51 protein-coding genes and 1 riboswitch (2 of these 52 cut by a window edge) are annotated in these 56,495 nt (G+C 74.4%); of the genes, 25 read left to right on the top strand and 26 right to left on the bottom strand.

Annotated features, from left to right (window positions below; all coding sequences use genetic code 11):
- The 3 genes in view from NP048_RS00775 to NP048_RS00765 are tightly spaced (at most 1 nt apart) and all read left to right on the top strand, a layout consistent with a single transcriptional unit that may run on beyond the window.
- Positions 1-158 carry the 3' portion of an ABC transporter ATP-binding protein gene (locus NP048_RS00775; RefSeq protein ID WP_227577072.1) on the top strand. Its footprint begins 751 nt before the window's first position, so 158 of the gene's 909 nt are visible here — the last part of the coding sequence; its start codon lies off the left edge, out of view; the stop codon is at positions 156-158.
- The gene (locus NP048_RS00770; RefSeq protein ID WP_227577071.1) at positions 155-1,027 is read left to right on the top strand and encodes an ABC transporter permease; all 873 of its coding nucleotides are present in this window, start codon (positions 155-157) and stop codon (positions 1,025-1,027) included. The genes NP048_RS00775 and NP048_RS00770 overlap by 4 nt, the downstream gene beginning before the upstream one ends.
- Before the next feature lies 1 nt (position 1,028).
- Positions 1,029-1,283, top strand: a complete 255-nt coding sequence (locus NP048_RS00765; protein ID WP_227577070.1) for a helix-turn-helix transcriptional regulator — start codon at positions 1,029-1,031, stop codon at positions 1,281-1,283.
- Positions 1,284-1,673: 390 nt separating this feature from the next.
- Here the strand turns inward: NP048_RS00765 and NP048_RS00760 are convergent, their stop codons facing one another.
- Positions 1,674-3,248 (bottom strand): M20/M25/M40 family metallo-hydrolase, encoded by a 1,575-nt coding sequence (locus tag NP048_RS00760; protein WP_227577069.1) that lies wholly within the window; start codon positions 3,246-3,248, stop codon positions 1,674-1,676.
- A gap of 243 nt (positions 3,249-3,491) precedes the next feature.
- On the opposite strand from NP048_RS00760, the gene NP048_RS00755 reads away from it, so the two are divergent.
- Positions 3,492-4,559: a PIG-L family deacetylase gene (locus tag NP048_RS00755; RefSeq protein WP_227577068.1), complete on the top strand. Its 1,068-nt coding sequence runs from the start codon at positions 3,492-3,494 to the stop codon at positions 4,557-4,559.
- 56 nt (positions 4,560-4,615) lie between these two features.
- Positions 4,616-6,310, top strand: a complete 1,695-nt coding sequence (locus tag NP048_RS00750) for a sensor histidine kinase (protein ID WP_227577067.1) — start codon at positions 4,616-4,618, stop codon at positions 6,308-6,310.
- Between the two features lie 50 nt (positions 6,311-6,360).
- Here NP048_RS00750 and NP048_RS00745 read toward each other — a convergent pair whose 3' ends face one another.
- The 4 genes from NP048_RS00745 to NP048_RS00730 all read right to left on the bottom strand — a co-directional run bounded on the left by NP048_RS00745 (position 6,361) and on the right by NP048_RS00730 (position 11,575).
- The gene (locus NP048_RS00745) at positions 6,361-7,509 is read right to left on the bottom strand and encodes a hypothetical protein (protein WP_227577219.1); all 1,149 of its coding nucleotides are present in this window, start codon (positions 7,507-7,509) and stop codon (positions 6,361-6,363) included.
- Positions 7,509-8,792 carry a glycosyltransferase family 2 protein gene (locus tag NP048_RS00740; RefSeq protein ID WP_227577066.1) on the bottom strand — a complete coding sequence of 428 codons (1,284 nt, stop codon included), beginning with the start codon at positions 8,790-8,792 and terminating at the stop codon, positions 7,509-7,511. The genes NP048_RS00745 and NP048_RS00740 overlap by 1 nt, the downstream gene beginning before the upstream one ends.
- A 4-nt stretch (positions 8,793-8,796) precedes the next feature.
- Positions 8,797-9,693 (bottom strand): ATP-grasp domain-containing protein, encoded by an 897-nt coding sequence (locus NP048_RS00735; RefSeq protein ID WP_227577065.1) that lies wholly within the window; start codon positions 9,691-9,693, stop codon positions 8,797-8,799.
- A 166-nt stretch (positions 9,694-9,859) separates the two neighbouring features.
- Positions 9,860-11,575: an OmpA family protein gene (locus NP048_RS00730; protein ID WP_227577064.1), complete on the bottom strand. Its 1,716-nt coding sequence runs from the start codon at positions 11,573-11,575 to the stop codon at positions 9,860-9,862.
- 266 nt (positions 11,576-11,841) lie between these two features.
- Between NP048_RS00730 and nrdI the strand changes: the two genes are divergently transcribed.
- On the top strand, positions 11,842-12,282 hold the full coding sequence (gene nrdI, locus NP048_RS00725; RefSeq protein WP_227577063.1) for a class Ib ribonucleoside-diphosphate reductase assembly flavoprotein NrdI: 441 nt from the start codon (positions 11,842-11,844) through the stop codon (positions 12,280-12,282).
- A 103-nt stretch (positions 12,283-12,385) separates the two neighbouring features.
- On the top strand, positions 12,386-12,529 hold the full coding sequence (locus tag NP048_RS00720) for a hypothetical protein (RefSeq protein WP_227577062.1): 144 nt from the start codon (positions 12,386-12,388) through the stop codon (positions 12,527-12,529).
- Positions 12,530-12,557: 28 nt separating this feature from the next.
- Here NP048_RS00720 and NP048_RS00715 read toward each other — a convergent pair whose 3' ends face one another.
- From NP048_RS00715 to NP048_RS00690, 6 genes are all read right to left on the bottom strand, one after another.
- The gene (locus NP048_RS00715; RefSeq protein WP_227577061.1) at positions 12,558-14,192 is read right to left on the bottom strand and encodes an OmpA family protein; all 1,635 of its coding nucleotides are present in this window, start codon (positions 14,190-14,192) and stop codon (positions 12,558-12,560) included.
- A gap of 86 nt (positions 14,193-14,278) precedes the next feature.
- Entirely contained in the window at positions 14,279-15,556 is a 1,278-nt protein-coding gene (locus NP048_RS00710) for an alpha/beta fold hydrolase (RefSeq protein WP_227577218.1), read from the bottom strand.
- A gap of 39 nt (positions 15,557-15,595) precedes the next feature.
- Positions 15,596-16,180 (bottom strand): 6-phospho-3-hexuloisomerase, encoded by a 585-nt coding sequence (gene hxlB, locus NP048_RS00705; RefSeq protein ID WP_227577060.1) that lies wholly within the window; start codon positions 16,178-16,180, stop codon positions 15,596-15,598.
- Between the two features lie 83 nt (positions 16,181-16,263).
- Positions 16,264-16,944: an orotidine 5'-phosphate decarboxylase / HUMPS family protein gene (locus tag NP048_RS00700; protein ID WP_227577059.1), complete on the bottom strand. Its 681-nt coding sequence runs from the start codon at positions 16,942-16,944 to the stop codon at positions 16,264-16,266.
- The gene (locus NP048_RS00695; RefSeq protein WP_227577058.1) at positions 16,944-17,948 is read right to left on the bottom strand and encodes a sugar kinase; all 1,005 of its coding nucleotides are present in this window, start codon (positions 17,946-17,948) and stop codon (positions 16,944-16,946) included. The genes NP048_RS00700 and NP048_RS00695 overlap by 1 nt, the downstream gene beginning before the upstream one ends.
- Positions 17,945-18,691, bottom strand: a complete 747-nt coding sequence (locus NP048_RS00690) for a fumarylacetoacetate hydrolase family protein (protein WP_227577057.1) — start codon at positions 18,689-18,691, stop codon at positions 17,945-17,947. Before NP048_RS00690 ends, NP048_RS00695 begins: the two co-directional genes overlap by 4 nt.
- 50 nt (positions 18,692-18,741) lie before the next feature.
- Here NP048_RS00690 and NP048_RS00685 point away from each other — a divergent pair, with 50 nt between their 5' ends.
- Entirely contained in the window at positions 18,742-19,518 is a 777-nt protein-coding gene (locus NP048_RS00685; protein ID WP_227577056.1) for an IclR family transcriptional regulator, read from the top strand.
- Positions 19,519-19,532: 14 nt separating this feature from the next.
- Here the strand turns inward: NP048_RS00685 and NP048_RS00680 are convergent, their stop codons facing one another.
- Both NP048_RS00680 and NP048_RS00675 read right to left on the bottom strand, forming a co-directional pair.
- Positions 19,533-20,993, bottom strand: a complete 1,461-nt coding sequence (locus NP048_RS00680; RefSeq protein ID WP_227577055.1) for an MFS transporter — start codon at positions 20,991-20,993, stop codon at positions 19,533-19,535.
- Positions 20,994-21,190: 197 nt separating this feature from the next.
- Entirely contained in the window at positions 21,191-23,587 is a 2,397-nt protein-coding gene (locus NP048_RS00675) for a glycoside hydrolase family 31 protein (RefSeq protein ID WP_227577054.1), read from the bottom strand.
- A 101-nt stretch (positions 23,588-23,688) separates the two neighbouring features.
- Between NP048_RS00675 and NP048_RS00670 the strand changes: the two genes are divergently transcribed.
- The gene (locus NP048_RS00670) at positions 23,689-24,129 is read left to right on the top strand and encodes a nitroreductase family deazaflavin-dependent oxidoreductase (protein WP_227577053.1); all 441 of its coding nucleotides are present in this window, start codon (positions 23,689-23,691) and stop codon (positions 24,127-24,129) included.
- A gap of 126 nt (positions 24,130-24,255) precedes the next feature.
- On the opposite strand, the gene NP048_RS00665 is transcribed toward NP048_RS00670, so the two are convergent.
- The 3 genes from NP048_RS00665 to NP048_RS00655 all read right to left on the bottom strand — a co-directional run bounded on the left by NP048_RS00665 (position 24,256) and on the right by NP048_RS00655 (position 27,800).
- Entirely contained in the window at positions 24,256-25,719 is a 1,464-nt protein-coding gene (locus NP048_RS00665) for an SPFH domain-containing protein (protein WP_227577052.1), read from the bottom strand.
- Between the two features lie 68 nt (positions 25,720-25,787).
- On the bottom strand, positions 25,788-26,255 hold the full coding sequence (locus tag NP048_RS00660; protein WP_227577051.1) for an NfeD family protein: 468 nt from the start codon (positions 26,253-26,255) through the stop codon (positions 25,788-25,790).
- Between the two features lie 30 nt (positions 26,256-26,285).
- Positions 26,286-27,800 carry an amino acid permease gene (locus tag NP048_RS00655; RefSeq protein WP_227577050.1) on the bottom strand — a complete coding sequence of 505 codons (1,515 nt, stop codon included), beginning with the start codon at positions 27,798-27,800 and terminating at the stop codon, positions 26,286-26,288.
- A gap of 146 nt (positions 27,801-27,946) precedes the next feature.
- Here NP048_RS00655 and NP048_RS00650 point away from each other — a divergent pair, with 146 nt between their 5' ends.
- Positions 27,947-28,465, top strand: a complete 519-nt coding sequence (locus tag NP048_RS00650; protein ID WP_227577049.1) for a hypothetical protein — start codon at positions 27,947-27,949, stop codon at positions 28,463-28,465.
- Positions 28,466-28,562: 97 nt separating this feature from the next.
- A complete protein-coding gene (locus tag NP048_RS00645; RefSeq protein WP_227577048.1) occupies positions 28,563-29,312 on the top strand; it encodes an HNH endonuclease family protein in 750 nt (249 codons plus the stop codon).
- A gap of 1 nt (position 29,313) precedes the next feature.
- On the opposite strand, the gene NP048_RS00640 is transcribed toward NP048_RS00645, so the two are convergent.
- The 3 genes from NP048_RS00640 to NP048_RS00630 form a co-directional block, all read right to left on the bottom strand.
- Positions 29,314-30,171 (bottom strand): IclR family transcriptional regulator, encoded by an 858-nt coding sequence (locus NP048_RS00640; RefSeq protein ID WP_227577047.1) that lies wholly within the window; start codon positions 30,169-30,171, stop codon positions 29,314-29,316.
- A 108-nt stretch (positions 30,172-30,279) separates the two neighbouring features.
- Entirely contained in the window at positions 30,280-31,071 is a 792-nt protein-coding gene (locus NP048_RS00635; RefSeq protein WP_227577046.1) for a M50 family metallopeptidase, read from the bottom strand.
- Positions 31,068-31,748: an LmeA family phospholipid-binding protein gene (locus tag NP048_RS00630; protein ID WP_227577045.1), complete on the bottom strand. Its 681-nt coding sequence runs from the start codon at positions 31,746-31,748 to the stop codon at positions 31,068-31,070. Before NP048_RS00630 ends, NP048_RS00635 begins: the two co-directional genes overlap by 4 nt.
- Before the next feature lie 156 nt (positions 31,749-31,904).
- Between NP048_RS00630 and NP048_RS00625 the strand changes: the two genes are divergently transcribed.
- The gene (locus NP048_RS00625) at positions 31,905-32,318 is read left to right on the top strand and encodes a hypothetical protein (RefSeq protein ID WP_227577044.1); all 414 of its coding nucleotides are present in this window, start codon (positions 31,905-31,907) and stop codon (positions 32,316-32,318) included.
- Positions 32,319-32,360: 42 nt separating this feature from the next.
- On the opposite strand, the gene NP048_RS00620 is transcribed toward NP048_RS00625, so the two are convergent.
- From NP048_RS00620 to NP048_RS00600, 5 genes are all read right to left on the bottom strand, one after another.
- Positions 32,361-35,519 (bottom strand): AAA family ATPase, encoded by a 3,159-nt coding sequence (locus NP048_RS00620; protein ID WP_227577043.1) that lies wholly within the window; start codon positions 35,517-35,519, stop codon positions 32,361-32,363.
- Positions 35,519-36,688: an exonuclease SbcCD subunit D gene (locus tag NP048_RS00615; RefSeq protein ID WP_227577042.1), complete on the bottom strand. Its 1,170-nt coding sequence runs from the start codon at positions 36,686-36,688 to the stop codon at positions 35,519-35,521. Before NP048_RS00615 ends, NP048_RS00620 begins: the two co-directional genes overlap by 1 nt.
- Positions 36,689-36,741: 53 nt before the next feature.
- The gene (locus NP048_RS00610; protein WP_227577041.1) at positions 36,742-37,092 is read right to left on the bottom strand and encodes an STAS domain-containing protein; all 351 of its coding nucleotides are present in this window, start codon (positions 37,090-37,092) and stop codon (positions 36,742-36,744) included.
- A 213-nt stretch (positions 37,093-37,305) separates the two neighbouring features.
- Positions 37,306-37,779: an aminoacyl-tRNA deacylase gene (locus NP048_RS00605; RefSeq protein ID WP_227577217.1), complete on the bottom strand. Its 474-nt coding sequence runs from the start codon at positions 37,777-37,779 to the stop codon at positions 37,306-37,308.
- A 144-nt stretch (positions 37,780-37,923) separates the two neighbouring features.
- Entirely contained in the window at positions 37,924-38,457 is a 534-nt protein-coding gene (locus tag NP048_RS00600) for a hypothetical protein (RefSeq protein WP_227577040.1), read from the bottom strand.
- Positions 38,458-38,673: 216 nt separating this feature from the next.
- Between NP048_RS00600 and NP048_RS00595 the strand changes: the two genes are divergently transcribed.
- A complete protein-coding gene (locus NP048_RS00595) occupies positions 38,674-40,479 on the top strand; it encodes a lipase family protein (protein ID WP_227577039.1) in 1,806 nt (601 codons plus the stop codon).
- A 28-nt stretch (positions 40,480-40,507) separates the two neighbouring features.
- Here the strand turns inward: NP048_RS00595 and NP048_RS00590 are convergent, their stop codons facing one another.
- Complete coding sequence (locus NP048_RS00590; protein WP_227577038.1) at positions 40,508-41,353, bottom strand: hypothetical protein; 846 nt, start codon at positions 41,351-41,353, stop codon at positions 40,508-40,510.
- A gap of 53 nt (positions 41,354-41,406) precedes the next feature.
- Entirely contained in the window at positions 41,407-41,838 is a 432-nt protein-coding gene (locus NP048_RS00585) for a DUF6318 family protein (protein ID WP_227577216.1), read from the bottom strand.
- Between the two features lie 275 nt (positions 41,839-42,113).
- On the opposite strand from NP048_RS00585, the gene NP048_RS00580 reads away from it, so the two are divergent.
- From NP048_RS00580 to metE, 12 genes are all read left to right on the top strand, one after another.
- On the top strand, positions 42,114-42,842 hold the full coding sequence (locus NP048_RS00580; protein ID WP_227577037.1) for a DUF1361 domain-containing protein: 729 nt from the start codon (positions 42,114-42,116) through the stop codon (positions 42,840-42,842).
- A gap of 537 nt (positions 42,843-43,379) precedes the next feature.
- Positions 43,380-43,667, top strand: coding sequence for an ArsR/SmtB family transcription factor (locus tag NP048_RS00575; RefSeq protein WP_227577036.1), 288 nt, complete (start codon positions 43,380-43,382; stop codon positions 43,665-43,667).
- Positions 43,668-43,680: 13 nt separating this feature from the next.
- Complete coding sequence (locus NP048_RS00570) at positions 43,681-44,412, top strand: hypothetical protein (RefSeq protein ID WP_227577035.1); 732 nt, start codon at positions 43,681-43,683, stop codon at positions 44,410-44,412.
- Between the two features lie 61 nt (positions 44,413-44,473).
- A complete protein-coding gene (gene hrpA / locus NP048_RS00565) occupies positions 44,474-49,024 on the top strand; it encodes an ATP-dependent RNA helicase HrpA (RefSeq protein ID WP_227577034.1) in 4,551 nt (1,516 codons plus the stop codon).
- Positions 49,025-49,065: 41 nt separating this feature from the next.
- Positions 49,066-49,770, top strand: a complete 705-nt coding sequence (locus tag NP048_RS00560; RefSeq protein WP_227577033.1) for an MSMEG_4193 family putative phosphomutase — start codon at positions 49,066-49,068, stop codon at positions 49,768-49,770.
- 19 nt (positions 49,771-49,789) lie between these two features.
- The gene (locus NP048_RS00555; RefSeq protein WP_227577032.1) at positions 49,790-50,335 is read left to right on the top strand and encodes a DUF3090 domain-containing protein; all 546 of its coding nucleotides are present in this window, start codon (positions 49,790-49,792) and stop codon (positions 50,333-50,335) included.
- Positions 50,332-51,120 (top strand): SCO1664 family protein, encoded by a 789-nt coding sequence (locus NP048_RS00550; RefSeq protein WP_227577031.1) that lies wholly within the window; start codon positions 50,332-50,334, stop codon positions 51,118-51,120. Before NP048_RS00555 ends, NP048_RS00550 begins: the two co-directional genes overlap by 4 nt.
- 97 nt (positions 51,121-51,217) lie before the next feature.
- Positions 51,218-51,823 (top strand): DNA-3-methyladenine glycosylase I, encoded by a 606-nt coding sequence (locus tag NP048_RS00545; protein ID WP_227577030.1) that lies wholly within the window; start codon positions 51,218-51,220, stop codon positions 51,821-51,823.
- A gap of 52 nt (positions 51,824-51,875) precedes the next feature.
- The gene (locus NP048_RS00540; protein WP_227577029.1) at positions 51,876-52,094 is read left to right on the top strand and encodes a hypothetical protein; all 219 of its coding nucleotides are present in this window, start codon (positions 51,876-51,878) and stop codon (positions 52,092-52,094) included.
- Positions 52,095-52,391: 297 nt separating this feature from the next.
- On the top strand, positions 52,392-53,288 hold the full coding sequence (locus NP048_RS00535) for an alpha/beta fold hydrolase (RefSeq protein ID WP_227577028.1): 897 nt from the start codon (positions 52,392-52,394) through the stop codon (positions 53,286-53,288).
- Between the two features lie 131 nt (positions 53,289-53,419).
- Positions 53,420-53,526, top strand: a riboswitch (SAM riboswitch).
- A 64-nt stretch (positions 53,527-53,590) separates the two neighbouring features.
- Positions 53,591-54,688, top strand: a complete 1,098-nt coding sequence (locus NP048_RS00530) for a methylenetetrahydrofolate reductase (RefSeq protein ID WP_227577027.1) — start codon at positions 53,591-53,593, stop codon at positions 54,686-54,688.
- Positions 54,685-56,495: the 5' portion of a 5-methyltetrahydropteroyltriglutamate--homocysteine S-methyltransferase gene (gene metE, locus NP048_RS00525; RefSeq protein WP_227577026.1), read on the top strand. It continues 541 nt past the right edge of the window; only the first 1,811 of its 2,352 coding nucleotides appear in the window; the start codon lies at positions 54,685-54,687; its stop codon lies beyond the right edge, outside the window. Before NP048_RS00530 ends, metE begins: the two co-directional genes overlap by 4 nt.

Below are 56,495 nucleotides of genomic sequence, written 5' to 3'. Positions count from 1 at the left end.
ACAGCACGCACGACCCCGTCGCCTTCACGCGCGAGCTGCTGGCTACGGGCGACGTCGACGACCTGGAGGTCGTGCGCGCCAGCCTCGAGGACGCCTATCTCGAGATCGTCCGGCGCCACGAGACCGACGCCCGTGCCGAGATGGAGGCCACGCGATGAGCACGCCCGCCGACCCCGCACCGTCGCCGCTCGCCGGGGCCGTCCGCCTCGGCCTGCGCCGCGGCCTCACCGAGTTCCGGCACATGCTGCGCAGCCCCGAGGACACGGGGTGGAACGTGATCATCGGCGTCGGGATCCTCGTCTACCTGGTCACCCAGCGGGACTCGGTGATCCCCGGCAGCGGCGGCCTCACCCTGCCCGACCTCGCGCTGCCCGGGATCCTGGCCGCGACCATCCTGTTCGGCATGGTCATGGGGCCCGCGTTCGCGCTGTCCACCGAGGTCGAGGAGGGCACGGTGCTGCGCCTGCGCACCACGCCCCGGGGGACCACGACGTACACCGTCGGGATGGTCGTCGGACAGGTGCTCGGCGCCGTCCCCATGCTCGTGCTCATCCTGGCCCCGTGGCCCTTCCTGCTGGGCGACCCCATGCACCAGGGGCCCGGCGGGTGGGTCGCCGTCGTCGGCTGGCTGCTGCTGGGGACGCTCGCGACGCTGCCGATCGGCATCGTGGGCGGCGCGCTCGCCGGGCGTCCCACGCGCGTCATGCTGTTCGTCATGGCACCCGTGGTCGCGCTCGCGTTCCTCTCGGGGATCTTCGGCCCCCAGACGATCCCGCCCTGGGCGGCCGGACCGGTGCAGGCGTTCCCGCTCTACTGGCTCGCGCACGGGCTGCGGGCCACGACCCTGCCCGCGGGTGCCGAGGGCCTCGAGCTCGGCGGCGCGTGGCACCCGGAGATCGCGGCCCTCGTGCTGCTCGCGTGGGCGGTCGTCGGGCTGGTCGTCGCGCCGGTGGTGCTGCGTCGGTCCACCGCGCGGCAGACCGCGAGCGCCCTCGCGGAGCGCCTGCAGTCGCTGGTCCGCGGCTGACGTGGCGGACGACGAGCGGCGACGTCCGCAGGGCAGCGAGTCCGTCCACAACCGCATCGCCGTGCTGCGTGCCGAGCGGGGCGTCAGCCGGCGCGAGCTCGCAGACGCGCTGGGCGTGCACTACCAGACCGTCGGCTACCTGGAGCGGGGCGAGTACAGCCCGTCGCTGCACCTCGCGCTGCGCATCGCGGCGTTCTTCGACGTCCCGGTCGAGGTCGCGTTCTCGCTCGACCCGTTCCCCCGCATCGGCGGCTGACGCGATCGGCGGATGCGGTGCGCCGGGTTGGGCGCGAGGCTGGGCGGCCTCCTCGGATACTGCTCCTCGACGGGCCGCCACGTCTCGCCCGGGTGAGAATCTTCACATCTTCATCACAAACGGGCGATTCGACAGCCGCCCCCGACCCACGTCTTGACCTCCCGGTGTCCAAGGGTCAAGAAAAGGTCACGTCAGGGGTTGGCAAGACCCGCGCAGAGGAGCAAGATGTCGCCCGTCTCCTGCGGGGCTGGGCGGCCACGCCAAGGACGACGCACCACGTCACCTGCCGCGCCGGCACGGTCCTGCGAGGGTCACCGGACGGCGGTGGCCCGGGCCACGAAGGGCGCCGGGCCACCGGTCATCCGCGCCTCAGGCGCTGCGGTGACGTCGTCAGGACGCCTGCTGCAAGGTGCCGTGCTCCTGGCCGTGCCGGTGCCCCTTGCCCTTGCCGGGCTTCCACGGTCCGTGGTGGTGACCCTGGTCCCCCGGGCCCGACACCCCGTTGATCGCCGACGTGTCGGTCGCGAGGCTGGCCGTCGCGAACGCGACCGCAGGCGCCATGATGCTGATCGCCTCCCGGCTCACGTTCGCCAGGTCGTCGTCCGCCGTGTGGTAGTTCGGGTCGTGACGGATCCCCGCCGTGCCGCCGAACAGCGCGACCTCCTCCTCGGTCTTGATGTCGTCGGCGCCGGTGAACAGACCGGACGCCGGGACACCGTTGACGATGAACGCCTGGTAGTCCGAGCGGCCTGAGAACTCCGTGTCGACCCACGCCTGGCCCCTCGACTCGAACCAGCCGGTCAGGACGTCCTCGGTCTGCGCCGAACCCTCGGGGACGTCGACCGGTGCGGGGTACGTCGACTCGTCCGCGTCGTACACCCCGATGATGTAGTTGGGCGAGCCCACCATGTCGAAGTTCAGGTACGTGGCGATGCGGTCGAGCTCACCCTCCTGGCCCGCGAGCTCGTCGACGTACGCCGTCGAGCCGATGAGCCCCAGCTCCTCGGCGCCCCACCACGCGAACCGCACCGTGTTGTTGAGCTTCTTCTGCTTCGCGAGCTGCACGGCGACCTCGAGCAGCACGGCCGAGCCGCTGCCGTTGTCGTTCATGCCCGGGCCCTCCTCGACGCCGTCGAGGTGCGCACCGAGCATGACGACGTTGTCGTCGCGACCCGCGCGCGTCTCGGCGATGACGTTGAAGCTCTCGTTCTCCTCGGTGTGGAACCGGGTGTCGAGGGTGATCGGCACACCCGCCGCCACCGCCTCGACCACGGCGAGCCCGTCGGCCTGGCCCATGCCCGCGACGGGCACGTTCACGACGGTCCCCTCGCCGAGCGTCCCGTAGAGCATCTCCTCGACGTTGTTGTAGACGACGACGCCGACCGCGCCGGCCGCCTCGGCCACGACCGCCTTGTCGCCGAACGCGCACACCCCACGGCTGATGACGGCGATCGTCCCGGCCACGTCGACCCCGGCCCACGACTCCGCCGTGCAGCCGGTGGTGTCGGTCGGCGTCGAGCCCGGCGCGGTGACACCGCCCTCGGGCGAGCTCGGTGCGTACTGCATCTGGTCGACCACGTACGTCTCGCCGGTGCCGAGCGTCAGGCTCGCGGCGTCGACCACCTCGAGCCCGAAGGTGAACGGGTCGCGGGTGGTCGTGTACCCCGCCCGCTGCAGCGTGCGCTCGACGTACCGGGCGCTGGCCTCGTACCCCTCGGTGAGCGCGGCGCGGTTGCCGTCGTTGCGGTCCGCGATGCGCTGGAACTCCTCGAGGTGGCGCCACACGCCACGCGTCGTGACCTGACGGGCGAACCTCTCGGCGTTGATGGTGTGCCCCGGTCCGTGCCCGGGACCTGGCTTCCCGCCCGGCCCGTGCGCCGTGGCGGGCGGCGCGAGCAGCGCGCTCGTCCCGAGCACGAGCACGGCGAGCGCTCCGGCGAGCGTGGTGGTGCGTCGAGCTGTCACTGTGGTGTCCCTTCGTCGCGGGACCCGCGGCTGGTCGGCCGTGGGGCGACGCCGCCCGCGGGATGCACGGACGACGTCTCGCCCCACGGTGAACGATCACGCCTGAGATGTCACGACATCCCACGACTTCCCGGGCGCGGATCGACCGCCGGGCGGGCAACGGGCGCAGGCGCCCCGCTCGCCGGGCGGTCCCGCGCCCCCCTTCCTACAGTGGGCCGTACACGTCGAGGCCCGGGGGGGTCCATGCCAGACGACCGGTACCGCGCACTCGTCCTCGAGGACGACCCCGACGCGGCAGAGCTCCTGCGGATCGCCCTCGAGCGTGAGGGGATGGTGGTCGTCGTCGCGACCACCGCGGAGGGCGCCCTGTCCGAGCTGAGCCGCAGCACGTTCGACGTGCTCGTGACCGACATCCAGCTGCCCGGGCGCTCCGGGCTGGAGATCCTCCCCGAGGCGCGCCGCCTCGACCCGGCGCTCACCGTCATGGTCGTCACGGCGTACCCGACGTTCGACCACGCCGTCGAGGCGCTGCGGGAGGCCGCCGACGAGTTCCTCGTCAAGCCCGTGTCGTCCGCGGAGGTCGTGCGGCGGGCCACCGAGCTGGCGAAGGTCGCCCGCGAGCGCCGCACCAGCAACCGGCAGCGCATCCTGGCGGTGGGGGCCCACCCGGACGACGTCGAGATCGGCGCCGGCGCCACGCTGGCCGCCCACGGCGCCGCCGGCGACGACCTGGTGATCCTCACGCTGTCCGGCGGAGCCGTGGGCGGCAGCACGACCGTCCGGCAGGCGGAGGCCGCCGCCGCCGCGGCCGTCGTGGGCGCCCGCCTCATCCACCTCGACTTCCCGGACACCCACCTGGTCCCCGCCGAGGGCATCATCACCGCGATCGAGCGGACCATCGAGGAGGTCCAGCCCGACCGGATCTACACGCACAGCGCGCACGACCGCCACCAGGACCACCGCGCGGTGCACGAGGCCGTCGAGATCGCGGCCCGCCAGGTGCCCAACGTGTGGTGCTTCCAGAGCCCGTCGTCGACCGTGGCCTTCGCGCCCAACCGGTTCGTCGACGTCGCAGGGTTCGTCGACACCAAGCTCCAGATGCTCGCGGCGTACGAGTCCCAGGCCCACCGCGACTACATGCGGCCCGACATGGTCCGCGCGACGACGCGCTACTGGTCCCGGTTCAGCACGTCCGACGACGTCGAGCCGCTCGAGACCGTCCGGGCGAGCGAGACGGTCGCGTGGCAGGTGCGGGCGGCACCTGCCGTCGAGTGGACGCCGACCCCCGGGGACCACGGCTCGGGCGAGTGATGGCCGCGACCCGGCGCACGGGGCCACCCTCGTCGGGCACCGAGTCGATGGACCCGGTGACGCGCGCCCTGTTCGACCGCCTCGCCGTCGGCTGGCTCGCACCGGACGCCGTCGCGCTGCGGCAGGCACCGGCGACGGTGACCATCCTGGTGTCGCTGGTCGTCGTCGAGTCCGCGGTCGCGCCGGAGCGGCCGGCGCTGCTGGTCACGGCTGGCCTCCTGGTCGCGCTCGCTCAGCTCGCGGGCATCCTCGTGCCCTGGAGACGTCTGCGACCCGTCTGGCGGGCGACCCCGCCGATCGCGCAGATGACGGCGATCGCCCTGCTGGACATCGGCACGGGCCTGCCGATGGCCGAGTTCGACATCCTCCTGATCCTGCCGATGGGCATGCTCGCGCTGCGGCCCGAGCGCTGGGGACCGGTGGTCGCGCTCGCGATGTGCACGGTCGTGCTGCTGGCGCCCGCGATCGTGGACGTCGACCGCAGGCAGCCGCTGCTGCACGCGGTCGTCACCCTGCTGGTCATCGTCCCGACGGTGCTGGGCGCCCACGGCATCGTGCAGGCCACGCGGATGCAGGCCAACGAGCTCCAGCGCGCGCGCGACGCCCTCGACGTGCGGGCGCGGCAGCTGCGCGCGTCGCGCGACACCCTGAGCAGCATCATCGAGGCCGCCACCGAGCAGGCCATCATCGCGACGGACGTCCACGGGGTCGTCCTGTCCGCCAACTCCGGCGCCGCGCGCATCCTGGGACGTGCGGTGCACGAGCTCGTCGGTCGCGAGATCGGCGACCTCGTGGACGACCTGCGCCCCGGCGCCCCGCAGGACGTCCACGTGGGTGTGCCGCTCCGCCGGCTCGTCGGCCGCGCGGCCGAGGGCGGGACGCACGTCGAGGAGTGGCGCGTCGTCCTGGCCGACGGCACCATCCGCTTCCTGGAGCTCGTCGCCACCCTGCGGCCCGGGCTCGACGACGCGGGCCCGACGCTGCCCGCCGGCTACCTGTTCGTCGGCACCGACGTCACCCCGCGGCGCGACGAGCAGCGTCAGCAGGACGAGTTCATCGGCCTGGTCAGCCACGAGCTGCGCACGCCGCTCGCCTCGATCCTCGGGTACCTCGAGCTGATCCGGTCCGGCGACCACGTGCTCGACGAGGAGCAGAGCAGGTACCTGGACGTCGTCGAACGCAACGCGAACCGGCTGCGCTCCCTGGTGGACGAGCTGCTCGCAAGCGCCCAGGTCGTCGTCGGTGCGCCCGTGTCGGGCCAGGAGGTCGACGTCGGGGACGTCGCCCGCGGCGCGGTGACCAGCCAGGCCCCCATCTCGCGCGCCGCCGGCGTGCAGGTCGACGTCCAGGCGGACGGGCCGGTGCCGCTGCTGTCGGACCCCCAACGACTGACCCAGATCGTGGACAACCTGGTGAGCAACGCCGTGAAGCACAGCCTCGCGGGCGACCGGGTCGTCGTCGAGGTGCGCCCCGGCACCGCGCCGGACGGCGCGCGCACGGCCCTGATCCGGGTGGTGGACGAGGGTGCGGGCATCGCGCCCGACGAGCTGTCGCGCCTCACCGAGCGCTTCTATCGCACGCGCGACACCAAGCGCCGCCGGGTACGCGGGGTCGGCCTGGGGCTCTCCCTGGTCCAGGCGATCGTCGACGAGCACGGCGGGCGGCTCACCATCGACAGCGAGCTCGGGAGCGGCACGCAGGTCGAGGTGGTGCTCCCCGACCTCACGGAGGCGACGACGCCGGGACCGTGACGGGCCGCGCGTCGGCGGTGAGCGGACCGTGAGCGCTGCGGGTCACGACCTCAGCTCGACGCCGGGTTCCACACCGCGGCCAGGGCCGCCCAGTCCTCGTCCGTGAGCAGGCTCGCGGGCGTCACGTTGACGTGGGTGACGCCGTTGGTCGCGGCCTGCTCGACCGCCTGCGCCAGCACGTCGGCGCTCAGCACCCCCGGCGGATCGACCGAGAACGGTGCCCACATGCCCACGGACACGGTGAAGCGCGACATGTCGTACCCGGCCTCCTCGAGGCCGGCGGTCACGCGGGAGATGTCGGTGGGCGGGCGCTGACCGAACAGGTAGCCCCACAGCACGAGACGGTCGGCGGAGCGCAGCAGGACGTCGTACAGCTGACCCGAGACCGGGGAGCCCTTCGCCGGGTCGTCGAAGTCGACCCGCGCGTCCATCGCCAGGACGATCCCCGCGCCGCGGCCGCCGTCCACCGCGTCGAGTGCGGACCGCATGCGCGCCAGGAGCCCTGCCAGGACGTCCGCGCGCCACGCCGCCACGGAGTCGGCGTAGTCGTCCGGCAGGCCGTCGGCGGTACGCGGCCAGTCCGTCGCACCGGTCATCTCGCGGAACAGCGCCAGGTCGTCGTCCCCGAACGAGTTGATGTCGAGGAACAGCTCGGTGATCGCGATCTGGCTCGGCTCGTAGCGTTCACCCAGCGCCGCCACGTACTCCACCAGGCGGTCCCCCACCGGCCCCCGGGCGAGCTGCGCGGCCGACGCCGTGTACGTCGCCGGTGTGCCGTCGGCCGACCTTCCTGCGATCGACGGGTCCTGCACGATCCACTCCGGGACGTACGCGTCGACGATGAGCCCGATCTCCCGCTGCCTGCCGTCGCCGGTGAGCCGCAGCGCCCGTGCGGCGCGCGCGATGTGGTCGGCCCCGGGCTCGGCGGCCGCGTCGGGGTACGCGGCCCAGTCGAACGCCGTGAACTCGACGCGCCCGGCGTTGAGGTCGACGCCCGTGGCACCGACCTCGTCGAGGTGGGCGTCGAGGGCCGCCCAGTCCGTCGCGGGGTCGGTCACGATGCCGAAGTCCACGCTGACCGAGCGCAGCGACTGCGGCTGCGACGGCGACGGCGCCCGTAACGGCGGCGGGACGTCCTGCCACGGGCGGGCCACGACGACCGCGACCACGACCACGGCGAGGAGCGAGGCGAGGATCATCACGAGCCAGGACCGTGCTCCTCGACCAGACCGCTCACCGACACCGTCCCGCTGCGTTCCAGCTTGTTCCATCTGTTCTCCGCGTTCCCCAGCTCGAGCCGCGCGGCGTCGAGCACGACGAAGGTCATGAGCGCCGAGTACACGGGCCACAGACCCACCGTCCACAGGTAGCGCAGGTCGCGCGGGGCCCGGTCCAGGAGCACGGCGGCGACCAGCAGGACGAACGACAGCGGCAGGCCGACCAGCAGCAGCCACTGCCACAGGTCGGACGGCAGCCAGCTCGTGCCCTGGACGAGGAGCAGCACGATCAGCACGACGGCGCCCAGCACCTGCAGGAAGGGCGCGACCACCTGGGCCAGCGTGTTGTACAGCAGGTACACCCCGAACGGCCCGTAGCGCGGGTTGCCGATCATGCCGCGGTGCAGCGCCGTCGCCTGCAGCAGCCCGCGGGCCCACCGCACCCGCTGCCGCCACAGGCCGCGCAGGGTCGACGGCGACTCGGCGAAGACCAGTGCGTCGGGCGTGAACGTCACGCGGTAGCCGGCGCGGTGCACGCGCCACGTCAGCTCGAGATCCTCACCGAGGGTGTCGGTGCGGACCGGGCCCACCTGCTCGAGGACGTCACGCCGGAAGGCCCCCACGTTGCCCGACACCACCGGCATGCACCCGAGGACGTCGAGGGCGCGCCGCATCAACCCGGTGCCGACGTGGCTGATGAGCGAGAGCAGCCGGGTCAGGACGCGGTCGAGGTTCACGGGCCGGTCGTTGCCGCACACCGCGCCGACGCGCTCGTCGCGGAAGCCACGGAGCAGGCGCGTCAGGGTGTCGCGGCGGAACAGCCCGTCGGCGTCCACCAGCACGAGCACCTCACCGCGCGCGGCCGCGATGCCGGTGTTGAGCGCGGCTCCCTTGCCTGCGTTCTCCTGGTGGAGGGGACGCACCCGGGGATCCGCGGCGGCCAGCTCGCGCATCCGGGCGTAGGTGCCGTCGCACGACCCGTCATCGACGCACACGACCTCGAGCCTCGGGTGGTCGCTGCGCAGGATCGACTCGATGCAGTTGCCGATCAGCAGCGCCTCCTCGTAGGCCGGGACGACGACGCTGACCGACGGGGGCTCGGTGAAGAGCGGGCCGCAGCCGGAAGGCCCCGGCGTCGCGCGCCGCTGCCTGACCTCGAAGACGAGGGCCGCGGGGACGAAGGCCAGGCGGACCAGGCCCACGACCAGCAACGACGCACCGACGACGAGCACGAGCGACGTCAGCAGTGCGACGACCACGGTCATCGGGTCAGCCCGGCCAGTCGTCGAGAACTGCGTCCAGGATCTGCGGGGCGGACGCCGACACGGCCCCGAACCGGGCGTTGACCTCGAGCACCACGGGCGCGCCGTCGGCGAGGCGGCGCACGTCCATGTCGACCGGCCCCACCAGGTCCAGGGCCTGGACCGTACGCAGGGCGAGGGCGGCGACGTCCGGGGCGGACCCGTCGGGCAGACGCTCGACGGCCGTCGCGTTGCCGATCCGGCCGTGCTCGAGCGCCGCCTTCTGCAGCACGACGACGACGGTGCGGCCCGTCCGCGGCGAGCGGTACACCTGCGGGCTGTACTCCACGGCCGGTGCGAACACCTGGACCACCCAGGCGGCGTCGAGCTGGTCCCACACCGGGTCGTCCGGTCGGTCGACCACGTGCACACCGCGACCGCCGCGCGCGACCCGGGGTTTGACGACGACGGGTCCGCCGGCCCACTCGAGCGCGACCGCCGGGGAAGCGAACACGTCCGCCGGGGCGAAGGCCGGGACCGCGACGCCCGCGCGCGCCAGCGTCCACATCGTCAGGAGCTTGTCCCCCGCGACGGCCGCAGCCGACGCCGACGACCCGACGAGCGCGCTGCCGAGGCCTGCGGCACGCCCGAAGACCGCGATCCGCGGCAGCTCCTCGGAGACCGTCGGGACGACCAGGTCCGGACCCACACGTTCGATCAGGTCGCGCATCGCCGGTTCGTAGCGCGGGTCACCGGCGGCCGGCACCGCCTCGACGGTGTCGAAACCGGTCACGGGCACCGGGTTCAGGTCCGCCCCGACGGCTCTCAGCTCCGGGTCACGCCCCACGAGCTGGGCGCCCAGGGCGCGCCCTGCCGGCCCGGCAGCACCGGTCACCAGGATCGTGCGCCGTCCCCCTGCGCCCATCATCGGATCATAGGCACGCGCCGCCGGAGCCGCAGAAGAGCGACTCAGGCGCGACGGGCGAGGTGCCGTGCTCGCCCTCGTGGGCCTGGTCTTCGCGGTCCACCCGCTGCTGACGTGAGGCCGCTGCTCGGGGCCGCCGCTCAGGGCCGCCGCTCAAAGCCGCCGCTCAGGGGGTCGCGTCGTCCGGGGGTGCGCTCGAGGTGGACGCGCCCGGGGCCCGGGGCGCGGCGACCTCGGGTGCGACCGGGATGTCGACGAGGCGGAAGTCGGTGTCGAACGCGACGCCCGTCCCGGCCTGGAACACGACGGTGTCGACGTCGAGACGCGGGTACACGAACGAGAACGTCCGGGTCTGGCCGCCGTCGATCCACGAGCTGGCGTCCAGGTCCGACGCGGTGAACCACTCGCCGTCGGGCCACAACTCGTTCTCCCCGACGCGGTAGTCCAGCGGGAACAGCCGGGACGCGCCCTGCAGAACCGTGCCGCGGGCGGTGATGCCGTGCGGCGTGACGGTGCCGCCGGGGCGGTGGGAGGAGAACCCCCGCAGGAAGCCCACCGCCCAGCCCAGCCCGTCCTTGTCGTCCGCGGCGTGCACGGTCAGGTCGACCACCACATGGCCGTGCACGCGGCGGGCCGTCGCATCGACCTCCCACGTGCGGGCCACCGTCTCCACGCGCAGCGGCGTCCCCGCGGCTCCGACGTGCGCCCCGAACGCCGGGAGCTCACCCTCCGTCGTGACGTCGGTGCGCGTGACGACCTTCGACGTGAGCGACACGGTCACGCGCCGGTTGAGCGCGCGCCCCTCGTCCGACGTGTTGTCCGCGACCGGCTCGGACTCCCCGCGGCCGTCGACCCGCATGCGGTGCCCGGCACCGCCGGCCTGGGCAGCGAGCGCGTCCGCGACCGCCTGCGCGCGTCGCCGCGACAGGTCGCGGTTGTACGCGTCGTCCGCCTGGTCGTCGGTGTGGCCGACGACCTCGACCGTGCCCTTCTCACGCTCGGCGAGCCGCTGCGCGACCAGCGCGACGGCCTGCGCGGACTCCGGCGTCAGGTCGGCCGAGTCGAACGCGAACAGCACGTCGGACCCGAGCGTGACCTCGACCCGCTCGGTGGACTCGATGGTGCGCACGGCACCGTGGAGCTCGGCGCTCGTCGACTCCAGCGGGAACGTCGGCGCGCTGACGACGGCGTCCAGGTCGAGCTCCTCGGGCGGCTCGACCTCCTCGACGTCGGGGGTGGCCGACGGGCTCGCGGAGGCCAGGGCGGCCGCCGTCGCGGCGGCGTCTGCGGCCGCGGCCACGTCGTCCGGGTGCGCGGCCGGGGGGACCTCGCCCTCGATGATCGGCACCTCGGCGAACAGCGGGGCGCCGGGCACCAGCAGGGACAGCGCCGCGACGTCGTCCGCCGGTGCGGCGAACGGCATCTGGAGACGGGTGCCGTGCGCCGCCCTGATCCGGTGCCAGCGCTCGGGTGCGACGACGGGCTCCCCGTCGGCGTCGGCGCCGACGTGGTGGACCACGTCGGCGGCGAGGTCGAAGAGACGGACGTTGACCGGCGCCTTCCCCTCCGCGACGAAGGACGTCACGTCGAAGCCGCCGATGCGGACGTCCTCGTCGAGCTCCTCGAGCGGGACGACGTCGAGCGTCAGGACCACGTGCTCACCGGCGCGCACGAGCGGGTGCACGCGCAGCTCGAGGTCCACGCCGCCCTCGGGGATCACGGCCGTCGCGACGACGTCGTCCGGCTGCGGGCCCGGGTCGACGGTCGGCGTCGGGGTGCCGGGACCGGGGGCCGGGTCACCGCCTGTGCAGGCGACGAGCGCGAGACCCAGCGCGACAGCGAGGGCGGCGCGCACCGGGCGGAGGCGTCGGGCAGCGGGCACGGAGGTCTCCTGGCGGGGTGGGGGGTGCCGCCATGATGCCCGAAAGGTCCGGACCAGGCCTTTCGCCGTCCACAACCTCACCCGTCCGGCGTACGGGTCGGTCCCCGCGAGGACTCCCAGGACCGACGCCACCCTCCCCTTCCCGCGCGAGAGAGCGATCCAGGACGACTGGCTGCTCTCGCGCGGGCGAAGGCGCGGGGGCCGCGGGCCGATGTCCGGGACCAACGTCCGCGCCGCCCGCCGCCGCGACGGGGTGGGCTGGTGGGATGCGCCGCACGCCCGTCTACTACTACTCGTCCTCGAGCGGGCTGGTCCGCACCTTCGCCGAGCGGCTCGACCGCCCGGTGCGCAACCTCGCCGAGCGCGAGCACCGGCGCAGCGAGGTCGACGGGCCGTGGGTGCTGCTGACCCCGTCGTACAAGACGGGCAACGACGCGAACGACACGATCCCCGAGGCGGTGCGACGGTTCCTGGCCTCACCCCACAACCGGCGGCTGCTCGTCGGCGTCATGGGGTCGGGCAACCGGAACTTCGGGCAGTACTACCAGAAGGCGGCCCGGGAGATCGCGCAGCGGTCCGGCCGGCCCGTGCTGTTCGAGTTCGAGCTCGCGGGCACGCCCTGGGACGTCGAGGAGTGCGAGCGGATCCTGCGGGACCTCGACGCGGCCCTGGCCGAGCGGCACGCGGGCGGGCAGCCGGCGGCCTGACGACCGCGACGCCCCCGACCCCGAACCGCACGGCCCGAGGGTGCGCGTCCCGCGGCGCGGCGGCACAGTGGACCCGGACGTCCGCCGACCCGGGAGGCCCGACGTGACCGGACGCGCGAGCGACGAGCCGCACGACCACGAACGGCGCACCCGCCGGATCGCCCGGCTGCTGGTGTGGACGGGCGCGGCGATCGTCCTGGGTGTCGTCGTGGGGCTGGTGTACGCGATCCACCCGCTCGTGACGTGAGGCGCCGCGAGCCGTCAAGAGGTGGTCCTCAGCCGGCCTCGTCGGAGAGCACCGGCACTCCCGTCATCCGGAAGTCCGCGCTGTTGAACGTCCCGTCCCCTGCCTGGATCGTCACCTCGGTCGTCTCCAGGCGCGGGTACACGAAGCTGAACGTGCGTCGCTGACCGCCGGCCATGGTGAACGTGCCCTGGAGGTCCGCGACGGTCCACCACTCGCCGCCGGGGAAGTTCTCCCGGTCGGCGGTGCGGTAGTCCAGCGGGTAGAGCCGCAGGGCGCCGTCGAGCACGGTGACCCGACCGGAGTTCTGCATGGGCACGACCGTGTCGTCGCCGCGGTGCGAGGACAGCACGTTGCTCAACGCGCCGAACACCGACTCGCCCTGGTCATCGGGGGCGGCGACCTCGAGGTCGACGACGAGGTGCCCGTGCACGTGGCGCGCGGTGGCGTCGAGGTCCCAGCGGGACCTGTCGGTCCCGAGCCGCAGACCCGCGCCCGCCGCCCCGGCGACACCCTCCTCGCCGAACGGCGGCAGCTCGCCCGTGGCCGTCAGGTCGGTGCGCGTCACTACCGTCGACGCCAGGGTGACGGTGACGCGTCGGTTCCGCGCGCGGTTGTCCTCCGTGTCGTTGGCGACGAACGGCTCGGCCTCGCCCCGCCCCTCGACCTGCAGCGGGTACGACGTGCCGATGCTCCCCGCGAGCGTGTCGGCGACCGTCTGCGCGCGGCGCTGGGAGAGGTCCTGGTTGTACGCGTCGTCACCCTGGTCGTCCGTGTGCCCGACGACCGCGACCGTGCCGGGCTCACGCTCGGCGATGCGCTGCGCCACGAGCGTGATCGCCTCACTCGCGGCAGGGGTGAGGGTCGCCTGGTCGAACTCGAAGAGCACGTCCGACCCGAGCGTCACCTCGACCTTCTCGACGGACTCGACGGTCTGCACAGCGCCGTCGAGCTCGACGCTCGCCGACTCCAGGGGGAACGTCGGCGCGCCCACGATCGTGTCCCACTCCAGCCCGTCCGGCTCCGGCACGGCGGTCGACGTCGCGCGTTCCTTCTCCAGGACCTCGGGCCGGACGGGGGACGGCAGGTCGCCCTCGATCACCGGCACCTCAGCGAGGAGGGGCGCGCCGGGCAGGAGAACGGACAGGCTGGTCACCTCCGGCGGCGGTGCGGCGTACGCCGTCTGCAGCCGGGTGCCGTCCGACGTGCGGATGACATCCCACTCGTTGTCGCTGACGACCGGGCGCCCCCTGTCGTCGCGTGCGACGTGGTGGACGACGTCGCGTTCGAGGTCCAGCAGACGGAGGTTGACGGGCCCGGACATGATCTCGGCAGTGAACGCCGCGCCGCCGAAGCCGAACAGGGTCACGGCGTCGTCCTCGGGGACGGCGGGCGCGACCGCGGTGAAGTCGACGGTGAGCACGACGTACTCCTCGTGGCGGACCAGCGGGTAGACCTCGACCTCGACGTCGAACCCGTTGCTGGGGATCGCCGCGGTCGCGACCACGTCGTCGGGCTGCGGGCCGGGCGCGACGGTCGGCGTGGCGGCGCCCTCAGGGGCGGGTGCGGGAGTACCGCCGGTGCAGGCCGCGAGGACCGTGAGGGCGGCGGCCAGCGCAGCCGCGGTCGTCACGCGGACGTGGCGGTGGCGCCGGGGAGCGGGCACGGACGATCCTCCAGACAGGCGGGGGCACCGCACATCATGCCCGAGATGTCGGGATCGACCGGGCAGCCGTCCACAGGCTCACCCGTTCAGCGGGTGGTGACCGTCCACCGCCCCGACGTCAGGTCCGCCAGCCGCGGCAGGATCGTGTCGCCCGCGACGCGCAGGCCGTCGTGCAGGTACTCGTTGGTGATCCACACCTGCGCGTTGCCCAGACCGTCCGCGGTGCGCAGCGCCAGGTCCAGGTCGACGTACGGGTCGTCGTAGTACTGCACCGCCGCGACGGGCACCTCGTTGGCGGCGAGCCGGTCGACGTCGTACAGCTCGGGCCACTCGGTGCGCGACGCGAGCTCCTCGGCGACGGCGGCGAACGGTCGCAGCGCCGCGACCTGCTGGTACATCCACGGGTACACGGCCTCGCCCGTCAGCTGCAGGGGGCGGGCGTCGGCCGCGAACCGCGGGTGCCGCGCGTGCTCGGCCGCCGCCGCCCACCCGGGCTCGCGGTGCCCGCAGTGGTAGATGACCTCCTGCAGCACCAGGTACAGCGGGTTGGTCGCGAACCCGGTGCGCGACGCGACCTGCGCGAGGAACCCGGGCGCCGGCTCGCCGCGGCGGTCCAGCGCGGTGTCGAGCAGCCAGTGCAGGTCGTCGGTACCGGCGCTCATGCCGAACGACATCCCCAGGGTCTGCAGCCGCTCGACGCTCAGCGTCTCCCCCGTGGGCAGCACGACGTCGCCGGCGGCGACGCGGTCGGCCAGGCGGCCCAGCAGGCCGACGTCGTCGGGGAACGCGCGGGCCAGCGCGCGGTTGCGCGCCGCCTGCCGCGGGTAGGTCGCGGCGTAGACGTCCTCGGCGGTCGCCCCCACGGGCGGCAGACCGCCGGTGACCCAGCAGGCGTCGAGCGCCTCGGGGTGCCGCGACAAGTACGTCAGGGTGACGAACCCGCCGTACGACTGGCCGAGGGTCGTCCACCGTCGACCGCCGTACACGGTCCGGCGCAGGTGCTCGGCGTCCTCGACGATCGCGTCGGCGCGGAAGCACGCCAGGTAGTCGGCGGCCGTGCGGGCGTCGTCGAACGCCGCGACGTCGTCGCCGTCGACGCGCGACGAGCGACCCGTCCCACGCTGGTCGAGCAGCACCACGCGGTGCGTGCGCAGCGCGGTCGCCCACCAGCCACCCCCGGGCACCGGCCGCGGTCCCATGCCGCCGGGCCCGCCCTGCAGGAACAGCAGGAGCGGCAGGTCGTCCCCGTCGCGCTCGGGGTCGACGATCTCCCGGGCGAAGACCTCGAGCGTGCCGAACCGCTGCGGGTCCGCCCGGTCCACCGGCACCTCGACGTGGTGCTCGCGCACCCGGAACCCGGTCATCGCGTACTCGTCCACACCGCCACCCTACGAGCGGATCGGTCACTCCGTGCGGGCGTGGCGCGCGGCAGCGGCGGCGTGGTCCACCTCGCGCGCATCGGCCAGGCCCAGGCACACGACGTCGAGCAGCACGTGCGTGGTCTGGTCGAACAGGCTCGACAGCGGCTGGATCGTCGGCGCCTCGCCCGCGCGGCGGAACCGGGTGGCGGCGGGCACGACGAGCACCGCGTCCGCCACGGCACCGAGCGGTGACGTCGGGGCGGTCGTGACCGCGAGGACCCGGGCACCGACCTGCACGGCCTGCTCCGCGACCCGCACGGTCACGGCCGTCGTGCCGGAGCCGGACACCGCGACGACCGTGTCCCCCGAGGCGACGGCGGGCGTCGTCGTCTCTCCCACGACGTGCACGCGCAGGCCCAGGTGCATGAGCCGCATCGCGAACGCGCGGGCCATGAACCCGCTGCGGCCATCGCCGGTGACGAAGACGCGGCCGGCGCCGAGCAGGGCGGCCGTGACGGCGTCGATCCCTGCGGTGTCCGTGCGTGCCAGGACGGAGACGATCTCGTCGGTGACGGCAGCGAGCCGGCCTGCGGTGTCGGTAGGTGCGGCGGTGAGGGTGTCGGTCATGGGGTCCTCCGGTGTGGTCAGGCGGGCGGGGTGGCCCGGGATGGTGCCTGGTCGGGGGTGGTGCGAGGGCGGGTCGGGCGTCGTCACCCGACGGGCACACCCACGCGCGCCGTGTCGAGCGCGCGGACGACGGCCACGGGGTCGGCAGCGCCGGTGACGGCGGACCCGACGACGAGCCGCAGACCCGGCACGTCGCGCAGGGCGGGGACGTCGCCGACGCCCAGGCCGCCGGCGACCGCGAGCGCTCGGCCCGCCGCCCACGTGCCGAGCATGTCGAGCACGCTCGCCCCCGCGGCCTGGTCGTCCTTGCCGACGTGCGCGCCCAGGCGCACCGCCGGGTCGAGCCGCGCGGCGAGCGCGGCACGGCGGGCGTCCGACGTGAGCATGAGGTCGACGACGACCTCACCGCCGCGTGCGGCCGCGGTGCGCACGGCGGTGTCGAGGGTCGCGTCGGACGCCAGGCCCAGGACGGAGACGGACCGCGCACCGGCGTCGAGCGCGAGGCCGACCTCGGTTGCGGCGTCGTCGACGGTCTTGAGGTCGGCGTGCACCCACGTCCGCCCGGCACCTGCGCCTTCGTGCGGGCCGACGGACTCGCCGCCGACGTCCGCGACGGCGGCGACGACCGCTCGCACGGCTTCGACGCCGTACCGCTTGACGAGCGACGTGCCGACCTCGATGCCGTCGACCCACGGTGCGACGGCCGCGGCCAGCGCGACCGCCCGGTCGAGGGGGATCCGGTCGAGGGCCACCTGCAGCTGCATCACGTCGTCCGTCCGTCGGGAGCAGGCACCGCAGCGGCGGCCGCGGTGAGGAAGGTGTCGAGGGCCGCCCGGGTCGGCAGGCCCTCCTGGTCACCGCGCACCGTGGTCGCGAGCGCCCCGGTCGCGGCGGCGCGCAGCCCGAGCGCGTCGAGGTCGGGCACGTCGGCCGCGTCGCCGGTCCACGCGTCGAGCGCCGCGGAGACCAGGCCGGCGGCGAACCCGTCGCCGGCACCGACCGTGTCGAGGCAGTGCACGGGCAGCGGGCGGACCCGGGTGGTGCGGCCGTCAGCGGCGAACAGGTGCGCACCACGGGCGCCGTCCTTGACGACGACGAGCCGGGCGCCGCGCACGAGGTAGTACCGCGCGATGCCGGCGGGATCGTCCGCACCGGTGAGCAGACGCCCCTCGGACAGACCGGGCAGCACCCAGTCGGCGCGCTCGACGAGCCGGTTGACCTCCCGCATCATGACCTCGGTCGACGGCCACAGCGCCGGGCGCAGGTTCGGGTCGACGCTGATGCGCGCGCCGGCGCTGCGGGCGACGTCGATCGCGTGGTGCGCGAAGTCCCCGATCGAGCCGCCGAGCGCGAGCGGGATGCCCGTGGCGTGCAGGTGCCGGGCGCCGGACAGGAGCGCGTCGGTCGCCGGGGTGGCGGTCAGACGCGTGCCCGCGGAGTGCCGCCGGAAGTACTCGACCTGCGGGTCGCCGCCGTCGGCGCGCGACTTGAGCTGCAGGCCCGTGCGCTCCAGCGGGTCGGTCTGCACGCCGTCGGTGACGACGCCGTGAGCGGCCATCTGGGTGAGCGCGTGCCGGCCGACGGGGTCGTCACCGACGCGCCCCAGCCACGCGACGCGGTGCCCGAGCCGCGCGAGCCCGACGGCCACGTTGTACTCGGCGCCGGCGAGCGCACGCCGGAACACGGTGACGTCCGCGAGGTCGCCAGGCTCGTCGGCGACGAGCATGCCCATGACCTCACCGAAGGTCACGGCCTCGACGGCGCTCACCGGGCCACCGCCGGGACGCGCGCACGCACGGGGTTGACGAGCTCGCCCAGCCCGGCGACACGCACACGGGCGGTGTCGCCGTCGGCGAGGGGACGGCTGGGGCCGGGCGCTCCGAGCAGGACGACGTCGCCGACGTCCAGCGTGACGAACGACGTGAGCCACACCAGCACCTCGGTGGCCGTCCGCGCGAGGCCGTGGGTGCCGGCGGCGATGCCGTCGAGCGCGACGACGGCATCGTCCGGGTCGAAGGCGGGGTCCGTCTCGATCCACGGGCCGAGCGGCGTGAAGGTGTCGTACCCCTTGGCCCGGACCCACGAGTCGTCGTGGGCCTGCAGGTCGCGGGCCGTGACGTCGTCGGCGCACGTCCACCCGAGCACGGCGCCCCGGACGTCGTCGGGGCCTAGGTCGCGGCTGCGGCGGCCGACGACGAGCGCGATCTCCGCCTCGGCGTCGACGCGGCCGACGTCGGGGAGCTCGACGACGTCGCCGGGTCCGATGACGCTCGACGCGGGCTTGTAGAACGCGCCGGGCGGCAGCCGCCGGTCGCCCGGGCCGGTGTTGTGGGCCATGCCGACGACCGTGCGGGGCTGCACGGGTGCGTGCAGGCGGACGTCGGTCAGCGGGACGGCCGCGCCGGTGGGGGCGGGGTCGGTGAGGCCGGCGACGGGGACGACCCGCGCGCCGTCGAGCACGCCGTGCCGGACGCCCGCGGCGCGGGAGGTGGAGAACCGGACGAGCCTCATGCCGCCGCCCCCCGGGGTGCGCGCTTCCACGATGCGGATAGCCTTTCCAGATGGAGGTCACGACGAGGTCCGAGCCGCCGCGCGACATGGTCGGCAAGGCGCTGCACCTGCTGACGGTGCTCGGCGAGCACTCCGACGGCGCGCCGCTGTCGCAGCTCGCGCGGCAGACCGGCTACCCCCTGTCGACCACGCACCGCCTGCTGGCGTCGCTCGCCCGCGACGGCTTCGTCGAGGCCGACGAGGAGTCGCGCCGCTACCGCCTGGGGCTGCGCGTCTACCAGCTCGGCGCCCGGGTGTCGGCGGCGCACGGCTTCGGCGGCGTCGCGCTGCCCGTCCTGGAGAAGCTGTCCGAGGTGACCACCGAGGCGAGCCTGCTGTCCGTGCGCGACGGGCAGCACCAGCTGTACGTCCACCACGTCGAGGCCCGCCACCAGATCGGCGTCAAGGGCGAGGCCGGCAGCCTCGGCCCGCTGCACTGCACGGGCATCGGCAAGGTGCTCGTCGCGTTCGCCGACCCGCGCACCCGTGACGAGCTCGTCGCGGGCCTGCCGCTCGACCGCTACACCGAGCGCACCATCACCGACCGCGACCAGTTCGCCGCCGAGATCGCCCGTGTGCGCACCAAGGGCTTCGCCATCGCCGACCAGGAGCACGAGGAGGGCATCCGAGCGATCGCCGTGCCCGTGATCGGCTCCGACGGCCACGTGCTCGCCGGCGTCGCCATCGCGTGCCCCGCCTACCGCGTGGGTGCCAAGGCCCTCGGCGAGTTCCTGCGCCCGCTGTCCGCGGCCGCCGAGCGTCTCGCCGTCCTGCTGCCCCAGCGCTGAGACCCGCACCGCCGTCACGGCTGCGCCGCGAGCGGCTGCTCGGTGCCCGGACGGGTGGCCGCCCGGGGGTGCAGGTTGTGGTCCGACGACGGCAGCGCGGTGCTGCGGCCGGCGCGGACCTCGTCGAGCGCGTCCTCCTCGGCGTCCAGGTCGCGGCCACGGGTCTCGGGCGTGACGAACGTCGTGGCGATGGTGACGACCGTGAGGACCGCGAGGTAGATCGCGATCGGCACCCAGCTGTTCGCGAACCACGACAGCAGCAGCGAGCCGACGAGCGGTGCGATGCCGCCGGCGATCACCGCGGACGTCTCGCGTGCCACGGACACGCCGGTGTAGCGGTGCGAGGCGCCGAACAGCTCGGGCATGAGCGCGCCCTGTGCACCGAACATGCCCCAGGCGCCGATGCCGAGGGCCACCGAGATGGCCGCGATGGTGGCGGGCACGTTGCCGGTCGACATGACCCACCACGTCGGGAAGACGAGCACGAGCTGGAGGACCGCGAAGCCGCGGTACACCGGGATGCGGCCGTACCGGTCGGTCAGCCGGCCGGCGACGGGCACGGTGACGGCGCCGACGATCGCGGCGCACACCAGCGACAGCGCCCCGACCGGGCCGGGGTTCTCGACGTTCGCCAGCGCGACGGTCACGACGTACGACACGGCCAGCGCCTGGTAGATCGACGACCCGCCGTTCTCGGCCATGCGCAGGCCGATGCCGCGCAGCACCGAGGGACGCGACGTGCGCAGCAGGGCGCGCAGCGGCTGCTCCTCGATCTGCTCGCGCGCCTCAAGCTTGGCGAACGACGGCGACTCCTTCAGGGTCGACCGGATCCACACGGCCACCGCGATGAGCACCGCGGAGGCGAGGAACGGCACGCGCCACAGCCAGCCGTGCAGGACGGTCTCGTCCGGGATCAGCAGGCCGAAGAAGACCAGCGCGGCGATGACCGTGCCGATCTGGATGCCCATGAACGGCAGCGACGCGAAGAACCCGCGACGACGGCGGGGTGCGTACTCGGTCATGAGCGTGGCCGCGCCGGCCTGCTCCGCACCGGCACCGAAGCCCTGCGCGATCCGCAGGAGGATGAGCAGCGCGGGCGCCCAGAGGCCGACCTGCTGGTAGGTGGGCAGCAGGCCGATGAGGGTGCTCGCGCCCCCCATGAGCAGGACGGTGAGGAGCAGCACCTGCTTGCGGCCGATGCGGTCCCCGAGCGACCCGAAGAACAGGCCGCCGATCGGCCGCACCGCGAACCCGATGAAGTACGTCGCGAACGCGAGGATGCGGCCCGTCGCCGGGTCGGCGTCCGTGAAGAACAGCTGGCTGAAGATCAGCGCGGACGCGAGCGAGTAGAGCGCGAAGTCGTAGTACTCGAGCGCCGATCCCAACGTGCTGGCGAGCGCGGCGCGGCGCAGGTCCTTCTCGGTGATGTCCGGGTGGGCGGTGGGCCCGTGGTGCTCCGGGGTGGTGGGGGTCATCGTCGTCCGCCTTCGTCGTCGAAGCGTTGCTGCCATGGTCACGCCGCGAGCCGCGGGGTGCGCGATGGCCGGTACGACGACGATGCGACACAGTTCCGGCTTATGGAAGCTTCTTCCGTATGTCGGAAACATGGTCAGGCGTCCGGTTCCCTCCGCGGGACGAGGACAGGCACGATCGCGGCGGGCGGCGCCCCAGGTCAGGCGGTGACGCGTGCCAGCACGACCTCCTCCACGGCGGCCCGCAGGGCCTGCGGCACGTCGAGGGCCGCGAGGTGCGAGAGCCGCACGTGCAGCGGACGCCCCGACGTGAGCACGTCGAGCACGCGGCTCTTGAGCTCGTACCCGACCTGTGCGGCGTCCAGGACCCGGTGCACGCGCCCCGCTACGTCGTTGGGCCGCAGCGCTGGTGCCTCCCCCAGACCGACGCGCAGCGTGGCGTCGACGGGCACGTCGCCCACGGTCACACGCATGCGGCCGTCGGCGGTGCGCGCGACGACGGGCTCGACCGTCCCGCCCTCGACGGTCGCCACGGGCCGGACGCCGTCGGCCACCGACAGGAACGTCGCGGTCCACGTGCGCGTCGCCGGGAGGAAGCCGTGCGCACCGGCGACCGGCCCGACCGTCAGGACCCCCGCCGCCTGGTCCCAGGCGAGCGGTGTGCGCGCGACGCGCGACTCGTCGAGGCCGTCGCCGGTGCCGTCGTCCTCCACGAGCGTGAACGCCCCGTCGGCGCCCACCACGACGAGCACCTCGAGCGCGGCCGGCTCGACCGGGTCGTCGCCGGGCACGTCGGCCGCGTCGAGCGGCACGAGCGCCCCCGCCGGGGCCAGGACGGGGACGGACGTCAGGTCGCGGTGCAGGACGAGCTCGCGGCCGCCGTCGTAGACCAGCCCGGTGAGCACGTCGACCCACGTCCCGTCCGGCAGCCACGCGCGCACGGCCGCGGTCACCGACGCGGGGTCGCGCGGTGCCGTCACCGGCGCGACCAGCAGCTGCGACCCGAACGCGACCTGCCCGGGCACGCGGTACGCCTCGGCGTGCCGTGACCAGCGGTGGTACATCGGCGTGACGAGCGGCACGCCCTCGCGCGCAGCGCGGTGGTTCATGGTGTGCAGGTACGGCACGAGCCGGTGCCGCAGCCGCAGGAAGTCCGTCTGCACGGCCGCGTGCTCCGGTGCGAACGACCACGGCTCCTTCGTCAGGAACGGGTTGTTCGACGAGTGCAGCCGCAGCACGGGCGAGAACGTGCCGAGCTGCACCCACCGGGTCGCGAGCTCGTCGTCCTTGGCGCCGAACATGTGCCCGCCGACGTCGTGGCTCCACCAGCCGTAGCCGATGTTGGCAGCGGTGGCCGTGAAGTACGGCTGGAACGCCAGCGACGCCCACGAGATGACCGCGTCGCCCGAGAACCCCACCGGGTAGCGGTGGGACCCCGGCCCGGCGTACCGCGAGAACGTCAGCGAGCGCCGCCCGTCGCGGGCGCTGTCGAGGAAGTGGAAGTGGTTGAGCATCCACAGCGGGTCGATGCCCGCGACGCGCGAGTGCGCGCCCTGCTGCCAGTCGATCCACCAGAAGTCGACGCCGTCGGCCTCCAGGCCGCGGTGGAGCACGTCGAGGTACGCGGTGAGGAAGGCCTCGTCGGTGACGTCGAACGCGATGGGGTCGCGCGTCGAGGGGTCCAGGCCGAGGGCCGCGCACATCGACGCGTACGCCTCCTCGTGGGGGCCGACGCCGTCCGCGGGGTGCACGTTGAGCGTCACGCGCAGCCCGCGCGCGTGCAGGTCGGCGAGGAACGCGGCCGGGTCGGGGAACAGCTCGCGGTCCCACGTGTAGCCGGTCCACCCGCTGCCGATCGCCGGGTCCACGTCCGTGACGTGCCAGTCCATGTCGAGCACGGCGACCGAGAAGGGCACGCCCGCGGCGCGGAAGCGGGTCAGCAGCGCGCGGTACTCGTCGGCCGTGTAACGGTGGTAGCGGCTCCACCAGTTGCCCAGCGCCCAGCGCGGCACCACCGGCTGCGCACCCGACACCGCGTACAGCGCGCGGACGGCCTCGGCATGGTCGTGGCCGTAGGCGAAGACGTACAGGTCCGTCCGGGCGTCGTCGCGCGGGGCGACCCAGCCGTCGTCCGTGAGCAGCAGGGACGTCGAGTCGTCGATCACCGCGTAGCCGTTGAGCCCGGCGACGCCCGGCTCGAGCGGCACCGCGCCGTCCGCCTCGTCGAGCGTGCGCGCCGTGCCGCCGAGGTTGCGCCCGTCCTCGTCCTGCCCGTAACGCCACACCGAGTGCCAGCTGGTGACCGCGCCCAGCACCGCGACGGACAGGCCGCTGGTGGTGAACGGGCCCCTGTCGTACGTCAGCCGCAGCCGGCGCGTGACGACCTCGAGGTGCGTGCCGCGGTCGACGACCCGGAACTCGGGGACCGGCTGGCGGCGGTGCAGCGCGAACGTCGACGGGCGGTCCTCGAACACGCCGTCGGGTGAGTGCTCCAGGCGCAGCAGGCCGTCGGTGAGGACGGTGATCCGGTAGTGCTCGCCCTGCACGACGGCGGCGGGGTCGGCTACCGGGCTGGTGGGCAGTGTGGGAAGTGCCATGCGCTCCATCCTTGGCGGACGCGCGGCGGATCGCACACGGGATCGCAGGCCGGCCGTGCCCGCGCCGGAATGTCGGGGCCGCGGGCCGGGTTGTGCGGTACATGCCTCTCACCGGTGAGTACGCCCCGAGCCCCAGCGACTGGGCCCGTCAGCAGGCCGAGCTCTACGAGTCCTCCGGCGGGACGCAGGGCACGACGCTCGGCGGCCGTCCCGTCATCGTCCTGACCACGCTCGGGGCGAAGAGCGGCAAGCTGCGCAAGACGCCGCTCATGCGCGTCGAGCACGACGGCCAGTACGCGGTCGTCGCGTCCAAGGGCGGCGCCCCCGAGCACCCCACGTGGTTCCACAACCTCGTGGCGAACCCGCGCGTCGAGCTGCAGGACGGTCCCGTGAAGAAGGACTACGACGCGCACCTCGCCACGGGCGACGAGCGCGCCACCTGGTGGCAGCGGGCCGTCGCGACGTGGCCCGCGTACGACGAGTACCAGACGAAGACGGACCGCGAGATCCCCGTCTTCGTGCTCACGCCCGTCGAGGGCTGAGCCCGCCTGCCGCGGGACCCTCCTCCGGGACCGCCCGCGCGCGAAGCAGACGCACGACGTGCCCGGTCCCTGGTGGGGCCGGGCACGTCGTCGTGCGGGCGCGCCTCGCGGGCGGCCGTCGCCGCGTCAGCCGCGGTGGTTCGACACCGCGCTGCCGTCGACCGTCCTGCCGATGCTCGTGACGAGGTCGTTGAGGTCGAGGCCGGTGAGCGACTTGATGACCTCCTTGCCCTCCCCGAGCACCTGGCCGACGGTCTTCGTGATCGCCGACGCCCCGTCGGTCGACACGACCGTGAGCTGGTCGATGCTGCCGATCGGCTCGGCCGCGGCACGGACGATCTCCGGCAGCAGCGCGATGACCTGCTGTGCGAGGACCGCCTCGCCCTGCTCGCGCAGCGCCTCCGCCTGCGCGCGCGTCGCCTCGGCGGCCGCCAGACCCTCGGCCTTCGCCGCGGCGGCACGCGCCAGACCCAGCGCCTCGATCGCCTTCGCCTCGGCGAGCTGACGGTCGCGCTCGGCGTTGCCCGCACGGATCGTCGCCTCGGCTGCCGCCTCGGCGTCCTGGACCGTGGCGATCTTGTTGGCCTCGGCGACCTTCATGCGGCGGTACGCGTCGGCCTCGGCGGCCGCGTTGGCGGCGTCACGCTCGGCGTTGGCCTGCTGGACCGCCGCGTACGCGGACGCCTCGGCCGGCTTGCGGATGTCGATGTCGAGCTGCTCCTCGGTGACCTTGGCCTTCTCGGCCAGTGCGTCACGCTCCTGCAGGGCGACCAGCTTGTCCTGCTCCGCACGCGCCAGCTGACCGGCGGCGTTGGCCTCGGCGTTGGCACGGTCCGTCTCGGCCTTGATGGTCGCCTGCTTCAGCGCGAGGTCACGCTGCCGCTCGGCGATGGCCTCCATCGCCACGATCTTGGCGAACTCCGAGACCTGCTGCGCCTCGGCCTCCTTGACCTCGGCGACCTGACGGGCGCGGGCGGCCTCGGCACGGCCCAGGTTGGACAGGTAGTCCGAGCCCGGCGTCGAGATGTCGGAGATGTTGAGCAGGTCGACCTGCAGACCCTGCTCGGCGAGGTCCGACTTGGTGGAGCTGACGACCGCGTCCTGCAGCGACTTGCGGTCGCTGATGATCTGCTCGATCGTCATGTCGCCGATGATGGCGCGCAGCGAGCCCTCGAGGGACTCCTTGATGACGTCGTTCAGCGTCGCCTGCTGCGAGAGGAAGCGCTGGGCGGCACGCCGCACACCCTCCTCGTCGCCGCGGACCTTGAAGTTGATGGACGCCTTGATGGCGAGCTTGATGCGGTTCTTGTCGACACCCTCGACCGTGATGCCGATCTGCCGCTGCTCGAGCGAGATCGGGAAGCCCTGCTGCAGCACCGGCCAGACGAACACCCGCCCGCCGACGACGACGCGCTGACCGGTGTCGGCGGCCGCGCCACGGCCTGCGCCACGCCCCACGATGACCAGGGCCTCGTTGGGGGGCACCCGCCGGATGCGCTTGGTGATCAGCGCGATGACGGCGACGAACGCGATGATGAGCGCGCCGACGGCCAGGATCATGGCACCGTCCTGCAAGATGGAGTCGAACATGGTGTCCCGGCTGAGCCGGGCCCCTTCCTCTCGGTCGTGCGTGGGTGGTGCCCGTCCGCGGGTGCGGATCAGACGGGACGGACCTGCACGCGGGAACCGGAGACGGCGACGACGACCACGCGCGTGCCCGCGGCGATCTCCTCCTCGGCCCAACAGAGCCGTGCCTCGAGGTCGCGAACGCCCTCCAGGCGGACCTCCCCGCCGGACGGGCCGGTGGTCGCGGTCGTCATGCCGAACGCGCCGTCGAGCGGTGGCGGCGGCGCGTCCTCGGTCTCCGAGAGCCGCTTGACGACGGCCTGCGAGACGAGGAACGCGACGACCGCGAAGCCGACACCGATGGCGTACGCCCACACCACGGGCAGACCCGAGGACTGCGCGATGACCCCGCTCGCCCCGAACACGACGGCCCCCACGCCGGCGGCGATGCCGGAGAACCCGCCCTCACCGACGTCGAACGCCTCGAAGATGTCGCCGAAGACGAGCGACGCGAGGAGCAGGACGAGGCCGATGCCCCCGATGACGAGGAAGACGGTCACGGACGTGGGTCCCTTCGGTGGGTGTGCGCGTCAGTATGCCGCAGGCCCACCACGCGCCAGCAGCGAGTGCCGGTAGGAGTACCCGAAGTAGACGACCGTGCCGACGGCCAGCCACACGAGGAACCGCACCCACGTCAGCGTCGTCAGGTTGAGCATCAGCCAGATGCACGCCAGGCCGGAGATGATCGGCAGCACGGGCGAGAACGGCACCCGGAAGCCGCGGGGCAGGTCGGGGCGCGAGCGGCGCAGCAGCGGGATACCGAAGCTGACCAGCACGAACGCCGACAGCGTGCCGATGTTGATCATCTCCTCGAGCAGCTCGACCTCCGAGAGCCCGGCGATGAGCGCGACGACCACGCCCGCTCCGATCTGCAGCCACAGCGGCGTCCCGAAGCGCGGGGACGTGCGGGACATCCCCCGCGGCAGGAGCCCGTCGCGGCTCATCGCGAAGATCACGCGCGTCAGGCCGAGCAGCAGCACCATGAGCACGCTCGTCAGACCCACCAGGATGCCCACGGAGATCACCCGACCGGCCCAGTCGGCGCCCACCAGGACGAACGCCGTGGTCAGGGACGGCGCGTCGGTCGCCGCGAGCTCGGTGTAGCTGACCATGCCGGTGACGACGACCGTCACCAGGATGTACAGCACGGTCACCAGCGCGAGCCCGCCGAGGATGCCGCGCGGCACCGCGCGCTGGGGGTCCTTGGTCTCCTCGGCGGTCGTCGCGACGACGTCGAAGCCGATGAACGCGAAGAACACGAGCGCCGCACCGGACAGGATCCCCATGACGCCGTACATGCTGGGGTCCATCCCGAGCAGGAAGCCGGTGAGCGGCTGCTCCAGGGAGGACGTGCCCGCCTCCGCGGGCTGCGACGGCGGCACGAAGGGCGTCCAGTTCTCGGCCTTGACGTAGAAGAACCCGGCGACGATGACGAACAGCGTGATGCCGACCTTGAGGATCGTGAACACGCTGTTGACGCGCGAGCTCAGCCGCGTGCCGATCGAGAGCAGGACGGTGAAGAGCGCGACGATGAGGACGGGGCCCCACGCGACGTCGAACCCGGCGACCGTGACGACGGACGGCACGTCGATGCCGAACAGCATGAACGCGTCCGACAGGTACACGCCCCAGAACTTCGCGATGACCGCGCTGGCCAGCAGCATCTCGAGGATGAGGTCCCAGCCGATGATCCAGGCGACGAACTCGCCCATCGTCGTGTAGGAGTACGTGTACGCCGAGCCCGCCACGGGCATCGTCGACGCGAACTCGGCGTAGCACATGATCGCCAGCGCGCACACGATCGAGGCGATGACGAACGAGACGATGACCGCCGGGCCCGCGTAGCTCGCGGCGGCCGTGGCGCCGACGGAGAAGATGCCCGCACCGACCGCGACGGCGACGCCCATGACCGCGAGGTCCCACGCACCGAGCGTGCGCCGCAGCTGGCGGTCCGGGTCGTCGAGGACGGCCATCGAGGCCTCGACGGACCTGCGTCGCAGGATGCCCCGTGGTGCGTCCCCGCGCCGTGCGTCTGTTGCCGTCATGGTTCCCCCTCTCGCGTCTGCGATCGACCTCCGTGAGTGTGACGCCCGCCGGGGCCCCGGTCCACCGGACGTTCGTCCCGGTCCGCGGCTGCCGCGGTGGCGGGGTCCGACGTGCGGGACGCCCGCCTGCTCGGCATCGTGGGCGCATGGACGAAGCGAACGAGCGGTCCGCCGCCGACGGCCCCGACGACCGCCACAGAGCGCCCGAGGGCGTCGACGACGCGACGGTCACCGCGGTGGGCGGGGTGACCGCAGCGTTCGAGGTGGTCGAGCACGCCCGCGGCATGCTCTACGCGTTCCACCGGCTGATCGGCCGTGCCGACCTCGAGCTGCAGGAGGCGCTCGACGACCTCGAGGCCGCCGGGCACGGGGAGCTGGCCGACCGGGTGCGCGCCGACGTCGTCGGGCGCAACGTGCTGGCGGGCCGGTGGTCGTTCCAGGTCGTCGAGGACTTCGACGACGGGTACCACCGCGCGTTCGCCGACGCGGAACGCCGGGTGCGCGACGAGCTGACCGCCGGACGACGGCACGTGTACGAGGCGCGGCTCAAGGAGCGGGAGCGCACGCACGGCCGACCGGGGCACGAGGCGCTGCCCGCCGACGTCCCGGCACGGGCCGCGACGCGCCCTGCGGTTACCTCGCCGGCCGTCCCGCCTGCGGTCTGACCGCGACCTGACCACAGCCCCCGCGGGCGGCGCACCATGCACGCCCACCGGCGAGGCGTCCCCGCCACGGCGGGACGAATAGGGCACGCTGCCCCCCGTGACCGGCCTCCTGACTCCCGCACGCTCGGTCGGCGCACGTCGGCGTAGCCCGCGACCGCACCGCCGGACGCGCGCACGCTGGCACTGGGTCCTCCTGGTCGTGGTGGGACTGGCCGCCGGGCTCGGCGGGCCGGTGGTGCTCGACGCCCGCGCCGCCGCCCAGTACCCCGTCACCGCGTCCGACCTCGCGGCCGGACGCGCCGCGCTCGACACGCTCGCGATCAAGGGGCGCGCACCACGCACGGGCTACGAGCGGGACGAGTTCGGGCAGCCGTGGGCCGACGTCGACCGCAACGGCTGCGACACCCGCAACGACATCCTGCGGCGCGACCTCGTCGACCCGGTGGCCAAGCCGGCCACGCGCGAGTGCGTGGTGCTGCGCGGCACGCTCGCCGACCCGTACACCGGCGAGAGCATCGCGTTCGAGCGCGGTGAACGCTCCTCGGAGGTCCAGATCGACCACGTCGTCGCCCTCGCGGACGCGTGGCAGAAGGGCGCGCAGCGCTGGACGGACGAGAAGCGCCGGCTGTTCGCCAACGACCCGGCGAACCTCCTGGCCGTCGACGGCAGCGCCAACCAGAGCAAGGGCGCGGGCGACGCCGCGACCTGGCTCCCGCCCAACACCGGGTACCGGTGCGCGTACGCGCTACGGCAGACGGCCGTGAAGGCGGCCTACGGCCTGTGGGCCACCCAGGCGGAGCACGACGCGCTCACGCGCGCGATCGACAGGTGCGTCGTCGCGGGCTGAGTCACGCGCCCTTGCGGGCCTGCAGGTCCTCACCGGGTCCGGCCACGACGCCGCGGGGACCCCCCGCACCCCCGAGCCGACGGGTGACGGCACGGGCCGCGAGGACGACGGAGCGCGCGTGCTCCTGCACGGCGGCGGCGGGCATCCGCGCAGCCGGCGCGACCAGCGCCAGCGCGCCGACGACGTCGCCGGTGTGGTCGAGCACGGCGGCGGCGACGGCCCGGGTGTCGGGGTCGTACTCACGGTCCTCGACCGCGAAGCCGCGGCGGCGCGTGCGCAGCAGCTCGGCCCGCAGCTCCCCGGGGTCCGTGATCGAGCGCGGGGTCGCGGGCCGCAGCCCACCGGCGACGGCGCGCTCGAGCAGCGCGGCACCCGCGACCGACAGGATCGCCTTGCCGCTCGCGGAGCAGTGCAGCGGCACGCTCTCCGGCACCCGCGACACGACTCGCCCGCCGCCGCCGGGTGCGGCGCGGTGGCCCGCGAGGCGGACCTGCAGGCCGTCGGGCACGGCGAGGACCGAGGTGCAGCCGCTCATGCGCGCGAGGTCGTCGAGCGCGCTCGCCGCGACGGCCTCGACCTCGAGGGTGGACAGGTAGGCGTGCCCCAGCCGCAGAGCACCGGGCCCGAGGCGGAAGCGACCGCTCGTCGGGTCGCGGCGCAGCAGCTCGGTCTCGAGCAGCGGGGCGGCGAGGCGCAGGACGGTGGACTTGTGGACGCCGAGCCGACGGCCGATCTCCGCGGCTGTCAGACCGGCGGGGTCGGTCTCCAGCGCGCACACGTCGAGCAGGGCGAGTGCCCGGCGCAGGGAAAGCGATTCGTTGCGGCCCGGTCGTGGTTCGACATCGGGTGTTGTGCTCACCGCTTCACTATCGCAGATCCTGGACGTCCGTCCGGAAGCGGTGGTCCCAGTCCCGAGGGGGCACATCGGGGCACACATGTGCACACCGTGGCAAGGCGGGTGGGTGATTCAGGCCACTGTCCAGGCCGCCAGCAACCAGGCTCCCCCGACCGCGAGCAGCGCGCCACACAGGACGAGGAACACCCCCACCCAGACGATCGCCGGCACGTGCGTGAGGCCCGCCAGCAGGCCCGCGTCGGACTCGTCGCGACCGCCCCGACGCCGCACCCGCCGACGCTGCACCTGCATCTCCAGCACCGCGCGCGGTGCCCCGAGCAGGAAGAACCACGTGAGCCCGGCGGCGACCACGGTCTGCAGCTGAGCGGGCGCCCACAGGGTCACGACGACGAGCGCGACGCCGCTGACCAGGACCGCCCACAGCCCGTACCAGTTGCGGATCTGCAGCAGCACGAGCACCACGACCAGGAGCAGCAGCCACAGCACGCCGAGCGCGTACCCGCGGGACAGCAGCCACGCGGCGGCGACGCCGAGCACGGCCGGCCCGGGGTACCCCGCCGCGACGGTGGCGATCATGCCGGGGCCGCGGGGCCGCCCGCGGGAGACGGTGAGGCCCGAGGTGTCCGAGTGCACGCGGATGCCCGAGAGCCGTCGCCCGGCCAGCACCGCGACCGCGGCGTGCGCGGCCTCGTGCACGATCGTCAGGCCGTGCCGCAGCAGGTGCCACACGAACGGCACGGCGAGGGCGGCCAGCACGACCGCGCCGACGACGAGCACCGTCATGCGCTCCGGCGCGGGCTGCGGCGTCGTGACCTGCTCCCACAGCCCGGCCAGACCCTCGCCCCCCGGGGACGGGGTCGCCAGCAGCGTCGTCGTGACGGCCGCGAGGGCCCCCGCGCTCACGGCAGCCGCTCCAGGTCGACGTCCGTGCCCGACGCGGTGACCCGCACGCCGTCCGGCACCACGACCGCCTGCTCGAGCACGATGCCGGCGGGCAGGCCGTCGAGCGGCACCTCGATCCCGACGAGCCGTTCGGCGACGTCTCCCGGCAGGTCCTCGAGCCGCAGCTCGCCCGTTCCGAGCGTGACGTCCTGGACGTCGACCTGGAGGCGCCCGTCGACCACGCGGGGCACGAGCCCGGCGCTGAGCGGGATGCCGAGGATCTCGCCCGACGCGCGCAGCATCCCGCCGTCGACGGCGACGTCCACGGGCACCCGGTCGGCGACGACCTGCTCCACCGTCGACGTGGGCACCGTCGCCTCGAGCCGCAGGGTGCCGACCTGGTACGGCTGGTCGAGGGACACGTCCGTGGCGTCGACGACGACGTCCGTCACCTCGACACCCTCGAGCTCGACGCCCCGGGCGGACACGCGCACGTCGTCCAGCGACCGCGCGAGCAGCTGCGGGAAGAACGGGAAACCGTCGATCCGCACGTCGGGCGTGCCGTCCACCTGGAGGCGCTGCGACAGGAGGACCGCCGCGCTGTCCTCGGCGCTGTCACGCGCGAACCCGTCGGCGACGTACGCACCGACGCCGACGAGACCGAGCGCGACGAGGCCTACCACCAGCCCCTTGCCCATGCGTGCCCCTCTCGTGCCGTCGTCGGGGCCCCACCGTAGGGGGCAGGAGCCTGCCCGGCCACGCCCCGCCCGGACGTCGTCGCATCACCCGCTATTCGTGTGGCATGCGTCACACCGAGTGCCTACGCTGGGAGCACGTTCGACGGAGGACGCGCGATGATCTGGGCTCTCCTCTTGTTCTCGGTGGCACCCACCGTGCTGCTGGTCTCCATCTGGGCGTTCATCCCCTCCGCGGACGAGCCCCCGCGCTGGCGGGCCCGGCTGGCCGAGGCCCTGGAGGCCGTCGCGGACCGCCTGCGGCACCGGCCGGTCGAGCCGTACGACCCGTTCGTGACGCTGCGGGTCCAGCAGCGTCTGGGCGCGGTCGCCAACCACGTGCGTCAGCTCGAGGACGACGAGCGGACGTTCGCGCGGGCCGAGCGGATCATCGCGTCGCAGCTCGCGTACGACCAGCTGCTCGCGGAGGCCTGCCAGCTCGCGGGCGTCGAGGTGCGTCCCGCGGCCAAGGGGGACGCGAAGGAGCGGTTCCGCGAGGAGGTCGAGCTCGCGGCGCGCGGCTGGACCTGGTGACGTCCCGCGACGGGCGGTCGGCCCTGGTGGCGTGACGTCCCGTTATCCCGCGAGGACGGTCAGGGTGCTCGGCCCGCCCGGTGTCGGACGGACCTCGATGCGGTCCGCGACGGCCTGCTTCAGCGCCTCGACGTGGGAGACGATGCCGACGACGCGACCGCCATGGCGCAGGCGACCGAGCTCGGCCAGCACCTGGTCCAGGACGTGCGGGTCAAGGGCTCCGAACCCCTCGTCGACGAACAGCGTGCCCAGCTCGACCCCGCCCGCCTCGGCGGTGACGACGTCGGCCATGCCCAACGCGAGGCACAGCGACACGTAGAAGGTCTCGCCGCCGGACAGGGTCCGCGGGTCACGGGCGCGCTCGGTGCGGTGGTCGACGACCCGCATCGCCAGGCCGATGGCGCGCGTGCGGACGTCCTCCTTCTCGTCGGACCGCACGAGCTCGTACCGGCCGTCGGACATGACCGCGAGCCGCTCGTTGGCGGCGGCCACCACGTCCTCGAACCGGCGGCCCAGCACGTACGTCGCGAGGGACAAGGCCTGCGCGTTGTCGCTGCCCGTGCCGGACGCGAGGTTGGCCATGCGGGTGACGGGACCGGCCGCCGCGACGGCGGCGTCGAGCGCGTCGGCGGCGCGCCGGACCCGGGCGGCTCCCTCGGCGGCGGCCTCGGCGCGGGACGCCGCGACCTGTGCGCGGCCCTCGGCGTCGGACGCGGCGCGGCGGGCGGCGAGCTCGGCGGCCTCGGCACCTGCGACGTCGGTGTCCACGTCCTGCGGCAGCGCGAGGACCTCGGGGTCCGCCAGGCCCGCGGCGACCCGCGCCGCAGCGCTGGTGTGCGCGAGCACGCGGTGCTCGAGGTCGCTGACCACGGACGCCGGGCACCACGAGTCGCGCGCGGCGTCGTCGTCGAGGCCGTGCTCGGCGAGCGCGAGGTCGAGCTCGTGCCGGCGGCGGCCTGCGTCGGCGGCCGTGGTCCGCTCGGCGTCGAGCGCGTCGAGCAGGGCGGCGGCCTGCCGCGCCCGCTCGTCGAGGGCGGCGTGGCGTGCCGCGACGGTCGGGTGCTCACCGCGCGCCTCGGCCACCTCGGCCTCGGCGCGCGCGAGCGCGTCCCGCTCCGTCTCGAGGGTCAGCTCCGCGGCACGGACCTGGGCGAGCACCTCGTCGCGGACGGCCTCGCGGCGGCGCGTCGCGGCGTCGTGCGCGACGATCTCGGCGTCCAGGGCCTCGACCCGTGCGGCCGCGGCGGCGACGGCGGCGATCTGCGCCTCGGCGTCCCGCAGGCCGGCGGCGGCCGACGCCGCGTCGTGGTCACCCGTGCGCGCTGCGAGGCCGTCGACGCGCTCCGCGAGCCCGGCACGTCGGGCACCGGCGTCCGCGAGACCGGCCTCGGCGGCGGCCCGCGCCTGCTCGGCCGCCAGCACCCGCTCCGCCGTGACGTGGTCGGCGCCGACCGACGCGGGGGCCGGGTGCTCGCACGCGCCGCAGACCGGGCACGGGTCGCCCTCGACGAGCCCGGCGGCGAGCTCGCCGGCGAGACCCGCGACGCGCGCGGCGCGCAGGGCGGCCTCGGTGGCGAGCGCGGCCCGGGCGGCACCGGCCGCAGCCGTCACCGCCGTCTGCGCGTCGGCGAGCTCCCCGCGCGCGGCGGTCAGCGCGGCCACGTCCGCGACGAGCGCGCGCGCCGCGGCCCGCGCCGCCTCGGCGGCGTCGGCCCGTCCCGCTCGCCCGCGTGCGTCGTCGCGCTCCAGCTCGAGCGCGGCCCGCGACGCCGGACGCTCGGCGAGCCACGCCGCCGCGGCGTCGACCTCCGTGCGCAGGTCGTCGAGCACCGCCGAGAGCTCGCGGACCGCCCGACGACGAGCGGTCAGGCCGGCCTCCAGCTCGACGGTCCGGCGCAGCGCCGCTGCGCCGTCCGCGGCTGCGGCGCGCTCAGCCCGCAGGCGCGGACGCCACGCGTCGAGCAGCTCCGCGACACCGGCGACGTCCGCCGCACCGCCCGGCTCGGCGTCCACGCCGTCCCCCGGCCACGTGGCGCCGGGCACACCCAGCAGCTCCGGCACCGCGCCGCCCGCCGGCAGCAGGTCGACCGGTGCCGTGTCGGCTGCGGCGACGAGCGCCTTCGCCGCCGCCTCGTGGGCCGTCGACGCGTCCTGCCATCCCGTGAGCAGCGGACGCACGGCCGCGGCAGCCCGCGCCCGCGCGAGCCGTCGCACGTCGTCCTCATGCTGCCCCGCCGTCGCCTCGAGGGACGACCGCTCTGCCCGCAGCGCGTCCCGGCGGGCGGCGAGCGCCGCGGTGGCGCGGGCGCGCTCGAGGCCGGTACGCGCGGCCTCCCACGTCGTCCGTGCGGTCGCGGCGTCGTGCGCGAGCGCGTCGGCTGCGGCGTCCAGCACCGCCGTGGTCGCGACGACGACCTCCGCGACGCGCTCGGCGACGGGCGCCCCGAGGGCAGCCTCGTCGAGCGCGGCCCGCGTCGCCACCTGCTCGTCGGGCCCCAGTGCGCACGCCCCCAGCAGGTGCGACACCGCCTCGCCCAGCCGCGTGCGCGACGCCTCGACCGTCCGCGCGGCCTCCGCGCGCAGCGCGGCGAGGCGCTGCTGCATCTGCTCGTAGACCTGCGTGCCGAAGATCTTCTGCAGCAGGACGCGACGCTCCTCACCGCTGGCCCGCAGGAACCGCGCGAACTCGCCCTGCGGCAGCACGACCGTCTGGACGAACTGCAGGCGGTCCAGGCCGACGGCGCGCTGCAGCTCGGCACCGACCTCGTCGAGCCGGGTCCCCAGCAGGACGCCGACACCGTCCAGGGAGTCCGGTCCGGCGCTGACGTCGACGTCCGCGGGCAGCCGCCACGCCTTGACGCTCGCCTGGGCGGTCGTCGTGCCGGTGCCGCGGCGCTTGGCCCGCTGGTACGCCGGTGTGCGGCGCACGCGGTACACCCCGGAGGGCACCTCGAAGACGAGGTCGACGACGCTCTCGACGTCGTCCGCCGCGTACGCGGACCGCAGCCGCTCGTCCGACGCGTCCGCGCCCGCGACCTTCCCGTACAACGCGAAGACGATCGCGTCGATGAGCGTGGACTTGCCCGAGCCGGTGGGGCCTTCCAGCAGGAAGAGGCCGGAGGACCCGAGGGCGTCGAGGTCCACGGTGTGCCGGTCCGCGAACGGACCGATGGCCTGGACGGTCAGGGAGCGCAGGTGCATCAGGCGCTCCGCTCCGCAGCCGCGACGTGCTCGTGCGCCGCGCGCAGCACCTGCCGCTCGGCAGCAGTCGGACGGCCTCCGGTCACGTGCGCGACGAAGTCCGCGGCGACCTCGACGGGGTCGGCCGCTGCGGTCACGAGGGCCGGGCGCGTGAGCGACGCGTCCGGGCGGTCGGGGCGGTGCTGCACGACCAGGGCGTGCGCGAACCGCTGCCTGACGCGGCGGAACAGGTCCGTGGGCCGCACGGCGTCGGTGACGGTCACGCGGACCCAGTCGTCGACGTACGGTTCGCCGGCCGCCGTCAGCAGGTCCTCGAGGGTGCCCGTCACGTCGGCCATGCGGCGCGGGACGGGCGCGGGCAGCAGCGTCGTGACCGGCTCGGGGCCGGACAGGTCCACCAGCACGGAGGACTTGGCGTGGTGCTGCTCGGAGAACGAGTACGCGAGGGGGGAGCCGGAGTACCGCAGGACCGTCCCCGCAGGCCCGTTGACCACCTGCGGACCGTGCAGGTGGCCCAGCGCCACGTAGTCCGCGCCCGCGAACACGTCCGCCGGCACGTGGTCGACCCCGCCGACCCGGATGTCACGCTCCGACTCGCTGGCCCGACCTCCGACGACGAAGGCGTGCGCGGCGACCACGACACGCGGCCGCTCACCGCCGGGCCGTGCCGCGACGTCGGCCCGCACCCGCGTCATCGCGGCGTGCGTCACGGCCTCGTGCGAGCGGGCGAGCAGGGTGCGCGCACCGTCGGCGCCGACGGGCGCGAGCTCCGCCCGGCACACGTCGGGGTCGAGGTACGGCAGGCCGTAGACCAGCACGCCCGCCACCTCGACCGGCTCCGCCAGCGACGCGACGCGTGTGCGCAGCCGTACGCGCTCGCGCATGAGCGCGGAGCCGAATCCCAGGCGCGTCGCCGAGTCGTGGTTGCCCGACGTCACGACGACCGTGGTGTGCTCCGCGAGGCGCGCGAGCGTGTCGGACAGCAGCGTCACGGCCTCGACGGGCGGGATGGCGCGGTCGTACACGTCACCGGCGACGACGACCGCGTCGACCTGCTCCGAGCGCGCGACGTCGACGAGGTGGTCCAGGTAGGTCGCCTGGTGGTCCAGCAGGTCGACCCCGTGCAGGGTCCGGCCCAGGTGCCAGTCCGACGTGTGCAGCAACCGCATGCCCGGAACGTAACCGAGGGTTCCGACATCGCCGCGGTCGACCCGCGACGGCGTCAGACGTCGTCGGGGATCGCGCCGCTCAGGCCGACCATCTCGAGCATGTCCCGCAGCACGTGGTTCGGGTCGTGCAGCGTCAGCTCGACGCCCGCCTCGGAGGCCGCCAGGTGCAGCTGCAGGACGAACGCCACACCGGACGAGTCGATGAACGTCGCCTGGCTCGCGTCGACGAGCAGCGGCAGACCGCTCATCAGCGCGATGCCCATGGACGCCGACGCCGACTGGCGCAGCGACGCGTCGATCTCGCCGACCAGACAGACGACGGCCCGTCCCGCACGGTGCTCGACGCGGATCTCGTGGTCCGTCGGCTCCGGGGCGCGCTCGATCGCAGCAGTCAGCTCGGTCATCGTGGCGTTCGCGCTCCTCGTGGCTGGTCCGGTACGTCGTCGTACCGGGGGTGCGACGGGCGGGACGAAAACTACCCACCGGCACCGACATCGGCGCGGCGAACGGGGTCCCGCTGCGTCACAACGCGCACCCCTGGGCGCGTGTTCCCGAGGACTCTACGCTTCTCCAACCGGGACTTGACCCCTGCTTGACTCGGTGCTGACCCGAACGGGTCAGGCAGCCTCGCTGACGTCCGCGACCGTCGCGCCCAGCGCCCGCACGAGGTCGTCGGTCGCCAGCTGGATCCCCACGCCGTGGCCCCCGCCGCCGATCGACACGCGCCGCCCCGACGCCCTGGCGTCCACCACGACCGGCCAGGCGCGCGTCGCGCCGAACGGCGTGATCGTGCCGCGCTCGAACCCGGTGACGTCCTTCGCGACCGCCGCGTCGGGCATCGACAGGCGACTCACACCGAGCAGCGCACGCAGCTTCGGCCACGAGATCGTCCGGTCGCCCGGCAGCAGGACGAGCAGGAAGTCGTCGTCCCCGCGCCTCACCACGATCGTCTTCACGAGGTCGGCGGGCTCGATGCCCCGAGCAGCGGCGGCCTCCGCGAGCGACCCCACGCGCCCGTGCCGCGTGCGCACGTACGCCAGACCCGCGGCGTCGAGCGCCGCGACGGTCCGACGCTCACCGTCGGTGCGCAGCTCGTGGTCCGGGACGGCTGCGGGTCCGGGGGCGTCGGGTCCGGGGGCGTCGCTCACGCGTCCACCGTAACGAGCCGACGGCGGGCCTGCGACGGACGCCCGCGCAACACCGGACGCGTGCCCGACGAGCCCCGGCCGTGCAGGTCACAGGAAGGCGAGGAGCCCGACCGCGAGCGCGACCCCCAGCACGAGGACCGCCCCACCGGCCACGACCCACCGGCCCCTCCCGGCGCGCGACCGGGCGGACGGCGGCTCGGCGGCCTCGCCACGGTCCGCGAACGCCGCGAGCCAGTCCTGCTCCGGGCTCCAGCGCTGCTCGGGAGCCGGCGTCGGGTCGGGGATCCACTCCTCGGCGGGCACCCAGCGCGCGGACGACGGGCGGCGCCGCTCGGGCTCCCGGCCGTCACGCGCCGGAGCGTCGGGACGCCCGACGCCGTCCTCGTGGCCGCTGCGCTCGACGCCGTCCCGCGCGACCGCGTCGTCGCGGTGGACGCGGTCGGCCCGCCGCCGGACGGCCGGCTCACGCGCCGGGCGCTCGCCCCACGCGTCAGGTCCGGACGACGCCGCGGAACCACCGGTGGGCGGTCGGTGGCGTGCGTCGTTCGCCCAGTGCTGGCGGTGCGCGTCGCGCGGCTGCTGCGGACCCGGACCCGGGGAAGGCCATGGCTGCTCGAGCACCGAGCCTCCCGTCGTCGTCGGACCATCCGGACGAATCGCCCAGGCGCCCTAGCATGCCGCCCGGATGGCCGCCGCGTCGCCCGCGTCACCCCAAAGTGTGAGGACGCTCTCATCGAGCCCGGCGCGAGACCCTGTCCCGAGGCGTCGCCCGCGTCACGGCGCGCAGCGCACGCGGAGACGTCGGGCCCGGGGCGCCACGTCGGTACGGTCGGGGGCATGACAGGGCTCGACGCACGCGCTCGTGCGGCAGGACTCGGCGGCGGCGCGCGACGGTGGACGCTGCTCGTCGGGTCGCTGGTCGCCGTGCCGGTGGGTGCGGTGCTGGCGCTGCGGCCGTTCGTGTCGCTCGCAGTGCTGGTGGTCGGCGTCGCCGTCGGCCTCGTGGTGCTGGGCGTGGTCCGGCTGGTCACCGGCCGCCCGGCGGCCGACGGCGCCACGGCGGACGTCGTGCCGTCGCGCTGGTGGTGGCTCGCCGGCGTCGCGTACCTGGCTGCTGCGCTCGTCGTCGTGCTGTGGCCCGGGCCGACGATCCGGGTGCTCGCCGTCGCGGTCGGCGCGGTCCTCGTCCTCGACGGCGTCCTCGATGTCCTCGCTGCGCAGCGCGCGAGCGGGTCGGGGCGCGCTGGCGCGCTGCTGTCGGGTGCCACGTCGCTGCTGCTCGGCGCCCTGGCGCTCGCGTGGCCGGACGTCACCGTGCTCGTCGTCGCCGTGCTCGTCGGGGTGAGCGTGCTCTTCGCCGGTCTGCGCGGGGTCGCTGCGGCCGTGCGCGGCCGCGGTCCGCACCGCCCCACCCGCTGGGAGCGGCGCGCGCGTCCGGGAGCGCGGCGGGTCGCAGGCGAGGTCGCGGCGCTCGTCGTCACCCTCGCACTGGTGGCCGTGGGCATCGGCATCGACCGCGGCACGCACCAGCCCGACGACTTCTACGCCGCGCCCGCCGACGTGCCCGACGAGCCGGGGCGCCTGCTGAGGAGCGAGCCCTTCGCGTCCACCGAGGTGCCCGCCGACGCGACGGCGTGGCGCATCCTCTACACGACGACCCGCGAGGACGGGACGCCGACCGTGGCGTCCGGCCTGGTCGTCGCGCCGCGGGCCGCGACGGGCGCGGACGCCCGGCCCGCCGACGTCGTCGCGTGGGCGCACGGCACGACGGGCGTGACCCCCGGCTGCGCGCCGTCGGTGCTGCCGGACGGCCTCGCGGCAGGCGCGATGTTCGTCCTGGACGACGTCCTCGCGCAGGGCTGGGCCCTCGTCGCGACCGACTACGCGGGCCTGGGCACCGACGGGCCGCACGCGTACCTCGTCGGGCGGGCGGCGGCGTACGACGTCCTGGACGCGGTCCGCGCGGCGCACGAGCTCGACGACGTCGCCCTGAGCGACCGGAACGTGGCCTGGGGGCACTCCCAGGGCGGCGGTGCGGCGCTGTGGACGGGCATCGTCGGGCCGCAGTACGCGCCGGACGTCGAGCTGCTCGGCGTCGCGGCGTTGGCCCCCGCGTCGAACCCGTCCGCGCTGCTCGCGCACCTGCCCGAGGTCTCGGTGGGCGCGCTGTTCGCCGCGTACCTCGCGCAGGGGTACGCCACGACGTACCCGGACGTGCGGCTCGACGAGGTCGTGCGGCCCGGCGCCCGCGTGATCGTCCAGGAGATGGCGCAGCGGTGCCTCGCCGAGCGTGGCGTGGTGGTCTCCGCACTGACAGCGCTGCTGCTCGACCAGCCGGTGTGGGAGCACGCCGACCCCTACACGGGTGCGTTCGGCGAGCGGCTCGACCAGAACGTGCCGTCCGGTCCCATCCCCGCGCCGCTGCTCGTGGCGCAGGGCACAGCGGACTCGATCGTCGTGGCGTCCTCCCAGGACGAGTACGTGGACGAGCGGTGCTCCGCCGGGTACGCCGTCGACCACCGCTCGTACGCGGGGCTCGACCACGTCGCCCTCGTGGAGGCCGACTCCCCGTTGGTGCCGGACCTGCTCGCGTGGACGCACGAGCGGTTCGCCGGCGAACCCCCGGCCGACAGCTGCCCCTGACGGGCGGCTGACCCGCGCATGACGGGCCTCAGCAGTCCGGAGGCGTGGGCCGGTCCGTGCACAGGTCCGCGACCAGGCGGGACGTGCGCTCCTCGATGCGGAAGGCGGGGCCGGTCGTCGTGGTGCGGGCCGTGCCGGCGACGTCCAGCCAGTCGTCGGTGCCGACGAGCCGGTACCGGCCGGTCCACGTGGTGGTGAGCGTGATCGACGCCTGACCGGGCCGCTCGTAGACGTGGTGCGTGGTGAAGTCCGGCCAGGCGCTGCCGGGGTCCCGTGTGACGAGGGGCTCCGAGCCGTCGCCGAAGTCGTACGCGAAGACGGCGGGGCGCGCCTCGACCTCCACCTGGTACCCCAGCAGGTCCGTGGTGAGGACGACCGGCGTGGGGTCGGTCCGCACGATCGTCTCGATGTTCACCAGCACCCAGTCGCCCTCCGGCTGCATGACGAGCGTCGGCGCGGGCAGTGGGAGCCGCCGGAAGTCCTCGGCCGTCATCGCCGGGACCCGGTCCGCCGGGCACGTGCCGTAGTCGACCTGCTCCCACGGGCTCCATGCGCTCGCGCCGGGGCCGCGGTAGCTGCGCCAGCGGGGCAGCTGCCAGTCGGCGGGGTCGCACTGCATGACGTACACCGAGGGAAGACCGTCGTCGCACAGCCCGTCGACGTCCGGGGCAGCGGGCAACAGGCCGCGCGTGCACCCGATCGCGTTGACGGACCTCCATTCGCGGCCGGTGGCGGCCTGGGTGACGGGGTTCGCCTCCTCGGCGTGTTGGCGCTGGGATCGGTCTGCGGCGAGGTCGACGTACCTGCTGTTGGCCGCCGCCGCGATCTGGCTCCGAGTGCTCCCCGGCAGGCCGTTGGACGGCGGTCCGGGCACAGAGGTCAGATGGGCGACTGCCGCAAGAGCGAGTGCCACTGTCAGGGTGCGCGTCATCCAGGTGCCGCCGTGAGGCCCACCTCGTCGACGGTCCACCGATCGTCGGTCCAGGAGAGGGCGAGGCCGTAGTCGAGGGGCGCGCCCTTCGGCTCCGTCGCGACAACCGATCCGTCGTCGCCTCGGAGCCTGATCTCTCCCTGGAACCGCCGGAGCTCGACCGTGAACCACTCGCCCGGTCGCACCTCCACCACGGAGACGTCGGTGATCTCTGACGGGTCCCGTTCGGTCAGCAGACGATCGTCGACGGCCTGCTGCACCTGCTGGACGACCTCGTTGCAGTAGGTGCAGGACTCGGCGGACAACGCCCGCAGGGGTCCCGCGTCGCCGGTGCTGAAGGCGTAGTCGTACAGCTCGAAGAAGTGCGTCGCTGCTGCCGTCGCACCGGCGGCCGTCGGTTCATCCATCCCCTGCGGCCTCACCGGCATCTCCGGTCGCGGCGGCGGACTCGGCACGGGGCTCGCGCTCGCGCTCGGCGTCGCCGCCACCGTCGTGCGCTCCGGCACCGGTTCCCCGGTGCACCCGCCGACCAGCACCGCGACGGCAGCGACCACCGCCCACCGGCACCTCACGACGCCCTGCCCCTGTCGACGCATGCGCAGAACCTACCGATTCCGGACACGTCCCCGCCGGGCACCTGTGGACGACGGTGCGCGCCGACCGCGCACGCCATGATGGGGCGCCACCGGTGAAGGGAGTGCGCGTGCTGACCAGCCTCGTCGTAGGGGTCCTGCTGATGAACGTGTTCGCGGCGGTGCTGGTCGTCGTCCGGGCACCCGTCTACGGGGCACGGCTGTACCGGCCGATGCTGCTGAACCTCGTGCTGTCGGCAGCGCCGCTCGTCGTCCTGGGGCTCGCCGTGGTGGTGCTGCTGCCGCTGGTCGTCGTCGGGACGCCGCGTCCGGTCGTGTGGGTGGTCGGTGCGGTGCTGGGACTGGTGTGGTTGCTGCTGCTGCCCAACTCGGGCTACCTCATCACCGAGCTCAACCTCAACCACCGGCGCGAGGGTGAGCGGGTACCCGAGTGGTACGACGTCCTGTCGGTGCTGGTCCTGGCGATGTCGGGCGTCCTGACGACGGTGCTCAACGTGTTCCTCGTCGTGCTGGTCGCACTCGTCGTCGGCGGCGTGGACTCGGCCGAGCCGCTGACCGGCACGACGGCACGCCTGCTGGAGGGCGTGCTGCTGCTGCTCGTCGCGTTCGGCATCTACCTGGGCCGCCACGTGCGCCTCAACTCGTGGGACGTGAAGCACCCGCGCCACCTGGTGCGCAAGGTGCTCGGGCACCTGCGCACGCCCGGCGCGCTGGGCAACGCGATCGGCTTCACGCTGATCGGCGCGACGTTCTTCGCGCTGATGTACCTGGTGATGATCGGGCCGGTCGTCCGAGGGCTCGTGGACGTCGAGCAGCTGCGGAACATGACCGGCTCCTGACGTGCGGGAACGCCGCCCGCGGCGTGCCATGAGGCCATGACCGTGACCGGATGACCGGGTGGCGGCGAACTGCGCGGCGGCGAGCCGCGCGTCGGCGTCTCGCCGCACGAGCCGTGGACGGTGACGACGGACGGGCCGCCGACGGGCCTGGAGGTGGACCCGCATGGTGAGAAGTCGCGCCGACCTCAGCCAGGCTGCCGCGGGAGGTCGCCCCACGGCTCAGGTGCACCTCGTGATGCCATGCCGCGCGCTACCGAGGCCGTCCACCAGTCGTGACGGCAGCTCCGCGGCACCCTGCGAACGCGGACGTCCACATCCCGGGACGGGCCCACCGCGAGACCGGGCTGAGTCGGCTCCCCCGTGCGCACGGGCCGCGCGAGCCCGGTCTCGCGGGCGCCGCGTCCCGACGGGTGGACGTCGGGGCGCATGCGGTCCGTGGTGACGGCGAGACCGTCGGCGGCGCCGGGCACCGGAGAAGGGGTGGTCAGATGTCCGGATCCGCGCTATTTTGGTATTTCACGAAATAGGAAGGAAGCCATGCCGGACGGTGTGTTCGCCGCGCTGTCGCACCCGACGCGGCGGGCGGTGCTGCGGGAGCTGGCCCGACGGGACTGGATGCTCGTCGGCGAGCTCGCCGACGCACTCGACGTGGCCGGACCGACGCTGTCGGGTCACCTGCGGATCCTGCGCGAGGCGGACCTCGTGATCGCCGAACGACGCGGGACGACGATCCGGTACACGGCGAACGCGTCCGTCGTCGAGTCCGCGTTCGCCGGCTTCCTCCAGTCGCTCGGCGTCGGCCGCGCGGCACCGCCGACCGAGTGACCAAGGGGACGACATGCGCGACGAGACGATGACCGCGAACGGGCCGGCACGAACCGTCCCGGTCCGGGGGCTCACGGTCGCCGCACTGGGCCTGGTGGCCATGGCGGCCCTGTCCGTGTACGTCTGGGGCCGGCTGCCCTGGGTCCTGACGCTCGAGGGCGGCGGCAAGGACGGCGCCGACGCCTCTGTGCCGAAACTCGTCCTCGTCGCGCTGTTCCCGCTGCTGCTCCTCGGTATCGGCGCCGCCCTGGTGCTCGCCCAGCCGGTCCGCGAGCGCGTCGCCCGGACCACCTCGGTGCCGCTGTGGCGGACGCGCGAGACCGACCGTCGCTCGGTCGACATCGCGCTGTCGATCCTCACCCTGGTGATCGTCGCCCTGCACGCGTTCTTCCTGAGCTACGCGAGCGGTGACGAGCGCACGGGCCGCGTGGTCATGGCGGCGGTTCTCGCCCTGGTCGCTGTCGTCATCGGCAACGGACTCCCCAAGGTGCCCGTGCCGGACGCCGCGCAGTCGGATGCGCTGCGGCTCGATGAGCGTCCGGGCCTCGACCGGCTCGTCATGGCCGCGCGTCGCGGGCAGCGCCGCGCCGGGCCCGTCGTCGTCGTGCTCGGACTGGTCGCGCTCGTGCTCGCGTTCGTCGACCCGACGGTGTCCCTGGGGACCTCGGTGCTCGCCGTCGTGGCGATGGGCGTCGTTGCCGGCGTCGTCGTGCTGCGCTCCGCGATCCGCTCGACCCGCACCTGAGGCGGTGCGCCGCGGGCAATGGACGTGAAGCCCGCCTCGCCGCCTGGGAGGATGGTGGGTCGTGAGCACGTCCGACCCCGCCCCCGCCGACGCCGCACCCCCCGAGGGTCCGCGCGGCGAGGGTCCGCGCGGCGAGGGTGCGCACGCCGACGGTCAGCGCGCTCCGGGGCGACGTCGTGGCGCCCGGGCCGGGCGGGGTGCCGGTCGGCGGACCCAGGACGGGCCACGCGACGGGCGAACGGACGAGGGCCGGGGCCCCGAGCGCTCGTCCCGCGAGCGGGCTCCCCGCCATGACGCAGGCCACCGGCCCCGCCGGGACGACGCCCGCCTCAGCCGCACCGCCGAGGCCCGCGCAGCGGTCACCCTCCCCCCGATCGTCTACCCCGAGCAGCTCCCCGTCTCCGCCCGCCGCGAGGAGATCGCCGCCGCCCTGCGCGACCACCAGGTCGTCGTCGTCGCGGGTGAGACCGGCTCGGGCAAGACGACGCAGATCCCCAAGATCGCGCTCGAGCTGGGCCGCGGTCGCGCCGGCCAGATCGGCCACACCCAGCCCCGCCGGATCGCGGCGCGCACGGTCGCCGAGCGCATCGCGGACGAGCTCAACGTCCCCCTCGGCGGCGTCGTCGGGTACCAGGTGCGGTTCACGGACGAGTCGTCCGACTCGACGCTCGTCAAGGTGATGACCGACGGCATCCTGCTCGCGCAGATCCAGCGCGACCCGATGCTGCGGATGTACGACACGCTCATCATCGACGAGGCGCACGAGCGCAGCCTCAACATCGACTTCATCCTCGGGTACCTCACGCGGCTGCTGCCGCAGCGGCCGGACCTCAAGCTCGTCATCACGTCGGCGACGATCGACTCGGACCGGTTCGCGCGGCACTTCGCCGGCCCGCCGACCGCGGAGCACCCCGACGGCGTCCCCGCGCCCGTCGTCGAGGTCAGCGGCCGCACGTACCCCGTCGAGATCCGGTACCAGCCGCTGTCCCCCGACGACGGCCCGGACCGTGACATGGTCACGGGCATCACCGAGGCCGTCGACGAGCTCATGGCCGAGGGGCCCGGCGACATCCTCGTGTTCCTGTCCGGTGAGCGGGAGATCCGCGACGCCGAGGACGCGCTGCGCGGCTCGCTCGGCCCGCGCGTCGACCCCAAGCACCCGAACGGCGTCGACATCGTGCCGCTGTATGCACGCCTGTCCGCGGCCGAGCAGCGACGCGTCTTCGAGCCCCACACGCGCCGGCGCGTCATCCTGGCGACCAACGTCGCGGAGACGTCGCTGACCGTGCCGGGCGTCCGGTACGTCGTCGACCCCGGCACGGCGCGCATCTCGCGGTTCTCCAAGGCGACGAAGGTGCAGCGCCTGCCGATCGAGCCGATCTCGCAGGCGTCCGCCAACCAGCGCTCGGGCCGGTCGGGCCGTGTGGCGCCGGGCATCGCGATCCGCCTGTACTCGCAGGAGGACTTCGAGTCCCGCCCCGAGTACACCGAGCCGGAGATCCTGCGCACGTCGCTGGCGTCGGTGATCCTGCAGATGATCGCGGTGGGCGTCGTGGCGTCCCCGGACGAGGTCGTCGACTTCCCGTTCGTCGACCCGCCGGACGTCCGCTCCGTCCGCGACGGCGTCGGCCTGCTCACCGAGCTGCACGCGCTCGAGGAGGTCCGCGGCCGCACGCGCCTCACCGAGACGGGCCGGCAGCTCGCGCAGCTGCCGATCGACCCGCGCCTGGCGCGCATGGTCGTCGAGGCCGGGCGCCGCGGCGTCGCGCGGGAGGTCGTCGTCATCGCCGCCGCGCTGTCCATCCAGGACCCGCGCGAGCGCCCCGCCGAGTCCCGCGAGACGGCCGACGCGTTGCACCGACGGTTCGCCGACCCGTCGTCGGACCTGCTCACCTACCTCAACCTGTGGACGTACCTGCGCGACCGGCAGCGCGAGCTGTCCGGCTCGGCGTTCCGGCGCATGTGCAAGTCCGAGCACCTGCACTACCTGCGCGTGCGCGAGTGGCAGGACGTCGTCACCCAGCTGCGCGAGATGGCCAAGGGCCTGGGCGTGCACGCCAAGGGCGCACCGACCCCGACGTCCGACGTCGCCCCGGCAGCGGACGGGCACGGGCGCGACGGGCGCCGCGACGGTGGCCGGCACACCCCGACGGGCGCACCGACGCAGGAAGCCGGCACCGTCGAGCGCCCCGACGCGGTGCAGACGCGGTGGACGTGGGACGCCGACACGATCCACCGCGCGATGCTGCCGGGCCTGCTGTCGCAGATCGGCATGCAGCTCGTCACCGACGTCGCCGCGGGCAACCCGCCCAAGGGCCGCGACGGCAAGCCGCGCAAGCCCGACGCGCGCGCCCGCAACGAGTACCTCGGCGCGCGCGGTGCGCGGTTCGCGATCTTCCCGGGGTCGGGCCTGTCGCGGAAGCCCCCGTCGTGGGTCATGGCCGCCGAGCTCGTCGAGACCTCCCGGCTGTGGGCGCGCGATGTCGCGAAGGTCGACCCGGCGTGGGTCGAGGAGGCCGCGGCCCACCTCGTGAAGCGCACCTTCTCCGAGCCCGCGTGGTCGACGCGGCAGGGCGCGGCGATGGTCAACGAGAAGGTGCTGCTCTACGGCGTGCCGGTCGTCGCGCAGCGTCGCGTGCTGCTCGCCAAGACGGACCCGGAGCAGGCGCGCGAGCTGTTCGTCCGGCACGCGCTCGTCCAGGGCGAGTGGACGACGCACCACAAGTTCTTCCACGAGAACCGCCGCCTGCTCGACGAGGCCGAGGCGCTCGAGGCCCGCGCCCGCCGCCGTGACCTCGTCGTCGACGACGACGCGCTCTTCGACTTCTACGACGCGCGCATCCCGCCCGAGGTCGTGTCCGCGCGGCACTTCGACACCTGGTGGAAGGTCGCGAAGCGCGCCGACCCGGACCTGCTGTCCTTCACGCGCGAGCTGCTGGTCGGGGACGACGCCGCCGAGATCGACGAGCACGCGTTCCCCTCGCGCTGGCCGCAGGGCGAGCTGTCGTTCCCGCTGACCTACCAGTTCGAGCCCGGCACCGAGGCCGACGGCGTCACCATCCACATCCCGATCTCCCAGCTGCCGCGCGTGCGGCCCGAGGGCTTCGACTGGATGGTCCCGGGCATGCGCGCCGAGCTGCTGACCGCGACGATCCGCGCGCTGCCCAAGCCGGTGCGCGTGCAGCTGGTCCCGGCACCCGACGTCGCGCGGGCCGTCGACGCGTGGCTCGCCGAGAACTCCGCGTCGTGGGCCGACACCGTGCGCGCCGGCGACGCCGCACCGTCGTTCCGCGAGATGTTCGCGCGCGCCGTCCGGGCGCTGCGGGACGTCGAGGTGCCCGCCGACGCCGTCGACGAGGACCGGCTGCCCCCGCACCTGCGAATGACGTTCCGCGTCGTCGGGGACCGCGGGGGCGTCATCGACGAGGGCAAGGACCTGCTGGCCCTGCAGCGGCGGCTCGCCGACCGCGCGCAGGACGCCGTCTCCTCCGCGGTGCGCACGGCCGTACGCGCCGCCATGGAGCAGGCAGCCGCCCAGGCCGGCACCTCGCCGCCCGCTCCCACCCAGCCCACCCCCACCCAGCCCACCCCCACCCAGCCCACTCCCACCCAGCCCTCCGCCGCCACCCCCACCCCCGGCGCGAGAGTGCAATCCAGTCACGCCCCCGGCGCCCCAGCACGGTCCGGCGCGACCCCGGACCTCGAGCGCACCGGCCTCACGACGTGGCCCGACCTTCCGGCGCTCCCCGACGTCATCGAGGCGCGTACCCCGGCGGGCGGCCTCGTCCGCGCCTACCCGACGCTCGTCGAGGAGGGCTCGGGCGCGCGCGCGACCGTCGCGCTGCGCGTCCTCGCCGACGCCGCTGTCGCGCAGGCCGCCGCCCGCCGTGGCCTGCGTCGTCTGCTGCTGCTCGACGTCGGGCTCGCGACCCCCCGCGTGACGAGCCGGTGGACCGGCACCCAGGCGCTCGCGCTCGCCGCGTCCCCGTACCCGAGCACCGACGCGCTGGTGGCGGACGTCCAGCTCGCGTCGATCGACCGACTCATCGCCCGCCACCTGCAGGGACGCACCCCGCGCGACATCCGCGACGCCGACGCGTACGCCGCACTGCGCGGTGCGGTGCGGGACGCCCTCGAGGACGACGTGCACCGCGTCGTGGGCGACCTCGTCGGGGTCCTGTCGGCGTGGCGGGAGCTCGACTCGGACGTGCGCGCCACGAGCAGCCTCGCGCTGCTGGCGACCGCGCAGGACGTGCGTGAGCAGGCGGCGGCGCTCGTCCACGACGGGTTCGTGTCCCGCGTCGGTGCCGACCGCCTGCCGCAGCTGGTCCGCTACCTGCGCGCCGCGCGGCACCGGCTGGCCAAGGCCGCGGACAACCCGACGCGCGACGCCGACCTCGCGTGGCAGGTGCACGACGTCGAGCAGCTCTACACCGCAGCCCGCGAGCGCGCCGCGACCGCGCCGCCGGACCCGGCCCGTGACGCCGCGCTCGATGACGTCCGCTGGCTGCTCGAGGAGCTGCGGGTCAGCCTGTTCGCGCAGCAGCTGGGGACGCCGGTGCCGGTCTCGCCGACGCGCATCCGCAAGGCGCTGGCGGCGATCGGGGCGTGACGCGCCGGGCCGCGCCCCTCCCCGCTGCCTAGGCTGCGGGGATGGCCACCGTCCTGCTCGTCCGTCACGGCCGCACCGACGCCAACGTCCGGGGCGTCCTGGCGGGGCGCGCTGCGGGGGTGCCGCTCGACGCCGTCGGACGCGCGCAGGCCGAGCGCACTGCGGACCGCCTCGCCGTGGTGCCCCTCGTCGGCGTGGTGACGAGCCCGCTGGAGCGGTGCCGGGAGACGTCGGACCTGCTGCTGCGACGGCAGGGCGGCGCGCCGGACCTGGCGGTCGAGGACGCGCTGACCGAGTGCGACTACGGGGACTGGCAGGGCCGGTCCCTGGCCGACCTCGCGCGCGAGGCACTGTGGTCGACGGTCCAGACGCACCCCGCGGCCGTCACGTTCCCCGGGGGTGAGTCCCTCGCCGCGATGCAGGCGCGGGCCGTGGCGGCGGTGCGGCGGCACGACGCCGCGGTCGAGGCTCAGCACGGTGCCGGCGCGGTCTGGGCGGCCGTGAGCCACGGTGACGTCATCAAGTCGGTCCTCGCCGACGCCCTGGGCATGCACCTCGACCTGTTCCAACGTCTCGAGGTGGGGCCCGCGTCGGTCTCGCTGGTCCGCTACGGGCCGCTGAGACCGCACGTGATCGCCACCAACACGCAGCTCGGCGACCTCGGGTGGCTGGGGACGGCCCGTCCCGATGACGACGCGCCGGTGGGCGGCGGGGCCGGGCACGACTCGACCGCCGCCGCGGACTGACCGTTCGTACACTCGACCCATGACCGCCCTCGTCCACGAGTTCGACTGGCCGGACCGCGTCGTCGTCGGCACCGTCGGCCGCCCGGGCGAACGCACGTTCTACCTGCAGGTGCGCATGGGTGAGCGGTCCGCGAGCGTCGCCCTGGAGAAGCAGCAGTCCGCGGCGCTGGCCGACCTGGTCGAGGAGCTGCTGGACGACCTCGCGACCGACGAGACCCACCCGGTGACCGTGCCCCGACTGACCCCGCCCGAGCTGGTCGACGACGACCCGATCGACCAGCCCGTCGAGCCGCTGTTCCGCACCGGGGCGATGCGCCTCGGCTGGGACCCGCGGACGCTGCAGGTGGTCGTCGAGGCGTTCCCCGTCGAGGCAGGCGCGGACGCGCTGGCCGACGAGGCGGACGAGCCCAGCGAGGTCCTGCTGGTGCGGATGCCGGTCGGCACCGCGCGGGCGTTCGTCCAGCGCACGCGCGGCGTGGTGGACGCGGGCCGGCCGCTCTGCGTCCGGTGCGGGGAGCCGATCGACCCCGACGGCCACGTCTGCGCACCACCCGACGGCGCGTGACCTCACCGGACGACGAGCCGCGCGGCGTCGACCTGGACGGCGACGAGCTGCGGATCGTCGGCCGTCTCACCGCCGCGTCCAACGCGACGTTCGTCGGCACGATCCGCGACGTCGCGGTCGTCTACAAGCCGGTGGCCGGCGAGCGGCCGCTGTGGGACTTCCCGGAGGGCACGCTGGCGCTGCGGGAGGTGGCGGCGTACCTCGTCTCGCAGACCCTCGGCTGGGACGTCGTGCCGCGCACCTGGCTGCGTGACGGGCCCTTGGGGCCCGGGATGGTGCAGCTGTGGCAGGAGCCGGACCCGCAGCAGGACCCCGTCGACGTCGTCCCGACCTCGGCCGTGCCGGCGCAGGGGTGGCGCACCGTGCTCGAGGGGACCGACGAGCGCGGCCGACCGGTGGCGGTGGTCCACGAGGACTCCCCGGCGCTGCGCCGCATGGCCGTGCTCGACGTGCTGCTGAACAACGCCGACCGCAAGGGTGGGCACGTGCTCCCCGTGGCCGGCGGCCACCGGTACGGCGTGGACCACGGCGTCACGTTCCACACCGAGCCCAAGCTGCGCACGGTGCTGTGGGGCTGGGTCGGCGAGCCCTTCGACGCGGACGAGACGGCCGGTGTGCGGCTCGTGCGGTCGGAGGTCGCCGGGGAGCTCGGGCAGCAGCTCGCCACGCTGCTCACCACACCGGAGGTCGACGCGCTCGCCGAGCGGTGCGACCGGCTGCTGGCGAGCGGGCGGTTCCCCGCGCCCGACGGCGGCGCGTCGCCCGTGCCGTGGCCCCTCTTCTGAGCGGGTGAGCCGACCACAGCCCCGCCGCGTGACGGGCTCGTCCCCAGGTCCTGCCGCGCGCGTCCCCCGCGTCGGGCCCGCGGAGCACACTCGGTGCATGACCACGACGCCCGCACCGTTCCGCTGCTTCGGTGGCGCCGACCCCCTGTACGCGGCGTACCACGACGACGAGTGGGGGGTGCCGGTGCATGACGAGCACGCCCTGTACGAGCGGGTCTCCCTGGAGGCCTTCCAGTCGGGCCTGGCGTGGATCACGATCCTGCGCAAGCGGCCCGCGTTCCGGGAGGCGTTCGCGGGGTTCGACCCGCAGGTCGTGGCGGCCTACGGGGACGACGACGTGGCGCGGCTGCTGGCGGACCAGGGGATCGTGCGCAACCGGGCCAAGATCGAGGCGACGATCGACAACGCCCGCGCGCTGCTGGCGCTCCACGAGTCGGGGCGCACGCTCGACGAGGTGCTGTGGTCGTACGCCCGCGAGCCGGGTCCCCGGCCGCGGACGTGGGCCGAGGTCCCGGGTCGTACGGCCGCGTCCGCAGCCCTGGCCAAGGAGCTCAAGCGGTACGGGTTCCGCTTCGTCGGGCCGACCACGGCGTACGCGGCGATGCAGGCGTGCGGGGTGGTGGACGACCACCTGGACGGCTGCCTCGTGGTGCGCCGGACGAACGGCGGTGAGGCCGCCGAGCGCGCTGCTCCCCCTGAGTGACGCACGCGACCGAGGGTCGGCAGACCGCGGACGACGGGCTAGGGTGCCGCACATGACGGACCACGTGGACCACGACGGACGGCAGGATGCCGTGCGCGAGGCGCACGACGCGTGGCTGTCCGCCGGCGATCCCGACCCGTACGTCCTGGAGGCCGTCCAGGACGGACTGCTCCGCGTCCCCGTCGCTGCGCCGACGTCGTCGTGGTTCGGCCTGCCCCACCAGCGCACCTCGCGCGAGACGACGTCGCGCCTGCACCGCCGGCGCCGCTGACACGTCGCGGCGCGGGGTCGGCACGCCGCCCTGTTCACGATCAACGGACGTTCCTGGCCGCGACACTGATCGGCCCTCCCCCAGCAGGTGGATCAGCTGGCTCCTGCCCTCGTGGCATGCGACGCTCGACGTCGTGGCAGGCTTCGCGCTCCTGACCGCAGCCACGCTCGGCGTACGCGTGGGTCGACGATCGTGACGCCGTTGGCCCGGCCGGTCTCGGCCGCCCGGTGCTGTGGGTGGTCTGGCTCGTCGTCTTCGGCGCCTACCTGATGCGTCGCCGGCCAACGGGCAGGAGCCATGAGGACGATCGGACACTTCCGTAGCGCCGACGCCCGCGCAGCGTACGTGCGCGCGTACGAGGCTGCGATGGCGGCGCTGCCACCACCCACCGACGGGTTCGAGGTGGGCACGTCGTTCGGCTGCGTCCGTGGGTTCCGCTGGGAGGGGGTACGCGACACGTCCGTCCCCGTCGTCCTGCTCCCGGGCCGCAGCGCCGGCGTGCCCATGTGGGGGGACAACCTCCCCGACCTGCTTCGATCGGAGAGGACCGTCTTCGCGGTGGATGCCCTCGGGGACGCGGGGCTGTCGGAGCAGTCCGTACCGCTGTCCACGGCCGGCGATCAGGCGACCTGGGTCGAGGAGACCCTGGACGGGCTCGGAGTCGGCGTCGTCCACACACTGGGCCACTCGTTCGGCGCGGCGACGACCGCGGCCCACGCGCTGCGCTTCCCCAGCCGTGTGGCGAGCATCGGCCTGCTCGAGCCCGCCTTCGTCCTGCGCTGGCCCCCGCCGTCCACCTTCGTGTGGGCGACGCTCTCCCTCGTGCCTGGCCCGAGCAGCTGGCGAGAGCACGCCCTGGCCGCGCTCGGTGGGGTGGAGGTCGACGAGGTGAGGGCCCGGACGCCGATCGGCGAGATGATCTCCGCCGCGGTCGAGCACTTCCAGAGCGACCTGCCCACCCCACGTCCCCTCTCGCGCGAACAGCTCGGCAGGCTCACACAGCCCGTCTACGTCGCCATCGCCGGTCGCCGCTCCCTGGCCGGAGGCGAGAGGGCGGCGACGCGAGCACGAACCCTGCCGAACGCGGTCGTGGACGTGTGGCCGGGCACGACGCACTCCCTGCCGATGCAGGTTCCGGCGGAACTGGCCCTGCGCCTTCGGTCGTTCTGGGACCGCGTCGATCCCGCGGGGTGACGCCGCGGTGGGACAGTCCAGGTGGTCTGCGCCGCGCCGCACACTCGTGACCGGTCGGCGAGCCGCTGGCCGGCGTCTCACGCACCGACCGCCCCGTTCGGGTGCACAGACCGACCCGTTATGCTCTCGCACGACCATCCAGAGCGGCTGAGAGACCTGGCTCGACGACGCCGCAGCAACCCCCCTCCTCGCGAGGGTGTGGGTGCTTCCGCCAGGAACGATGGAGTGACGATGAACGTGCGCCCCCGTGCCACCGACCCCTCGTGCGGCAGCACCCGCCCGATGACCCCGCCCACGGCGCGATGAGCACCGTGGTCGAGATCAAGACCGAGACGGTCACCGCACCCCAGCACTCGCGCACCGCGCGGCGACGCGCGGAGCAGGCGGGCGCACTGGACCGTCCGACCGTCTCCTTCGAGCTGTTCCCCCCGCGCAACCCCGACGCGGCACCCCGCCTGTGGTCGACCGTGCGTGAGCTCGAGACCGTCGAGCCCGACTTCGTCTCCGTCACGTACGGCGCGGCCGGCAAGACCCGCCAGACCACGCGGGCGATGGTCCGCCGCCTGCTGCGCGAGACCTCCCTCACCCCGATCGCCCACCTGACCTGCGTGGGGACCTCGCGCGAAGAGGTGACGGCGATCGTCGAGGAGTTCCTCGACGAGGGCGTGCGCTCGTTCCTCGCGCTGCGTGGCGACCCGCCCGCCGGCGAGCCCGACTGGCGCCCGCACCCCGACGGCGTGCACACCGCCGCCGAGCTCGTCGAGCTGCTGCGCGACATCGAGAGCCGCCGGTGCGGCCGCAGCGCCGCGCAGGCCGTCCGCGCCCGGGTCCGCCCGCTGTCGGTGGCCGTCGCCGCGTTCCCCCGCGGCAACCACGCCACCGGCGGCACCCGCGCCCAGGACGTCCAGGCCCTGCTCGCCAAGCAGCGCGCCGGCGCCGACTTCGCGATCACCCAGGTGTTCTACGAGGCCGAGGCGTACCTCGGGCTCGTCGCCGAGGCGCGCGCCGCCGGCGTCACCATCCCGATCGTGCCGGGCATCATCCCGACCACCGACCCCGCCCGGCTGCTGCGCCTGCAGGAGCTCACGGGCGTGCCCGTCCCCCGCCGGCTGTTCGACCTGCTCGGGTCCACCGACGACCCGGTCGAGCGCCACCGCCGCGGCACCCGCGCGGGTGTCGACCTCGTCAACGGGGTCCTGGACGGCGGCGCGCCCGGCGTCCACGTCTACACGTACAACAAGCACGAGGCGGCGCTCGACCTCCTCGACGGCGCCGACCTCATCGGCGGCCGTCGCTGCACGGTCACCGCCCCCGACGCCGTCACCACTCCCGACCTCACCGCGCCGGACGGCCACCCCGCCGACGCCTCCACGACGACACCGCGAGGAAACCTGTCATGACCGACACCACGCCCGCCCAGCCGGCGACCCCGGCCTTCCCCGCCGGCTCCGTCCTCGGCTACCCGCGCATCGGCCCGCGCCGCGAGCTCAAGAAGGCCCTCGAGGCGTTCTGGGCCGGCCGCACGTCCGCGGACGAGGTCGAGGCCGTCGCCGCCGACCTGCGTCGTCGCACGCGCACGCGCCTCGCCGAGCTGGGTCTGGCGACCGACGCCCCCGCGATCCCCAGCGCGTTCTCCTTCTACGACCACGTGCTGGACGCCACCGCGCTCGTCGGCGCCGTCCCCGCCCGCTTCGCGGACCTGCAGGACGCGGACGGCCGTCTCGACCTGGCCGGGTACTCCACCGTGGCCCGTGGCCGTGGTGACGACCTGCCGCTCGAGATGACCAAGTGGTTCGACACCAACTACCACTACCTGGTGCCCGAGATCGGCCCGGACACGCAGTTCCGGTACGCGTCCGACCGCCCCGTCGCGGAGTTCACCGAGGCGCTCGCCGACGGCGTGCTCACGCGGCCCGTCGTCGTCGGCCCGGTAACGTACCTGGCGCTGGCCAAGCCGACCGAGGACGCGCCCGCCGGGTTCTCCCCGATCGACCGCCTCGACGACATCCTGCCCGTCTACGTGCGGCTGCTCACCGAGCTCGCCGCAGCCGGCGCCACGTGGGTGCAGATCGACGAGCCCGCGCTGGTCTCCGACTCCGTCGGGGTGTCCGCCGACGTGCTGGCCGAGGCGACGACCCGCGCGTACCGGGTGCTCGCGACCGAGCTCGCGCGCCCGCAGCGTCCGGCGATCCTGCTCGCTGCCTCGTACGGCGACCTCGGCTCGGCGCTGCCCGTGGTCGCGGCCACCGACGTCGAGGGCCTCGCGCTCGACCTCGTCCGCGGCGACGCCCCGACGGTCCCCGTCACGGGTCTCGCGGGCAAGACGCTCGTCGGCGGGGTCGTCGACGGCCACAACATCTGGCGCGCGGACCTCGACAAGAAGCTCGCGATCCTCGAGCAGCTCGAGAACCTCGGCGCCGCGGCCGTCACGGTCGGCACGTCGACGTCGCTGTTCCACGTGCCGCACACGCTCGAGGACGAGCCCGCGCTCGACCGCGCGCTCGTGCAGTGGCTCGCGTTCGCCGACGAGAAGGTCCGCGAGGTCGCCACGCTCGCCGAGGGCCTGACCGAGGGCCGCGAGGCGATCCACGAGCAGCTCCTCGCCGCGTCGGACGCCGTGAACTCGCGCGCCACCGCCCCGGGCGTCGTCCGCCCCGAGGTCCGCGAGCGCGTCGCCGCGCTGACCGACGAGCAGTTCCGCCGCGGCCCGTTCGCCGAGCGCAAGGCCGCGCAGGCCGCACGCCTGAACCTCCCGGCGCTGCCCACGACGACCATCGGGTCGTTCCCGCAGACGCCGGAGATCCGCAAGGCGCGCGCCGCCTTCGGCAAGGGCGAGCTCACGGCCGAGCAGTACGAGGACGAGATGAAGGCGGAGGTCCGCCGCGTCGTCGAGCTGCAGGAGCGGATCGGTCTCGACGTCCTCGTGCACGGCGAGCCCGAGCGCAACGACATGGTCCAGTACTTCGCCGAGAACCTCGACGGCTTCTCCGTGACGCAGAACGGCTGGGTGCAGTCGTACGGCTCGCGCTGCACGCGCCCGTCGATCCTGTGGGGCGACGTGTCCCGCCCGGCGCCCATCACGGTCGCGTGGGCGCAGTACGCGCAGTCGCTCACGTCGAAGCCGATGAAGGGCATGCTCACGGGCCCGGTCACGATCCTCGCGTGGTCGTTCGTCCGCGACGACCAGCCGCTCGGCGACACCGCGAA

The sequence above is a fragment of the Cellulomonas xiejunii genome (assembly GCF_024508315.1).
GTDB lineage: Bacteria > Actinomycetota > Actinomycetes > Actinomycetales > Cellulomonadaceae > Cellulomonas > Cellulomonas xiejunii.
This window is presented reverse-complemented; position numbering and strand designations above follow the sequence as displayed.

What these genes read in the sequence shown, in the direction of transcription:
- NP048_RS00770 (WP_227577071.1), top strand. Translation starts at nt 155, where the DNA reads ATGAGCACGCCCGCCGACCCCGCACCGTCGCCGCTCGCCGGGGCCGTC.
- NP048_RS00755 (WP_227577068.1), top strand. Translation starts at nt 3,492, where the DNA reads ATGCCAGACGACCGGTACCGCGCACTCGTCCTCGAGGACGACCCCGAC.
- NP048_RS00745 (WP_227577219.1), bottom strand. Translation starts at nt 7,509, where the DNA reads ATGATCCTCGCCTCGCTCCTCGCCGTGGTCGTGGTCGCGGTCGTCGTG.
- NP048_RS00740 (WP_227577066.1), bottom strand. Translation starts at nt 8,792, where the DNA reads ATGACCGTGGTCGTCGCACTGCTGACGTCGCTCGTGCTCGTCGTCGGT.
- NP048_RS00735 (WP_227577065.1), bottom strand. Translation starts at nt 9,693, where the DNA reads ATGGGCGCAGGGGGACGGCGCACGATCCTGGTGACCGGTGCTGCCGGG.
- nrdI (WP_227577063.1), top strand. Translation starts at nt 11,842, where the DNA reads ATGCGCCGCACGCCCGTCTACTACTACTCGTCCTCGAGCGGGCTGGTC.
- NP048_RS00710 (WP_227577218.1), bottom strand. Translation starts at nt 15,556, where the DNA reads ATGACCGGGTTCCGGGTGCGCGAGCACCACGTCGAGGTGCCGGTGGAC.
- hxlB (WP_227577060.1), bottom strand. Translation starts at nt 16,180, where the DNA reads ATGACCGACACCCTCACCGCCGCACCTACCGACACCGCAGGCCGGCTC.
- NP048_RS00700 (WP_227577059.1), bottom strand. Translation starts at nt 16,944, where the DNA reads ATGCAGCTGCAGGTGGCCCTCGACCGGATCCCCCTCGACCGGGCGGTC.
- NP048_RS00690 (WP_227577057.1), bottom strand. Translation starts at nt 18,691, where the DNA reads ATGAGGCTCGTCCGGTTCTCCACCTCCCGCGCCGCGGGCGTCCGGCAC.
- NP048_RS00685 (WP_227577056.1), top strand. Translation starts at nt 18,742, where the DNA reads ATGGAGGTCACGACGAGGTCCGAGCCGCCGCGCGACATGGTCGGCAAG.
- NP048_RS00680 (WP_227577055.1), bottom strand. Translation starts at nt 20,993, where the DNA reads ATGACCCCCACCACCCCGGAGCACCACGGGCCCACCGCCCACCCGGAC.
- NP048_RS00675 (WP_227577054.1), bottom strand. Translation starts at nt 23,587, where the DNA reads ATGGCACTTCCCACACTGCCCACCAGCCCGGTAGCCGACCCCGCCGCC.
- NP048_RS00670 (WP_227577053.1), top strand. Translation starts at nt 23,689, where the DNA reads ATGCCTCTCACCGGTGAGTACGCCCCGAGCCCCAGCGACTGGGCCCGT.
- NP048_RS00665 (WP_227577052.1), bottom strand. Translation starts at nt 25,719, where the DNA reads ATGTTCGACTCCATCTTGCAGGACGGTGCCATGATCCTGGCCGTCGGC.
- NP048_RS00655 (WP_227577050.1), bottom strand. Translation starts at nt 27,800, where the DNA reads ATGACGGCAACAGACGCACGGCGCGGGGACGCACCACGGGGCATCCTG.
- NP048_RS00650 (WP_227577049.1), top strand. Translation starts at nt 27,947, where the DNA reads ATGGACGAAGCGAACGAGCGGTCCGCCGCCGACGGCCCCGACGACCGC.
- NP048_RS00630 (WP_227577045.1), bottom strand. Translation starts at nt 31,748, where the DNA reads ATGGGCAAGGGGCTGGTGGTAGGCCTCGTCGCGCTCGGTCTCGTCGGC.
- NP048_RS00625 (WP_227577044.1), top strand. Translation starts at nt 31,905, where the DNA reads ATGATCTGGGCTCTCCTCTTGTTCTCGGTGGCACCCACCGTGCTGCTG.
- NP048_RS00620 (WP_227577043.1), bottom strand. Translation starts at nt 35,519, where the DNA reads ATGCACCTGCGCTCCCTGACCGTCCAGGCCATCGGTCCGTTCGCGGAC.
- NP048_RS00615 (WP_227577042.1), bottom strand. Translation starts at nt 36,688, where the DNA reads ATGCGGTTGCTGCACACGTCGGACTGGCACCTGGGCCGGACCCTGCAC.
- NP048_RS00610 (WP_227577041.1), bottom strand. Translation starts at nt 37,092, where the DNA reads ATGACCGAGCTGACTGCTGCGATCGAGCGCGCCCCGGAGCCGACGGAC.
- NP048_RS00595 (WP_227577039.1), top strand. Translation starts at nt 38,674, where the DNA reads ATGACAGGGCTCGACGCACGCGCTCGTGCGGCAGGACTCGGCGGCGGC.
- NP048_RS00585 (WP_227577216.1), bottom strand. Translation starts at nt 41,838, where the DNA reads ATGCCGGTGAGGCCGCAGGGGATGGATGAACCGACGGCCGCCGGTGCG.
- NP048_RS00575 (WP_227577036.1), top strand. Translation starts at nt 43,380, where the DNA reads ATGCCGGACGGTGTGTTCGCCGCGCTGTCGCACCCGACGCGGCGGGCG.
- NP048_RS00570 (WP_227577035.1), top strand. Translation starts at nt 43,681, where the DNA reads ATGCGCGACGAGACGATGACCGCGAACGGGCCGGCACGAACCGTCCCG.
- NP048_RS00560 (WP_227577033.1), top strand. Translation starts at nt 49,066, where the DNA reads ATGGCCACCGTCCTGCTCGTCCGTCACGGCCGCACCGACGCCAACGTC.
- NP048_RS00555 (WP_227577032.1), top strand. Translation starts at nt 49,790, where the DNA reads ATGACCGCCCTCGTCCACGAGTTCGACTGGCCGGACCGCGTCGTCGTC.
- NP048_RS00545 (WP_227577030.1), top strand. Translation starts at nt 51,218, where the DNA reads ATGACCACGACGCCCGCACCGTTCCGCTGCTTCGGTGGCGCCGACCCC.
- NP048_RS00540 (WP_227577029.1), top strand. Translation starts at nt 51,876, where the DNA reads ATGACGGACCACGTGGACCACGACGGACGGCAGGATGCCGTGCGCGAG.
- NP048_RS00535 (WP_227577028.1), top strand. Translation starts at nt 52,392, where the DNA reads ATGAGGACGATCGGACACTTCCGTAGCGCCGACGCCCGCGCAGCGTAC.
- NP048_RS00530 (WP_227577027.1), top strand. Translation starts at nt 53,591, where the DNA reads ATGAGCACCGTGGTCGAGATCAAGACCGAGACGGTCACCGCACCCCAG.